General features: G+C 40.5%; 43 protein-coding genes, 3 tRNA genes, 9 rRNA genes, 1 other RNA gene, 1 pseudogene and 1 other annotated feature (1 of these 58 running past the window's edge). Of the genes and pseudogenes, 50 read left to right on the plus strand and 7 right to left on the minus strand.

What is annotated here, in order from left to right; translation table 11 throughout:
- The first annotated feature begins 137 nt into the window (after positions 1-137).
- The 15 genes from AB9L17_RS00080 (at position 138) to asnB (ending at position 19,048) form a co-directional block, all read left to right on the plus strand.
- A 16S ribosomal RNA gene (locus AB9L17_RS00080) occupies positions 138-1,689 on the plus strand.
- A 93-nt stretch (positions 1,690-1,782) separates the two neighbouring features.
- Positions 1,783-1,859: transfer RNA gene (locus AB9L17_RS00085), tRNA-Ile, on the plus strand.
- Between the two features lie 12 nt (positions 1,860-1,871).
- Positions 1,872-1,947: transfer RNA gene (locus AB9L17_RS00090), tRNA-Ala, on the plus strand.
- A 90-nt stretch (positions 1,948-2,037) separates the two neighbouring features.
- Positions 2,038-4,965: ribosomal RNA gene (locus tag AB9L17_RS00095) — 23S ribosomal RNA — on the plus strand.
- Between the two features lie 69 nt (positions 4,966-5,034).
- A 5S ribosomal RNA gene (gene rrf, locus AB9L17_RS00100) occupies positions 5,035-5,150 on the plus strand.
- Together the 16S, 23S and 5S rRNA genes with 2 tRNA genes alongside form the textbook arrangement of a ribosomal RNA operon.
- Before the next feature lie 342 nt (positions 5,151-5,492).
- Entirely contained in the window at positions 5,493-6,665 is a 1,173-nt protein-coding gene (locus tag AB9L17_RS00105; RefSeq protein ID WP_375199912.1) for an ATP-grasp domain-containing protein, read from the plus strand.
- Positions 6,666-6,855: 190 nt separating this feature from the next.
- Positions 6,856-7,188: a hypothetical protein gene (locus AB9L17_RS00110; protein ID WP_223557144.1), complete on the plus strand. Its 333-nt coding sequence runs from the start codon at positions 6,856-6,858 to the stop codon at positions 7,186-7,188.
- A gap of 7 nt (positions 7,189-7,195) precedes the next feature.
- A complete protein-coding gene (locus AB9L17_RS00115) occupies positions 7,196-7,375 on the plus strand; it encodes a hypothetical protein (protein ID WP_223557146.1) in 180 nt (59 codons plus the stop codon).
- Between the two features lie 193 nt (positions 7,376-7,568).
- Positions 7,569-8,462, plus strand: a complete 894-nt coding sequence (locus AB9L17_RS00120; protein ID WP_223557148.1) for a patatin-like phospholipase family protein — start codon at positions 7,569-7,571, stop codon at positions 8,460-8,462.
- A gap of 308 nt (positions 8,463-8,770) precedes the next feature.
- A 16S ribosomal RNA gene (locus AB9L17_RS00125) occupies positions 8,771-10,322 on the plus strand.
- 181 nt (positions 10,323-10,503) lie between these two features.
- Positions 10,504-13,431 (plus strand): 23S ribosomal RNA (locus tag AB9L17_RS00130).
- Between the two features lie 309 nt (positions 13,432-13,740).
- Positions 13,741-13,856: ribosomal RNA gene (gene rrf, locus AB9L17_RS00135) — 5S ribosomal RNA — on the plus strand.
- A gap of 311 nt (positions 13,857-14,167) precedes the next feature.
- Positions 14,168-15,631: an IMP dehydrogenase gene (gene guaB / locus AB9L17_RS00140; protein ID WP_068986815.1), complete on the plus strand. Its 1,464-nt coding sequence runs from the start codon at positions 14,168-14,170 to the stop codon at positions 15,629-15,631.
- 143 nt (positions 15,632-15,774) lie between these two features.
- A complete protein-coding gene (locus tag AB9L17_RS00145; protein WP_223556726.1) occupies positions 15,775-17,106 on the plus strand; it encodes a D-alanyl-D-alanine carboxypeptidase family protein in 1,332 nt (443 codons plus the stop codon).
- 103 nt (positions 17,107-17,209) lie between these two features.
- Positions 17,210-19,048 carry an asparagine synthase (glutamine-hydrolyzing) gene (gene asnB, locus AB9L17_RS00150; RefSeq protein ID WP_375199913.1) on the plus strand — a complete coding sequence of 613 codons (1,839 nt, stop codon included), beginning with the start codon at positions 17,210-17,212 and terminating at the stop codon, positions 19,046-19,048.
- A 16-nt stretch (positions 19,049-19,064) separates the two neighbouring features.
- Here the strand turns inward: asnB and AB9L17_RS00155 are convergent, their stop codons facing one another.
- On the minus strand, positions 19,065-20,483 hold the full coding sequence (locus AB9L17_RS00155; RefSeq protein WP_375199914.1) for a PLP-dependent aminotransferase family protein: 1,419 nt from the start codon (positions 20,481-20,483) through the stop codon (positions 19,065-19,067).
- Between the two features lie 105 nt (positions 20,484-20,588).
- Here AB9L17_RS00155 and pdxS point away from each other — a divergent pair, with 105 nt between their 5' ends.
- The 3 genes from pdxS (at position 20,589) to serS (ending at position 23,655) form a co-directional block, all read left to right on the plus strand.
- Entirely contained in the window at positions 20,589-21,473 is an 885-nt protein-coding gene (gene pdxS / locus AB9L17_RS00160) for a pyridoxal 5'-phosphate synthase lyase subunit PdxS (RefSeq protein WP_068986813.1), read from the plus strand.
- A 1-nt stretch (position 21,474) separates the two neighbouring features.
- Positions 21,475-22,038 carry a pyridoxal 5'-phosphate synthase glutaminase subunit PdxT gene (pdxT, locus tag AB9L17_RS00165; protein ID WP_068986812.1) on the plus strand — a complete coding sequence of 188 codons (564 nt, stop codon included), beginning with the start codon at positions 21,475-21,477 and terminating at the stop codon, positions 22,036-22,038.
- 49 nt (positions 22,039-22,087) lie between these two features.
- Positions 22,088-22,304, plus strand: a binding site (T-box leader).
- 70 nt (positions 22,305-22,374) lie between these two features.
- Positions 22,375-23,655, plus strand: coding sequence for a serine--tRNA ligase (gene serS, locus AB9L17_RS00170; protein ID WP_068986811.1), 1,281 nt, complete (start codon positions 22,375-22,377; stop codon positions 23,653-23,655).
- Positions 23,656-23,734: 79 nt separating this feature from the next.
- Here serS and tadA read toward each other — a convergent pair whose 3' ends face one another.
- Positions 23,735-24,253, minus strand: a complete 519-nt coding sequence (gene tadA, locus AB9L17_RS00175) for a tRNA adenosine(34) deaminase TadA (protein WP_175401841.1) — start codon at positions 24,251-24,253, stop codon at positions 23,735-23,737.
- A gap of 184 nt (positions 24,254-24,437) precedes the next feature.
- Here tadA and AB9L17_RS00180 point away from each other — a divergent pair, with 184 nt between their 5' ends.
- From AB9L17_RS00180 to AB9L17_RS00230, 11 genes and pseudogenes are all read left to right on the plus strand, one after another.
- Complete coding sequence (locus tag AB9L17_RS00180) at positions 24,438-24,773, plus strand: ArsR/SmtB family transcription factor (RefSeq protein WP_068986810.1); 336 nt, start codon at positions 24,438-24,440, stop codon at positions 24,771-24,773.
- A gap of 20 nt (positions 24,774-24,793) precedes the next feature.
- Positions 24,794-25,744, plus strand: coding sequence for a cation diffusion facilitator family transporter (locus AB9L17_RS00185; RefSeq protein WP_223556720.1), 951 nt, complete (start codon positions 24,794-24,796; stop codon positions 25,742-25,744).
- Positions 25,745-25,823: 79 nt separating this feature from the next.
- The gene (locus AB9L17_RS00190) at positions 25,824-26,156 is read left to right on the plus strand and encodes a metal-sensitive transcriptional regulator (RefSeq protein WP_068986808.1); all 333 of its coding nucleotides are present in this window, start codon (positions 25,824-25,826) and stop codon (positions 26,154-26,156) included.
- A 57-nt stretch (positions 26,157-26,213) separates the two neighbouring features.
- Positions 26,214-26,420 (plus strand): copper chaperone CopZ, encoded by a 207-nt coding sequence (gene copZ / locus AB9L17_RS00195; RefSeq protein ID WP_068986807.1) that lies wholly within the window; start codon positions 26,214-26,216, stop codon positions 26,418-26,420.
- An 81-nt stretch (positions 26,421-26,501) separates the two neighbouring features.
- Positions 26,502-28,913 (plus strand): heavy metal translocating P-type ATPase, encoded by a 2,412-nt coding sequence (locus tag AB9L17_RS00200; protein WP_375199915.1) that lies wholly within the window; start codon positions 26,502-26,504, stop codon positions 28,911-28,913.
- A gap of 228 nt (positions 28,914-29,141) precedes the next feature.
- Entirely contained in the window at positions 29,142-29,780 is a 639-nt protein-coding gene (locus tag AB9L17_RS00205; protein ID WP_317853408.1) for a deoxynucleoside kinase, read from the plus strand.
- Positions 29,777-30,445, plus strand: coding sequence for a deoxynucleoside kinase (locus AB9L17_RS00210; protein ID WP_068986804.1), 669 nt, complete (start codon positions 29,777-29,779; stop codon positions 30,443-30,445). The genes AB9L17_RS00205 and AB9L17_RS00210 overlap by 4 nt, the downstream gene beginning before the upstream one ends.
- Positions 30,446-30,522: 77 nt before the next feature.
- Entirely contained in the window at positions 30,523-31,143 is a 621-nt protein-coding gene (locus tag AB9L17_RS00215) for a TIGR00730 family Rossman fold protein (protein ID WP_223556717.1), read from the plus strand.
- Between the two features lie 100 nt (positions 31,144-31,243).
- Positions 31,244-31,618 (plus strand): annotated as a pseudogene (locus AB9L17_RS00220) (PAS domain-containing protein); the annotation flags it as partial.
- Between the two features lie 45 nt (positions 31,619-31,663).
- A complete protein-coding gene (locus AB9L17_RS00225; protein WP_263297618.1) occupies positions 31,664-32,155 on the plus strand; it encodes a methyl-accepting chemotaxis protein in 492 nt (163 codons plus the stop codon).
- A gap of 149 nt (positions 32,156-32,304) precedes the next feature.
- Positions 32,305-32,931: an RraA family protein gene (locus AB9L17_RS00230; protein WP_068986802.1), complete on the plus strand. Its 627-nt coding sequence runs from the start codon at positions 32,305-32,307 to the stop codon at positions 32,929-32,931.
- A 177-nt stretch (positions 32,932-33,108) separates the two neighbouring features.
- Here the strand turns inward: AB9L17_RS00230 and AB9L17_RS00235 are convergent, their stop codons facing one another.
- The 4 genes from AB9L17_RS00235 to AB9L17_RS00250 form a co-directional block, all read right to left on the minus strand.
- Positions 33,109-34,383 carry a cation:dicarboxylate symporter family transporter gene (locus AB9L17_RS00235; RefSeq protein ID WP_068986801.1) on the minus strand — a complete coding sequence of 425 codons (1,275 nt, stop codon included), beginning with the start codon at positions 34,381-34,383 and terminating at the stop codon, positions 33,109-33,111.
- 90 nt (positions 34,384-34,473) lie between these two features.
- The gene (locus tag AB9L17_RS00240; protein WP_068986800.1) at positions 34,474-35,352 is read right to left on the minus strand and encodes a response regulator; all 879 of its coding nucleotides are present in this window, start codon (positions 35,350-35,352) and stop codon (positions 34,474-34,476) included.
- A complete protein-coding gene (locus AB9L17_RS00245; RefSeq protein WP_068986799.1) occupies positions 35,353-36,615 on the minus strand; it encodes an ATP-binding protein in 1,263 nt (420 codons plus the stop codon). It lies immediately after the preceding gene.
- Between the two features lie 282 nt (positions 36,616-36,897).
- Positions 36,898-36,990: transfer RNA gene (locus AB9L17_RS00250), tRNA-Ser, on the minus strand.
- A gap of 182 nt (positions 36,991-37,172) precedes the next feature.
- Here AB9L17_RS00250 and ffs point away from each other — a divergent pair.
- The 19 genes from ffs to rsmI all read left to right on the plus strand — a co-directional run bounded on the left by ffs (position 37,173) and on the right by rsmI (position 54,240).
- An RNA gene (gene ffs / locus AB9L17_RS00255) (signal recognition particle sRNA large type) lies at positions 37,173-37,440 on the plus strand.
- A 220-nt stretch (positions 37,441-37,660) separates the two neighbouring features.
- Entirely contained in the window at positions 37,661-39,448 is a 1,788-nt protein-coding gene (gene dnaX / locus AB9L17_RS00260) for a DNA polymerase III subunit gamma/tau (RefSeq protein WP_068986798.1), read from the plus strand.
- A gap of 21 nt (positions 39,449-39,469) precedes the next feature.
- Complete coding sequence (locus AB9L17_RS00265) at positions 39,470-39,784, plus strand: YbaB/EbfC family nucleoid-associated protein (RefSeq protein WP_053593603.1); 315 nt, start codon at positions 39,470-39,472, stop codon at positions 39,782-39,784.
- Between the two features lie 11 nt (positions 39,785-39,795).
- A complete protein-coding gene (recR, locus tag AB9L17_RS00270; protein WP_068986797.1) occupies positions 39,796-40,392 on the plus strand; it encodes a recombination mediator RecR in 597 nt (198 codons plus the stop codon).
- 13 nt (positions 40,393-40,405) lie between these two features.
- Positions 40,406-40,621, plus strand: coding sequence for a YaaL family protein (locus AB9L17_RS00275; protein ID WP_068986796.1), 216 nt, complete (start codon positions 40,406-40,408; stop codon positions 40,619-40,621).
- Between the two features lie 107 nt (positions 40,622-40,728).
- On the plus strand, positions 40,729-41,001 hold the full coding sequence (locus AB9L17_RS00280; RefSeq protein ID WP_068986795.1) for a pro-sigmaK processing inhibitor BofA family protein: 273 nt from the start codon (positions 40,729-40,731) through the stop codon (positions 40,999-41,001).
- 288 nt (positions 41,002-41,289) lie between these two features.
- A 16S ribosomal RNA gene (locus tag AB9L17_RS00285) occupies positions 41,290-42,841 on the plus strand.
- Between the two features lie 181 nt (positions 42,842-43,022).
- Positions 43,023-45,950: ribosomal RNA gene (locus AB9L17_RS00290) — 23S ribosomal RNA — on the plus strand.
- 186 nt (positions 45,951-46,136) lie between these two features.
- Positions 46,137-46,252: ribosomal RNA gene (rrf, locus tag AB9L17_RS00295) — 5S ribosomal RNA — on the plus strand.
- A 517-nt stretch (positions 46,253-46,769) separates the two neighbouring features.
- Positions 46,770-48,194, plus strand: coding sequence for an aminotransferase class I/II-fold pyridoxal phosphate-dependent enzyme (locus AB9L17_RS00300; protein ID WP_068986568.1), 1,425 nt, complete (start codon positions 46,770-46,772; stop codon positions 48,192-48,194).
- Positions 48,195-48,211: 17 nt separating this feature from the next.
- Positions 48,212-48,841 (plus strand): dTMP kinase, encoded by a 630-nt coding sequence (gene tmk, locus AB9L17_RS00305; RefSeq protein WP_068986569.1) that lies wholly within the window; start codon positions 48,212-48,214, stop codon positions 48,839-48,841.
- Positions 48,842-49,069: 228 nt separating this feature from the next.
- Positions 49,070-49,399 carry a cyclic-di-AMP receptor gene (locus tag AB9L17_RS00310; RefSeq protein ID WP_010857007.1) on the plus strand — a complete coding sequence of 110 codons (330 nt, stop codon included), beginning with the start codon at positions 49,070-49,072 and terminating at the stop codon, positions 49,397-49,399.
- A gap of 87 nt (positions 49,400-49,486) precedes the next feature.
- Entirely contained in the window at positions 49,487-49,927 is a 441-nt protein-coding gene (locus AB9L17_RS00315; RefSeq protein ID WP_068986570.1) for a YaaR family protein, read from the plus strand.
- Positions 49,928-50,114: 187 nt separating this feature from the next.
- Positions 50,115-51,119, plus strand: coding sequence for a DNA polymerase III subunit delta' (holB, locus tag AB9L17_RS00320; RefSeq protein WP_068986571.1), 1,005 nt, complete (start codon positions 50,115-50,117; stop codon positions 51,117-51,119).
- Entirely contained in the window at positions 51,112-51,927 is an 816-nt protein-coding gene (locus AB9L17_RS00325) for a PSP1 domain-containing protein (protein ID WP_068986572.1), read from the plus strand. The genes holB and AB9L17_RS00325 overlap by 8 nt, the downstream gene beginning before the upstream one ends.
- 27 nt (positions 51,928-51,954) lie before the next feature.
- The gene (gene yabA / locus AB9L17_RS00330) at positions 51,955-52,311 is read left to right on the plus strand and encodes a DNA replication initiation control protein YabA (RefSeq protein WP_068986573.1); all 357 of its coding nucleotides are present in this window, start codon (positions 51,955-51,957) and stop codon (positions 52,309-52,311) included.
- A gap of 63 nt (positions 52,312-52,374) precedes the next feature.
- Positions 52,375-53,124 (plus strand): tRNA1(Val) (adenine(37)-N6)-methyltransferase, encoded by a 750-nt coding sequence (locus tag AB9L17_RS00335; RefSeq protein ID WP_068986574.1) that lies wholly within the window; start codon positions 52,375-52,377, stop codon positions 53,122-53,124.
- Positions 53,108-53,371: a GIY-YIG nuclease family protein gene (locus tag AB9L17_RS00340; RefSeq protein WP_068986575.1), complete on the plus strand. Its 264-nt coding sequence runs from the start codon at positions 53,108-53,110 to the stop codon at positions 53,369-53,371. The genes AB9L17_RS00335 and AB9L17_RS00340 overlap by 17 nt, the downstream gene beginning before the upstream one ends.
- A complete protein-coding gene (gene rsmI / locus AB9L17_RS00345) occupies positions 53,368-54,240 on the plus strand; it encodes a 16S rRNA (cytidine(1402)-2'-O)-methyltransferase (protein ID WP_068986576.1) in 873 nt (290 codons plus the stop codon). Before AB9L17_RS00340 ends, rsmI begins: the two co-directional genes overlap by 4 nt.
- A gap of 347 nt (positions 54,241-54,587) precedes the next feature.
- On the opposite strand, the gene AB9L17_RS00350 is transcribed toward rsmI, so the two are convergent.
- Complete coding sequence (locus AB9L17_RS00350; RefSeq protein ID WP_175401828.1) at positions 54,588-54,872, minus strand: AbrB/MazE/SpoVT family DNA-binding domain-containing protein; 285 nt, start codon at positions 54,870-54,872, stop codon at positions 54,588-54,590.
- A 456-nt stretch (positions 54,873-55,328) separates the two neighbouring features.
- On the opposite strand from AB9L17_RS00350, the gene metG reads away from it, so the two are divergent.
- Positions 55,329-57,320 (plus strand): methionine--tRNA ligase, encoded by a 1,992-nt coding sequence (metG, locus tag AB9L17_RS00355; RefSeq protein WP_263297593.1) that lies wholly within the window; start codon positions 55,329-55,331, stop codon positions 57,318-57,320.
- 253 nt (positions 57,321-57,573) lie between these two features.
- Positions 57,574-57,671 carry the start of a TatD family hydrolase gene (locus AB9L17_RS00360; RefSeq protein ID WP_068986579.1) on the plus strand. 673 nt of this gene lie beyond the right edge of the window, so only the first 98 of its 771 coding nucleotides appear in the window; its start codon is at positions 57,574-57,576; the stop codon falls past the right edge of the window.

The following is a 57,671-nucleotide window of genomic DNA, read 5'->3' on the forward strand; positions in this document are numbered from 1 at the left end:
AAATGAACCTTGAAAACTGAACAAGCAAAACGTAATCAATAAAGTTTTTAGTAGCTAACCTTGAGTTAGTGAACGAAACAAAATTTTGGACATCAAACATGATGCCAGCAAAACAATTTGAGCTAATCAAATTTCTTTTTATGGAGAGTTTGATCCTGGCTCAGGACGAACGCTGGCGGCGTGCCTAATACATGCAAGTCGAGCGAACAGAGAAGGAGCTTGCTCCTTTGACGTTAGCGGCGGACGGGTGAGTAACACGTGGGCAACCTACCTTATAGTTTGGGATAACTCCGGGAAACCGGGGCTAATACCGAATAATCTATTTTACTTCATGGTGAAATACTGAAAGACGGTTTCGGCTGTCGCTATAAGATGGGCCCGCGGCGCATTAGCTAGTTGGTGAGGTAACGGCTCACCAAGGCGACGATGCGTAGCCGACCTGAGAGGGTGATCGGCCACACTGGGACTGAGACACGGCCCAGACTCCTACGGGAGGCAGCAGTAGGGAATCTTCCACAATGGGCGAAAGCCTGATGGAGCAACGCCGCGTGAGTGAAGAAGGTTTTCGGATCGTAAAACTCTGTTGTAAGGGAAGAACAAGTACAGTAGTAACTGGCTGTACCTTGACGGTACCTTATTAGAAAGCCACGGCTAACTACGTGCCAGCAGCCGCGGTAATACGTAGGTGGCAAGCGTTGTCCGGAATTATTGGGCGTAAAGCGCGCGCAGGCGGTCCTTTAAGTCTGATGTGAAAGCCCACGGCTCAACCGTGGAGGGTCATTGGAAACTGGGGGACTTGAGTGCAGAAGAGGAAAGTGGAATTCCAAGTGTAGCGGTGAAATGCGTAGAGATTTGGAGGAACACCAGTGGCGAAGGCGACTTTCTGGTCTGTAACTGACGCTGAGGCGCGAAAGCGTGGGGAGCAAACAGGATTAGATACCCTGGTAGTCCACGCCGTAAACGATGAGTGCTAAGTGTTAGGGGGTTTCCGCCCCTTAGTGCTGCAGCTAACGCATTAAGCACTCCGCCTGGGGAGTACGGTCGCAAGACTGAAACTCAAAGGAATTGACGGGGGCCCGCACAAGCGGTGGAGCATGTGGTTTAATTCGAAGCAACGCGAAGAACCTTACCAGGTCTTGACATCCCGTTGACCACTGTAGAGATATGGTTTTCCCTTCGGGGACAACGGTGACAGGTGGTGCATGGTTGTCGTCAGCTCGTGTCGTGAGATGTTGGGTTAAGTCCCGCAACGAGCGCAACCCTTGATCTTAGTTGCCATCATTTAGTTGGGCACTCTAAGGTGACTGCCGGTGACAAACCGGAGGAAGGTGGGGATGACGTCAAATCATCATGCCCCTTATGACCTGGGCTACACACGTGCTACAATGGACGATACAAACGGTTGCCAACTCGCGAGAGGGAGCTAATCCGATAAAGTCGTTCTCAGTTCGGATTGTAGGCTGCAACTCGCCTACATGAAGCCGGAATCGCTAGTAATCGCGGATCAGCATGCCGCGGTGAATACGTTCCCGGGCCTTGTACACACCGCCCGTCACACCACGAGAGTTTGTAACACCCGAAGTCGGTGGGGTAACCTTTTGGAGCCAGCCGCCGAAGGTGGGATAGATGATTGGGGTGAAGTCGTAACAAGGTAGCCGTATCGGAAGGTGCGGCTGGATCACCTCCTTTCTAAGGATATTTTCGGAATACAAACCTAGGGTTTGTAAGATTACGTTTTGCGTTCAGTTTTGAAGGTTTATGAAAAAAATAAAACTTCTAAGAGGGCCTATAGCTCAGCTGGTTAGAGCGCACGCCTGATAAGCGTGAGGTCGATGGTTCGAGTCCATTTAGGCCCACCATATATACCTCTTGGGGCCTTAGCTCAGCTGGGAGAGCGCCTGCCTTGCACGCAGGAGGTCAGCGGTTCGATCCCGCTAGGCTCCACCAATTTTTTGTTCTTTGAAAACTGGATAAAACGACATTGAAATTGTAACAAACACATTTATTTTTTTAAGTTTTTTATAGGCTTAATAACTTGGTTAAGTTATTAAGGGCGCACGGCGAATGCCTTGGCACTAGGAGCCGAAGAAGGACGGCACTAACACCGATATGCTTCGGGGAGCTGTAAGTGAGCTTTGATCCGGAGATTTCCGAATGGGGGAACCCACTACGTTTAATCGCGTAGTATCTTGACGTGAATACATAGCGTCTTGAAGGCAGACCCAGGGAACTGAAACATCTAAGTACCTGGAGGAAGAGAAAGAAAAATCGATTCCCTGAGTAGCGGCGAGCGAAACGGGAAGAGCCCAAACCAAGAGGCTTGCCTCTTGGGGTTGTAGGACACTCAATACGGAGTTACAAAAGAGCGAGTTAGATGAAGCGACTTGGAAAGGTCCGCCAGAGCAGGTAAAAGCCCTGTAGTCGAAAGTTCGTTCTCTCCTGAGTGGATCCTGAGTACGGCGGAACACGTGAAATTCCGTCGGAATCCGGGAGGACCATCTCCCAAGGCTAAATACTACCTAGTGACCGATAGTGAACCAGTACCGTGAGGGAAAGGTGAAAAGCACCCCGGAAGGGGAGTGAAAGAGATCCTGAAACCGTGTGCCTACAAGTAGTTAGAGCCCGTTAATGGGTGATAGCGTGCCTTTTGTAGAATGAACCGGCGAGTTACGATTACGTGCGAGGTTAAGCTTTAGAAGGCGGAGCCGCAGCGAAAGCGAGTCTGAATAGGGCGAATTAGTACGTGGTCGTAGACCCGAAACCAGGTGATCTACCCATGTCCAGGGTGAAGGTGAGGTAACACTTACTGGAGGCCCGAACCCACGCACGTTGAAAAGTGCGGGGATGAGGTGTGGGTAGCGGAGAAATTCCAATCGAACTTGGAGATAGCTGGTTCTCTCCGAAATAGCTTTAGGGCTAGCCTCGTGATGAGAATACTGGAGGTAGAGCACTGTTTGGACTAGGGGGCCATCCCGGTTTACCGAATTCAGACAAACTCCGAATGCCAGATATTTATACACGGGAGTCAGACTGCGAGTGATAAGATCCGTAGTCAAAAGGGAAACAGCCCAGACCACCAGCTAAGGTCCCAAAGTAATCGTTAAGTGGAAAAGGATGTGGCGTTGCACAGACAACCAGGATGTTGGCTTAGAAGCAGCCATCATTTAAAGAGTGCGTAATAGCTCACTGGTCGAGTGACGCTGCGCCGAAAATGTATCGGGGCTAAACGATTCACCGAAGCTGTGGATTGACATCTACGATGTCAGTGGTAGGAGAGCGTTCTAAGTGCGTTGAAGTCAGATCGGAAGGACTGGTGGAGCGCTTAGAAGTGAGAATGCCGGTATGAGTAGCGAAAGACGGGTGAGAATCCCGTCCACCGTATGACTAAGGTTTCCTGAGGAAGGCTCGTCCGCTCAGGGTTAGTCGGGACCTAAGCCGAGGCCGATAGGCGTAGGCGATGGACAACAGGTTGATATTCCTGTACCACCTCCTCACCGTTTGAGAAATGGGGGGACGCAGTAGGATAGGGTAAGCGCGCCGTTGGTTGTGCGCGTCCAAGCAGTAAGGCGTGTGTGTAGGCAAATCCGCACACTGTAACGTTGAGCTGTGATGGCGAGTCCGTATGGACGAAGTTCCTGATTTCACACTGCCAAGAAAAGCCTCTATCGAGGTGAGAGGTGCCCGTACCGCAAACCGACACAGGTAGTCGAGGAGAGAATCCTAAGGTGTGCGAGAGAACTCTCGTTAAGGAACTCGGCAAAATGACCCCGTAACTTCGGGAGAAGGGGTGCTCTTGAGCGTGCAAGCGCATGAGAGCCGCAGTGAATAGGCCCAGGCGACTGTTTAGCAAAAACACAGGTCTCTGCAAAACCGTAAGGTGACGTATAGGGGCTGACGCCTGCCCGGTGCTGGAAGGTTAAGAGGAGTGGTTAGCGCAAGCGAAGCTGCGAATTGAAGCCCCAGTAAACGGCGGCCGTAACTATAACGGTCCTAAGGTAGCGAAATTCCTTGTCGGGTAAGTTCCGACCCGCACGAAAGGCGTAACGATCTGGGCACTGTCTCAACGAGAGACTCGGTGAAATTATAGTACCTGTGAAGATGCAGGTTACCCGCGACAGGACGGAAAGACCCCGTGGAGCTTTACTGTAGCCTGATATTGAATTTTGGTACAACTTGTACAGGATAGGTAGGAGCCAGAGATCTCGGAGCGCCAGCTTCGAAGGAGGCGTCGGTGGGATACTACCCTGGTTGTATTGAAATTCTAACCCATGCCCCTTAGCGGGGCAGGAGACAGTGTCAGGCGGACAGTTTGACTGGGGCGGTCGCCTCCTAAAAGGTAACGGAGGCGCCCAAAGGTTCCCTCAGAATGGTTGGAAATCATTCGTAGAGTGTAAAGGCACAAGGGAGCTTGACTGCGAGACCTACAAGTCGAGCAGGGTCGAAAGACGGGCTTAGTGATCCGGTGGTTCCGCATGGAAGGGCCATCGCTCAACGGATAAAAGCTACCCCGGGGATAACAGGCTTATCTCCCCCAAGAGTCCACATCGACGGGGAGGTTTGGCACCTCGATGTCGGCTCATCGCATCCTGGGGCTGTAGTCGGTCCCAAGGGTTGGGCTGTTCGCCCATTAAAGCGGTACGCGAGCTGGGTTCAGAACGTCGTGAGACAGTTCGGTCCCTATCCGTCGTGGGCGTAGGAAATTTGAGAGGAGCTGTCCTTAGTACGAGAGGACCGGGATGGACACACCGCTGGTGTACCAGTTGTCTTGCCAAAGGCATCGCTGGGTAGCTATGTGTGGACGGGATAAGTGCTGAAAGCATCTAAGCATGAAGCCCCCCTCAAGATGAGATTTCCCATTACGCAAGTAAGTAAGATCCCTCAAAGACGATGAGGTAGATAGGTTCGAGGTGGAAGTGTGGTGACACATGGAGCTGACGAATACTAATCGATCGAGGACTTAACCAAAATGTTTGAAACATTCAATGCACCGTTTATCCAGTTTTGAAAGAACAAATCTTTCAACCAAATACAATGTCTAGTGATGATGGCAAAGAGGTCACACCCGTTCCCATACCGAACACGGAAGTTAAGCTCTTTAGCGCCGATGGTAGTTGGGGGCTTCCCCCTGTGAGAGTAGGACGTCGCTAGGCAAAGAAAACAGTCAGCTGTGTGCTGGCTGTTTTTTTATGAAATTATAAAAAAATATACTAATAAAAAAATCAAGAAGCTAAAATAATTAGCTTCTTGATTTTTTTTAGTTATTTACTTTAGCAAAGATAATTTTTATATAGTTAAAAATACTTAGTGGTATATAGGTATTTAATTATACTTTTTATCAATCTAGATGTAATATCACCTATAATATAATGAGTTAAAATTATGGATTTTGTGGGTATTTAATATTAAGATAGGGAATGGTTATTTTTTCATACTTTTATAGATTGTTTTAGAATATAGATCTATTAAAAAATACATGAATAGGAGTATAAAAATTGATAATACTAGATAGACCTTATGTTTCAGATTTATTAGCGCAAACAGTTAGTAAGAATAAAATTCCGGTTATCAAATTAAATGAAGTTTTTATACCAAACGAATCTGCTATAAATTTAAAAAAGGTAGATGATTTGTTGATTGAATTAGAGAAGGGGAATTCTCCAATTCTCTTTAACTCTGAAAATGGACTTAATATTTTATCAAAATATGCGCCTGATCACTATTTAACAACTGTTACAGATATTTTGAAAAATAAAGTTACTTTCAGGAAAACATTAAGTAGACATTATAAAGATTTCTTTTTCACAGAAGTTTCTCTAAAAGAATTAGAAGAACTAGATTCTAATATACTACCTTTCCCTATTATTGTTAAACCTGCTATAGGATATTCCAGTATAGGTGTACATCGTATTGATAAAGTAGAGGAATATAATGAAACTATTAAACAACTTAAATTTGAAATGGAAGTTACGGGTTCAGAATATCCAATCGAAGTTATAAATAGTCAAACATTTATAATCGAGAAGTTAATTGAAGGTGATGAATACGCTGTTGATGCCTATTTTTCAGAAGATGGGGAACCAGTTATCCTAAATCTTTTTAAAAGAATGTTTAGGCATGAGAAAGACATGAGCGATAGAATTTACTATACGAGTAAGCAAGTAATAAATGAGTCTCTCCACAAAATTCAAGAATTTTTAAGAACTATTTCATCATTCTTCGCTTTAAAACTTGCCCCTCTACATATTGAAGTGCGCATTGATCGTGATGGACAAATTGTTCCTATTGAAGTAAATCCACTAAGATTTGCTGGTATAGGTACAAACGAACTTGGTGTTTATGCATATGGTGTAAACGCATGTGTATACTTTTTTAAACAACAAAAGACCGATTGGGAAAATATAGTTAATCAAATGGATGATTCAATTTATAGTTTCTGTTGTGCTGAAATAGATGCATCTATTGATTGTAAGAAAGTTAAATCTATTAATCATGAAGCATTTAAACTAAATTTTGATGAAATTTTAGAATATCGACCAATAAAAATTAATGAAAGCTCTACTTTTGCTGTAATATTCCATAAATCACCGGATCTAAAAGAAAATATAAGGTTATTGAATTTAGATCTGGATCAATATATTACGTTAAAAGAATTGGTACTTGCTTAACATTGTTTAATTTTTTTATTACAGTTAGGAGCGTTAATGTTGTTAAAAGGAATGACAATTAGAAAGAAAATATTATTAAACGTCTAATGCCTATTGTTGTTATAAGTACAATTTTTAGTTTTGTCATTTTTTTGTAGCTGATCATTTAATTGATGGGTATACTATTCCTCAATTTGAAAAGAGCTTAACAATGCAAATGGAGGAATTTGATGAGCTGTTTGATAAAGAATTAATCAATAGTGCTAAAACAAACAAAAGTGCATATGAAGAATTATTGTCTAAAGGAAATGCTTTTCAAAAAAAGTATGATTTAGAAAATGTTTATATTATGAGTAAAGTAGATAATAAAGAAGTCATTCTATTTTTAGGTAAAGACGATAAGTATTTATCACCACTAGCGTTTACAGATGAACAAAAAGCTGCGTTAGGTACAACAAAAATGGTTACAAGTGATATTTATATAGATGATTACGGTGCTCATAAGAATTGCTTCGACAGTAGAACAAATATCAGCAAGCTCTGAACAAGTATTGGGGACTACTGAGACAACTGTGCAATCATTGGAGCAAACATCAGGAGGTACCCAACATATTGCTTCAACTATGCAAGAGCAATCTGCTTTTATGGAAGAGATGCTAGGAACAGCTAATCAAGTAAACGAGATGGTTGAAAATTTAAAAGGTCAAATTGCACATTTTAAAATCAAGTAATCAAAGCAATAATATGAACTAAGTTAAAAGGATTAGCTCTATACTGATCAGAGCTAGTCCTTTTAATATTTTTAGATCTGTATGATCGTATCAAAGTAGTTTAATAATTCGACAAAATACTCATCGAGTTTGTTCTATTTGTATATAACTCTTTATATAATGTAACGATTACCTTAAAAAAGGAGAGGGAATTTTGTGGATTGATGGTGTTTTTTCTGGTGGAGGTCTGAAGGGGTTTGCATTAGTTGGGGCGTATCAAGTATTAGAAGCTGAAAATTTTCGGTTTAAAAGGGTAGCAGGAACGAGTGCAGGGGCTATTTTAGCTGCTTTTATTGCTTCAGGATATAGCGGTAAAGAAATCCAAACTATACTAGAAGAGTTGGATGTACCTTCATTACTAGATCCAAGGAGAACAATATTACCATTTCCGTTTATGAAGTGGGTCAATGTTTATCACCATTTAGGTTTATATAAAGGAAAAGCTTTGGAAAAATGGTTTTTTCAGAAATTAGCTAAAAAGGGAGTTTATACTTTCGGGGATCTACCTAAAGATTCGTTAAAATTAGTTGCGTCCGATTTAACAAACGGCAGAATCATTGTTTTACCAGATGATTTACACAACTATCATATTGATGCAAGTAATTTCTCGGTGGCTTGTGCATTACGTATGAGCTGTGGGATTCCATTTTTCTTTGAACCGGTCACATTAAAAACAGGGAAAGGTGAATCTGTTATTGTAGATGGTGGTGTATTGAGTAATTTTCCATTATGGGTATTCGATGATAAAGAAGGACGTAAAGTACGACCTATTATAGGGCTAAAATTAAGTAGACGTAGAGAAGAACAATGTCCACACAAAATTAAAAATGGATTGAATTTATTTGAAGCTTTATTTTCGACTATGAAAGATGCTCATGATGAAAGATATATCTCGAGACGACATGAGAGAGATATTATTTTCATTCCTGTCGATGATTATAGTGCTACACAATTTGATTTAGATGAAGAAACTAAAGAAACACTGCTAGAGATCGGCAGAAACCGTACTATTCAATTTTTAAAAACATGGCCAAGATATAAGTTATAAAACTTTTAAAAAAACGATAGAAAACTATTGACGTTCTATAGGAGTAAGTGATATTATATAAAAGTTGCTGCTGAACAAACAGCTAGAACAATATAAAAAAAAAATAACTGTTTGACATTATATACGAAACATGTTATTATATAAAAGTTAACTCTTAACAAAGAGATAACGAAATGAACCTTGAAAACTGAACAAGCAAAACGTAATCAATAAAGTTTTTAGTAGCTAACCTTGAGTTAGTGAACGAAACAAAATTTTGGACATCAAACATGATGCCAGCAAAACAATTTGAGCTAATCAAATTTCTTTTTATGGAGAGTTTGATCCTGGCTCAGGACGAACGCTGGCGGCGTGCCTAATACATGCAAGTCGAGCGAACAGAGAAGGAGCTTGCTCCTTTGACGTTAGCGGCGGACGGGTGAGTAACACGTGGGCAACCTACCTTATAGTTTGGGATAACTCCGGGAAACCGGGGCTAATACCGAATAATCTATTTTACTTCATGGTGAAATACTGAAAGACGGTTTCGGCTGTCGCTATAAGATGGGCCCGCGGCGCATTAGCTAGTTGGTGAGGTAACGGCTCACCAAGGCGACGATGCGTAGCCGACCTGAGAGGGTGATCGGCCACACTGGGACTGAGACACGGCCCAGACTCCTACGGGAGGCAGCAGTAGGGAATCTTCCACAATGGGCGAAAGCCTGATGGAGCAACGCCGCGTGAGTGAAGAAGGTTTTCGGATCGTAAAACTCTGTTGTAAGGGAAGAACAAGTACAGTAGTAACTGGCTGTACCTTGACGGTACCTTATTAGAAAGCCACGGCTAACTACGTGCCAGCAGCCGCGGTAATACGTAGGTGGCAAGCGTTGTCCGGAATTATTGGGCGTAAAGCGCGCGCAGGCGGTCCTTTAAGTCTGATGTGAAAGCCCACGGCTCAACCGTGGAGGGTCATTGGAAACTGGGGGACTTGAGTGCAGAAGAGGAAAGTGGAATTCCAAGTGTAGCGGTGAAATGCGTAGAGATTTGGAGGAACACCAGTGGCGAAGGCGACTTTCTGGTCTGTAACTGACGCTGAGGCGCGAAAGCGTGGGGAGCAAACAGGATTAGATACCCTGGTAGTCCACGCCGTAAACGATGAGTGCTAAGTGTTAGGGGGTTTCCGCCCCTTAGTGCTGCAGCTAACGCATTAAGCACTCCGCCTGGGGAGTACGGTCGCAAGACTGAAACTCAAAGGAATTGACGGGGGCCCGCACAAGCGGTGGAGCATGTGGTTTAATTCGAAGCAACGCGAAGAACCTTACCAGGTCTTGACATCCCGTTGACCACTGTAGAGATATGGTTTTCCCTTCGGGGACAACGGTGACAGGTGGTGCATGGTTGTCGTCAGCTCGTGTCGTGAGATGTTGGGTTAAGTCCCGCAACGAGCGCAACCCTTGATCTTAGTTGCCATCATTTAGTTGGGCACTCTAAGGTGACTGCCGGTGACAAACCGGAGGAAGGTGGGGATGACGTCAAATCATCATGCCCCTTATGACCTGGGCTACACACGTGCTACAATGGACGATACAAACGGTTGCCAACTCGCGAGAGGGAGCTAATCCGATAAAGTCGTTCTCAGTTCGGATTGTAGGCTGCAACTCGCCTACATGAAGCCGGAATCGCTAGTAATCGCGGATCAGCATGCCGCGGTGAATACGTTCCCGGGCCTTGTACACACCGCCCGTCACACCACGAGAGTTTGTAACACCCGAAGTCGGTGGGGTAACCTTTTGGAGCCAGCCGCCGAAGGTGGGATAGATGATTGGGGTGAAGTCGTAACAAGGTAGCCGTATCGGAAGGTGCGGCTGGATCACCTCCTTTCTAAGGATATTTTCGGAATACAAACCTAGGGTTTGTAAGATTACGTTTTGCGTTCAGTTTTGAAGGTTCATTCTTCTGAATGAAATACTTCAAAACTTGTTCTTTGAAAACTGGATAAAACGACATTGAAATTGTAACAAACACATTTATTTTTTAAGTTTTTTTATAGGCTTAATAACTTGGTTAAGTTATTAAGGGCGCACGGCGAATGCCTTGGCACTAGGAGCCGAAGAAGGACGGCACTAACACCGATATGCTTCGGGGAGCTGTAAGTGAGCTTTGATCCGGAGATTTCCGAATGGGGGAACCCACTACGTTTAATCGCGTAGTATCTTGACGTGAATACATAGCGTCTTGAAGGCAGACCCAGGGAACTGAAACATCTAAGTACCTGGAGGAAGAGAAAGAAAAATCGATTCCCTGAGTAGCGGCGAGCGAAACGGGAAGAGCCCAAACCAAGAGGCTTGCCTCTTGGGGTTGTAGGACACTCTATACGGAGTTACAAAAGAGCGAGTTAGATGAAGCGACTTGGAAAGGTCCGCCAGAGCAGGTAAAAGCCCTGTAGTCGAAAGTTCGTTCTCTCCTGAGTGGATCCTGAGTACGGCGGAACACGTGAAATTCCGTCGGAATCCGGGAGGACCATCTCCCAAGGCTAAATACTACCTAGTGACCGATAGTGAACCAGTACCGTGAGGGAAAGGTGAAAAGCACCCCGGAAGGGGAGTGAAAGAGATCCTGAAACCGTGTGCCTACAAGTAGTTAGAGCCCGTTAATGGGTGATAGCGTGCCTTTTGTAGAATGAACCGGCGAGTTACGATTACGTGCGAGGTTAAGCTTTAGAAGGCGGAGCCGCAGCGAAAGCGAGTCTGAATAGGGCGAATTAGTACGTGGTCGTAGACCCGAAACCAGGTGATCTACCCATGTCCAGGGTGAAGGTGAGGTAACACTTACTGGAGGCCCGAACCCACGCACGTTGAAAAGTGCGGGGATGAGGTGTGGGTAGCGGAGAAATTCCAATCGAACTTGGAGATAGCTGGTTCTCTCCGAAATAGCTTTAGGGCTAGCCTCGTGATGAGAATACTGGAGGTAGAGCACTGTTTGGACTAGGGGGCCATCCCGGTTTACCGAATTCAGACAAACTCCGAATGCCAGATATTTATACACGGGAGTCAGACTGCGAGTGATAAGATCCGTAGTCAAAAGGGAAACAGCCCAGACCACCAGCTAAGGTCCCAAAGTAATCGTTAAGTGGAAAAGGATGTGGCGTTGCACAGACAACCAGGATGTTGGCTTAGAAGCAGCCATCATTTAAAGAGTGCGTAATAGCTCACTGGTCGAGTGACGCTGCGCCGAAAATGTATCGGGGCTAAACGATTCACCGAAGCTGTGGATTGACATCTACGATGTCAGTGGTAGGAGAGCGTTCTAAGTGCGTTGAAGTCAGATCGGAAGGACTGGTGGAGCGCTTAGAAGTGAGAATGCCGGTATGAGTAGCGAAAGACGGGTGAGAATCCCGTCCACCGTATGACTAAGGTTTCCTGAGGAAGGCTCGTCCGCTCAGGGTTAGTCGGGACCTAAGCCGAGGCCGATAGGCGTAGGTGATGGACAACAGGTTGATATTCCTGTACCACCTCCTCACCGTTTGAGAAATGGGGGGACGCAGTAGGATAGGGTAAGCGCGCCGTTGGTTGTGCGCGTCCAAGCAGTAAGGCGTGTGTGTAGGCAAATCCGCACACTGTAACGTTGAGCTGTGATGGCGAGTCCGTATGGACGAAGTTCCTGATTTCACACTGCCAAGAAAAGCCTCTATCGAGGTGAGAGGTGCCCGTACCGCAAACCGACACAGGTAGTCGAGGAGAGAATCCTAAGGTGTGCGAGAGAACTCTCGTTAAGGAACTCGGCAAAATGACCCCGTAACTTCGGGAGAAGGGGTGCTCTTGAGCGTGCAAGCGCATGAGAGCCGCAGTGAATAGGCCCAGGCGACTGTTTAGCAAAAACACAGGTCTCTGCAAAACCGTAAGGTGACGTATAGGGGCTGACGCCTGCCCGGTGCTGGAAGGTTAAGAGGAGTGGTTAGCGCAAGCGAAGCTGCGAATTGAAGCCCCAGTAAACGGCGGCCGTAACTATAACGGTCCTAAGGTAGCGAAATTCCTTGTCGGGTAAGTTCCGACCCGCACGAAAGGCGTAACGATCTGGGCACTGTCTCAACGAGAGACTCGGTGAAATTATAGTACCTGTGAAGATGCAGGTTACCCGCGACAGGACGGAAAGACCCCGTGGAGCTTTACTGTAGCCTGATATTGAATTTTGGTACAACTTGTACAGGATAGGTAGGAGCCAGAGATCTCGGAGCGCCAGCTTCGAAGGAGGCGTCGGTGGGATACTACCCTGGTTGTATTGAAATTCTAACCCATGCCCCTTAGCGGGGCAGGAGACAGTGTCAGGCGGACAGTTTGACTGGGGCGGTCGCCTCCTAAAAGGTAACGGAGGCGCCCAAAGGTTCCCTCAGAATGGTTGGAAATCATTCGTAGAGTGTAAAGGCACAAGGGAGCTTGACTGCGAGACCTACAAGTCGAGCAGGGTCGAAAGACGGGCTTAGTGATCCGGTGGTTCCGCATGGAAGGGCCATCGCTCAACGGATAAAAGCTACCCCGGGGATAACAGGCTTATCTCCCCCAAGAGTCCACATCGACGGGGAGGTTTGGCACCTCGATGTCGGCTCATCGCATCCTGGGGCTGTAGTCGGTCCCAAGGGTTGGGCTGTTCGCCCATTAAAGCGGTACGCGAGCTGGGTTCAGAACGTCGTGAGACAGTTCGGTCCCTATCCGTCGTGGGCGTAGGAAATTTGAGAGGAGCTGTCCTTAGTACGAGAGGACCGGGATGGACACACCGCTGGTGTACCAGTTGTCTTGCCAAAGGCATCGCTGGGTAGCTATGTGTGGACGGGATAAGTGCTGAAAGCATCTAAGCATGAAGCCCCCCTCAAGATGAGATTTCCCATTACGCAAGTAAGTAAGATCCCTCAAAGACGATGAGGTAGATAGGTTCGAGGTGGAAGTGTGGTGACACATGGAGCTGACGAATACTAATCGATCGAGGACTTAACCAAAATGTTTGAAACATTCAATGCACCGTTTATCCAGTTTTGAAAGAACAAAACCTTTCATATAAGGGTTTCAAGATACGAGTAGTTCGAGGAAGCGATGGAGAGAGGGAAGGAGCGTACTCAAGTACGTGACTGACTGAGCGACAGAAGCTGACGAAGAAATACGACGTATATTGGAAGCCGAAGAGAGCTTCAAGACACAAGTAGTACAAGGAAGCAAACGAGTGAATGAGGGAGCGTACCTCTGTACGTGACCGATTGAGCGAGAAAAGCTGACGCAGTAATACGCCGTGTATTGGAGGTCGACAATAGTCTAGTGATGATGGCAAAGAGGTCACACCCGTTCCCATACCGAACACGGAAGTTAAGCTCTTTAGCGCCGATGGTAGTTGGGGGCTTCCCCCTGTGAGAGTAGGACGTCGCTAGGCAAAGAAAACAGTCAGCTGTGTGCTGGCTGTTTTTTTATTTTTTATGAAAATCATTAATAATTTATCAATAATTTTGCAAAACTTGCTTAAAATTAAGATAAGACGGATTTTAGCTAATGTTTATATACTAATTGAAGAAAGAAAATTGAAAAGGCCTCATTTTTGTCCATGTGAAAGGGGACGAAAGACTATTATAATTACTACCTTGAAAAATCTGAATTGTCTTTCTTTTATAAGTTTCTTGACAGTAGCCTAGCTCGTTGTTAATCTTACAATTAATATTCTTTTCACTATAGGAGGAAGTTACGAAAATGTGGGAAACTAAATTTGCCAAAGAAGGTTTAACTTTTGATGATGTATTATTAGTACCAGCTCATTCAGAAGTATTACCGAAAGATGTTGATTTATCAGTTCAACTAACACCGAAGATTAAATTAAATATTCCAATGGTCAGTGCGGGCATGGATACAGTTACAGAATCTAAAATGGCAATTGCTATGGCACGTCAAGGTGGTATCGGTATTATCCATAAGAACATGGGTATTGATGAGCAAGCTGAGCAAGTAGAAAAAGTAAAACGTTCTGAAAATGGTGTTATTACAAACCCATTCTTCTTAACTCCGACTCACCAAGTTTTTGATGCTGAACATTTAATGGGCAAATACCGAATTTCGGGTGTACCAATTGTTGATAGTATGGAAAACCAAAAGCTAGTTGGGATCATTACAAACCGTGACTTACGTTTTATTTCTGACTATTCTTTAAAAATTGAAGACGTTATGACAAAAGAAGATTTGATTACAGCTCCTGTTGGAACGACTTTAGAGGATGCTGAAAAGATTCTTCAACAATATAAAATCGAAAAGCTACCAATTGTAGATGAAGAAGGTAAATTAACTGGATTAATCACAATTAAGGATATCGAAAAAGTAATTGAGTTCCCTAACGCTGCAAAAGACATACACGGTCGTTTATTAGTAGGGGCAGCAGTTGGTGTTTCAAAAGATACGATGCTACGTATTGAGAAGCTTGTTGAAGCACAAGTAGATATCGTAGTAATCGATACAGCACACGGTCATTCTGAGGGAGTATTACAAACAATTCGCTCTATCCGTGAATCATATCCAGAGCTAGAAATTATCGCTGGTAACGTGGCAACAGGTGAAGGTGCACGCGCATTATTTGAAGCTGGTGCAGATGTAGTGAAAGTTGGTATTGGACCAGGTTCTATCTGTACTACACGCGTAGTAGCTGGTGTAGGTGTACCACAAATTACAGCTGTTTACGATTGTGCAACAGTAGCTCGTGAGCTTGGTAAAACAATTATTGCTGATGGAGGCATTAAATACTCTGGAGACATTGTAAAAGCTCTTGCAGCAGGTGGTAACGTTGTAATGCTTGGTTCACTTCTTGCAGGTACTTCTGAATCTCCTGGCGAAACTGAAATCTTCCAAGGTCGTCGTTTCAAAGTTTATCGTGGTATGGGTTCAATTGGAGCTATGGAAAAGGGTTCAAAAGATCGTTATTTCCAAGAAGATGCGAAAAAATTAGTACCAGAAGGTATTGAGGGCCGTCTTCCATACAAAGGACCTCTAGCAGATACAATTTATCAACTAATCGGTGGTATTCGTGCAGGTATGGGCTATTGCGGATCACCTAACCTTGAGTTCTTACGTGAAAATGCTCAGTTTGTTCGAATGACAGGTGCAGGTCTACGTGAATCACATCCACATGATGTACAAATCACAAAAGAATCACCAAACTATTCGATGTAATATATTACTAGCAACTTTTATGCTCTCGAATCGTCTACAAAGATGGCGCGAGAGCATTTTTTTTATGGTAGAGAGTGCGCACGGAAGTAACTTTCTATGATAAAATGTCGAGGACAAGATTATTTTTTTGGAGGGCTTTAAAGGTGAAAAAGACAATGAACACAGTTATCCGCTTGCTCCTAATTCCTGTTTTGTTATTTAGTGTTTTAGCAGCTGTTCCTGCGAAGGCACATGCAGAATCAGATTTAGGATTAAAAGTGGATGCTGCGATTTTAATTGACGCAGATTCAGGTAAAATTTTATATGAACAAAATGCAGATACATCACTAGGTATTGCGAGTATGACAAAAATGATGACTGAATACTTGTTATTGGACGCAATTGATGCAGGTACAGTTAAGTGGGATCAGGAATATCATGTAACGGATTATACGTATAAATTGTCTCAAGATCGTGCGTTAAGTAATGTACCATTGCGTAGAGACGGGTCTTACACAATTCGTGAATTGTATGAGGCGATGGCAATTTACTCTGCAAATGCTGCTACAGTGGCTATAGCAGAAACAATTGCGGGTACTGAAACTGAGTTTTTAAAGCTAATGAATAAAAAAGCAGAAGAGCTTGGTCTTACAGACTATAAATTCGTAAACTCTACTGGTCTTAACAATGCAAATTTATTTGGCATGCAGCCAGCCGGTACTGGACCAAATGATGAAAATGTAATGCCTGCTAAATCTGTAGCCAAATTAGCATATCATTTACTAAAAGATCATCCGGATGTATTAAAAACTTCTAAAATTGCAAAGAAAACTTTCCGTGAAGGTACAGAAGATGCAATTAAAATGGAGAACTGGAACTTTATGTTGCCAGGATTAGTATACCAATATGAAGGCGTTGATGGATTAAAAACAGGAACAACAGACTTTGCTGGACATTGCTTTACAGGTACTGCAGAGCGTAATGGTACACGTTTAATTGCTGTTGTTATGAAGGCTGTAGATGCAAATGGAGAAGGCTCATATAAAGCACGCTTCGATGAAACAGCTAAATTATTTAACTATGGCTTCTCACAATTCTCGAAACAAGAAATTCTCCCGGCAAACTATACGTTTAAAGATCAAGAAACAGTAAAAGTTACGAAAGGTAAAGAAAAGAATGTAGCGATTGCTGTTAAAGAACCAGTTTCATTTATGGTCAAGTCATCTGAGAAAGACTTATATAAACCTAAACTAGTATTAGATAAAAAGAGTATTGAAGCAGAGGTCAAGAAGGATACACCTGTCGGAAAGGTAGTTATTGAGCGCTCAGAAGGCACAGATTACGGTTTTATTGACGGTAAGGAACTTTCAGCTGATGTTGTCACTACGGAGGCTGTAGAGCGTGCTAATGGTATCTCGCTATTCTTCCAAGGTGTTGGTAGCTTCTTCGGTAACTTATGGAGTGGTATTACCGACTTTGTTGGTGGCTTATTTTAATAACTAATGGATAGAACACGTAGATGTTTTCAAACATCTCGTGTTCTTTTCACGTTTTCACACTTTACTGCATACGCTAATAGGCGAAAGGATGTGTGGCTAAATGTGTGGTATTACTGGATGGGCTAGCTTTCAAAAGGATTTAAGAACAAGTGATAGAATTCTGAAGTTAATGACGCAAATGTTAAATAAACGAGGGCCTGATGATGAAAATATTTGGTGTAGTGAGCATATTGCATTTGGCCATCGACGGTTAGCCGTCATCGATTTAATCGGTGGGAAGCAGCCAATGAAAAAAGTACATGATGGTGCAAACTATGTCATTACATACAATGGCGAGCTTTATAATACAGAAGAATTACGGAAAGAGCTTCAAAATCGAGGGCATGTTTTTACAACTCATTCAGATACGGAAGTGTTATTAACTGCTTATATTGAATGGAAAGAGCAGTGTGTAGATTTTTTAAATGGGATTTTCGCTTTTGGTGTATGGGATGAACAATCACAATCTCTTTTTTTATGCCGGGATCGACTAGGTGTAAAGCCTATGTTTTATACAGAGCTACAAGACGGCCTGCTTTTTGCATCAGAGGTGAAAGCATTATTAGCTCATCCATTGATGAAAACAACCGTTAATATAGAAGGGCTAGCTAATATTATGGCTTTAGGACCATCTAGAACGCCCGGAAAGTCACTTTTTCAAAATATTAATGAGTTACGTCCAGGATATGCAATGCGTTTCTCTAGAGAGGGTATACGACTTTGGCAGTATTGGAAGTTGCAGAGTAAACGGCATGAAGAGCCATTAGAAGAAACAATCGATCATGTCCGTTTTTTGCTAACGGATGCTATTGAACGACAGCTTGTTTCAGACGTACCGATTTGTACATTTCTTTCAGGTGGTTTAGATTCCAGCATCATTACTGGAATTGCAGCAAACATGTTTCAGCAACAAAACAAAGGCACACTTCATACGTACTCTATAGACTATGAGGATAATGAGCGTTTCTTTAATCCACATGCTTTTCAAACATCGACAGACACGTATTGGATTCAAAAAATGACAGATACCTTTAGTACAACACATCATACTGAGGAAATTTCTCAGCAGCAATTAATCGATTTGTTAGTAGAGTCTGTCATTGTTAGAGATTCACCAGGGATGGCGGATGTAGATTCATCATTACTATGGTTTTGTCGAGAAATAAAAAGGGACTTTACCGTTGCGCTATCAGGTGAATGTGCGGATGAAATTTTCGGTGGATACCCATGGTTTACAGAAGTGGCTACAGGTTTCCCTTGGATTCGTTCGCTGTCTGAAAGGTCTACAATGTTACAAGATCGGTGGCGTAAGAAATTAGCTGTTGAATCTTATGCACAACAGGTATATTTGCAAACGATTGCTGAAGTACCCTATCTTGATGGAGAAAGTATTGAGGAAGTAAGGCAACGTGAAATGTTTTATTTGAATATGGTATGGTTTATGCAAACATTGCTGGAACGAAAAGACCGTATGAGCATGGGAGCGAGTCTTGAAGTTCGTGTTCCATTTGCAGATCATCGCCTTGTGGAATATGCGTGGAATATTCCTTGGGAAATGAAAAATTTAGGTGGTATGGAAAAGGGGTTGCTTCGTAAAGCAATGCAACACTTATTGCCAGAAGAAGTTTTATATCGAAAAAAGAACCCGTATCCTAAAACTTATCATCCAGTTTATACAGCAGGCGTTCAAAAATGGCTAAGAGAAATAGTGAAGGATAAAAGTTCGATTCTTCATGAATTATTTGAACGGCAGAAGCTAATCGAGCTAATTGAATCTGGTGGCAGTTCTTTCAAAGTTCCATGGTATGGACAATTAATGGCAGGCCCACAGCTTTTAGCTTACCTGGGGCAAATTCATACATGGTTTAAGCATTATAATATCCAATTGATTGAATCATGATCAAAAGAAACACCTATCAATTTGATGGGTGTTTCTTCTGTATATCCCAACAGTCCATTAGCTTTTCGATAAACGCTTCTATTTCATCTACAGGTATACTTCCAAAACCTAGTAAAAATTGAGCGTGTGAGGCTGTGGAGTAATCCAGGCGATAATCAGATAATGGATAAATCCCGATATCTGCATTGGAGGCAAGCTGCTGTAATTGCTTTTCCGATAAAGCATGTTGTACATCAAGTAAAATATGCATGCCTGCTTGCTCTCCAGTAATTTTAATTTGATTAGAATAGTTTTCTAAAATTGAAGTGAGTTTTTCATGCTTTTTTCGATAAATTTTCCTCATTCGATTTAAATGCTTTGCAAAATGACCATCACGCATAAAATTAGCTACGATATGTTGATCGAAGCGAGGCACTGTTGATGAATAGTAATTAAATACATCATTATAAGTAGCAAGTAATTTTGGTGGAAGTACAAAATAAGCTACACGCAAGGATGGCATTAACGATTTTGTAAAGGTACTCATATAAATTACTTTATCGTTTCGATCTAATGCATGAAGTGCAGGAATTGGTTTTCCAGTATAGCGAAATTCGGAATCGTAATCATCTTCTATAATGTAACGAGAGGAGCTTTGTGCGGCCCATTTTAAAGCCTGTGCACGTCTCGTTGCTGATAATACTGCTCCTGTTGGGAATTGATGTGATGGCGTGATATAAACAACGTCTGCGCTAGTTTTTTCGAGCTCATGAATGACAATTCCTTCATCATCGACCGCAATTGGATAGACTTTTCGTTTATGTTGGGAAAACATACGATGCACAGCTGGATAGCCTGGATTTTCAAGCGCAAAGCAAGTGTCGTCATTAAAAAGTCGTAAAATCATTGGAAGAAGTTGTTCTGTTCCGGAGCCAATAACAATTTGCTCAGGACTACAAACAACTCCACGTGATTGAAATAAATAATTAGCAATCTCGGTACGTAAAGATCGTTCTCCTTGAGGCTCACCTGTTAATAATAATTCCTTTGAGGCGTTGTCAAAGAGCTCTTTCGCATATTTCCGCCATGTTTGAAAAGGGAAGGCACCGATATCGATGGAACCAGGATTAAAATCTATCTTGTGCGATTTTTTCTTAGGTTGTTCGTTTAAGGAAGCTACTGTGTCCTGTTGAATATACGGAAGCTCGTCAATTTCCTCTACAAAATAACCAACTCGTGATTTTGACATAATATAGCCTTCTGCAAGTAGCTGTGCATACGCAATTTCTATTGTTGTTTGAGAAATATTCAAAAAATCAGATAATTTTCTTTTTGATGGTAATTTTTCTCCTACTGCTATTTTCTTTGTAATAATAGCCTCTTTAATGCCGCTATAAAGCTGATCATAGAGCGGTTTTTCACCATTTTTTTCTAGTTGAAATAATAGCATGTCCACGTCCATCAATCCTCCTGACCTTATAATTATTTTGTAAACTGGATATTTTTATATGGTCAATTTCTATTATACTAAATTTCATCATACAGGTGGAGGTTAGAAATCATGAAACAAACAGGTACAGAGTTAGTAAAACGTGGGATGGCGGAAATGCAAAAGGGTGGCGTCATTATGGATGTTATTAATGCAGAGCAGGCGAAAATTGCGGAAGCGGCAGGGGCTGTAGCTGTCATGGCATTAGAACGAGTACCATCAGATATTCGCAAGGCGGGTGGAGTTGCACGTATGGCTGATCCTCGTATTGTTGAGGAGGTAATGGGGGCTGTATCTATTCCGGTAATGGCTAAAGCGCGTATTGGACATATTGTTGAAGCAAGAGTTTTAGAAGCAATGGGTGTCGATTATATTGATGAAAGTGAAGTATTAACTCCAGCAGATGAAGAGTTTCATTTATTAAAAAGTGATTACACAGTGCCATTTGTTTGTGGTTGTCGCGATTTAGGAGAAGCGGCTCGACGCATTGGTGAGGGAGCTTCCATGTTACGAACTAAAGGTGAACCAGGTACGGGGAATATTGTAGAGGCTGTTCGCCATATTCGCAAAGTGAATGCGCAAGTACGTAAGGTTGTTGGCATGACAGAGGACGAATTAATGACAGAGGCTAAATTACTTGGTGCTCCTTTTGAATTATTAAGAGAAATTAAGCGTCTTGGCCGTTTACCAGTAGTGAATTTTGCAGCAGGTGGAGTTGCTACGCCAGCTGATGCGGCATTAATGATGGAACTTGGAGCGGACGGTGTATTCGTTGGTTCTGGTATTTTTAAATCAGAAAACCCAGAGAAATTTGCTCGTGCAATTGTAGAGGCCACTACGCATTATAAGGATTACAAGTTAATTGCTGAAATTTCAAAAGAACTTGGTGTTCCAATGAAAGGCATTGATATTGCACAGCTTAGTCAAAATGAGCGTATGCAAGAGCGAGGCTGGTAAGATGAAGCGAATCGGTGTTTTAGCCTTACAGGGAGCGGTACGAGAGCATGTGCAAATGTTAGAGTCACTTGGATGCGAAGCGGTCTTAATAAAACAAAGTGCTGATTTAGAGAAGCTTGATGGACTTGTCTTGCCTGGTGGAGAAAGCACAACGATGCGGAAATTGCTGAATCGCTATGAGCTATTAGAGCCAATCCGCACACTTGCAAAGCAAGGTTTACCGATGTTTGGAACATGTGCAGGATTGATTTTATTGGCAAAGGAATTAGTGGATTATGAGTCACATTTAGCTGTAATGGATGTGGTAGTTGCACGAAATTCTTATGGTCGTCAGGTAGATAGCTTTGAAGTGAAACTCGACATACCTGAAATAGGTGAAGCAATTCCGGCTGTCTTTATCCGTGCGCCGCATATTGTTTCTGTAGGTGAAGGTGTTGAAGTATTAGCAGCGCATGACGGGAAAATCGTGTTAGCAAAGGACAATCATTTATTAGGCTGCTCCTTCCATCCTGAATTAACGTCAGATGCACGTATTCTTGAATATTTTGTATCTTCTATGGTATGACTTGCAAAATCTTAATTCATATAGTACAGTATGGATAAAATTTAAATAACTGAACACGATGATGGGAAGTAGTAGCAAGCACGTTTTTTTTAGAGAGTCAGCGGGTGGTGGAAGCTGATAAAAGCACTTGTGAATCCGTCCTGGAGTTGCGCAGTCGAAGTTAATGAAGTAGGCTGTCGCCGGCTGAAATGCCGTTATGAAATAAGTGGATTAGGCAAATTGTCTAGTCAATTAGGGTGGCAACGCGGGTAGCTCTCGTCCCTTTTGGGGGATGAGGGCTTTTTTTGTGTTCTACTAAATATTTCCCATCATTAACAATCTACTGGAGGTATGACGATGTTAGATATTAAACGCGTGCGCGACAATTTCGCGGAAATTAAAGAAATGCTGTTAACACGTAATGAGGATTTAGGAAACTTAGACGATTTTGAAGAATTAGATGCAAAGCGTCGTGAATTAATTGCAAAAACAGAAGAGCTTAAAGCTGAACGTAATAAAGTATCTGAGCAAATTTCTGTTATGAAACGTAACAAAGAAAATGCGGATGAAGTCATTGCGCGTATGCGTCAGGTTGGCGATGAAATTAAAGAGTTAGATGTCCAATTAAATGAGGTAGAAGAACGCTTTAAAGATATGATGATGCGTTTACCAAACGTTCCACATGAATCTGTACCAGTTGGCACAACAGAGGACGATAATGTAGAGGAATATACTTGGGGTGAGGTACCAACATTTGATTTTGACATTAAAGCACACTGGGATCTCGCTACGGACTTACAAATTGTTGACTTTGAACGTGGTGCAAAAGTGACGGGTAGTCGTTTCTTATTCTATCGTGGTCTTGGTGCTCGTTTAGAACGTGCATTAATGACGTTTATGATGGACTTACATGCAGAAGAGCATGGCTATGAAGAAATGCTACCACCTGTAATTGTCAATCGCGATAGCTTAACAGGTACAGGGCAACTGCCTAAATTTGAAGAAGATGTCTTTAAATTAGATGACACAGATTATTTCATGATTCCAACAGCAGAGGTACCTGTGACAAACTTCTATCGTGATGAAATTTTACCTGCCGAAGCATTACCACAAGGCTTTGCAGCATATAGTGCTTGCTTCCGTTCAGAGGCAGGATCTGCGGGTCGCGATACACGTGGTTTAATTCGTCAACATCAATTCAACAAAGTAGAATTAGTACGATTTGTAAAACCAGAAGAATCTTATGAACAGCTAGAACTATTAACAGGTCATGCTGAAAAAGTACTGCAATTATTAGGGTTACCATACCGTAAACTAAAAATGTGTACAGCTGATTTAGGATTTACTGCAGCGAAGAAATATGATTTAGAGGTTTGGATTCCGGCGCAAAACATGTACCGTGAAATTTCTTCTTGTTCTAACTTCGAAGATTTCCAAGCACGTCGAGCAAATATTCGCTTCCGCCGTGAGCCAAATGCAAAGCCAGAGTATGTACACACATTAAACGGCTCAGGTCTTGCAATTGGCCGTACAGTAGCAGCAATCCTAGAAAACTATCAACAAGCAGATGGAAGCGTAGTGATTCCTGAAGTATTAAGACCATATATGGGCGGAAAAGAAGTAATTGCTCCAAAGTAATCGGAGTAAATAAATGGAAAAACTACTGTTGACATTTCAACAGTAGTTTTTCTTTTTAACCAATAGCGTGAAGTTTTTATTAAAAATTTTCATTTTCAATAATTAGAGCTTGTCGCGCTTTTTTCTCGGCCTTTTTTCGTTCGCGTAATGCTCGGAAAAAATCGGTTAAGATTTGTCCACATTCCCCAGCTAAAATTCCTTCTGTTACTTCACATTCATGGTTAAAGCGTGCATCGTTTAATAAACGATAGAGTGAATCTACACAACCAGCTTTTATATCTCTTGCACCATATACAACACGTGGCACACGAGATTGTAAAATGGCACCTGCACACATAGGGCAAGGTTCAAGCGTCACATAAAGTGTTGTTTTTTCAAGACGCCAGCTACCTATTTTTTTACAAGCCTCTTGAATAACCATTAGTTCAGCGTGCGTCGTCGCGTTTTGTGTTGTTTCTCGTAAATTATGAGCACGAGCAATAATCTCTCCATCGTAGACAAGCACAGCTCCTATCGGTACTTCCCCAAGTAAAGCTGCTTTCTTAGCTTCTTCCAGTGCACTGTTCATAAACAATCGGTCTGTTTCAAAAATATCCACTATGATCTCTCCTTATCATTTAGTGTATCCTGCTTAATTGACAATTGCTACTGTCAATTAAGTCTCGGCAACATCTCCTCCGTATTATGTGAGAAGTTAAAACGTTGACATATTCAAAACAACCATCTATATTTATATATGAATACATGCTCATATATAAATATAAAAGTTAGGGGTAAGCTAAATGGACGAAAAATTACAAAGTATAGAGGTTCATAATAACAAAGAACAACATTTAGACGAAGAGACACTATTCGTCGTGTCTCAAACATTTAAAGCTTTAAGTGATCCGACAAGAATTCGCATTTTGAATTTATTATGTACGGATGAGCATTCAGTCAACGACATCGCTGAAATTTTAGATTTAGGCCAATCAACAGTTTCACATCAGTTACGTTTTTTAAAAAATTTACGGTTAGTGAAATATAGAAGGGAAGGCACAACCTTATATTATTCAACAGATGATGATCACATTATGAATTTGTTAATGCAAGCTATTGAGCATGCTACACATAACTAGAACTAATGGGGGGATGAGAAATGGGACATAATCATGATCACAGCCATGACCATACACATGGCGCAAATAAAAAGGTGTTAATCTTATCATTCATTATTATTACGAGTTATATGGTTGTGGAAGCAATTGGTGGCTATTTAACAAATAGTTTGGCTCTTTTATCCGATGCAGGACATATGTTAAGTGACTCCATTTCTTTAGCAATTGCTTTGCTTGCTTTTATGTTTGGAAAAAAGGCTGCAAACTATAGTAAAACATATGGATATAAACGATTTGAAATTTTAGCTGCAGTTTTAAATGGTGTGACATTAATTTTTATTGCTTTGTTTATTTTCTATGAAGCAATAGAACGTTTTGCAAATCCACCAGAAGTGGCAACTACAGGTATGCTAGTAATAAGTACGATAGGTCTTTTAATAAATATTTTGGTAGCTTGGATTATGATGCGTGGTAGTGATACAAAAGATAATTTAAATATGCGAGGTGCCTTTTTACACGTATTAAGCGATATGCTTGGATCGGTAGGGGCCATTGTTGCCGCACTGTTAATAATGTTTTTTGGCTGGGGCTGGGCTGATCCACTTGCGAGTGTTATTGTTGCAGCATTAGTATTAAGAAGCGGCTACTATGTAACGAAGGCTGCTGTCCATGTTCTCATGGAAGGCACACCTTCAAACGTTGACGTTGAAGAAATCGTACAAACTATTGTACAAACAAATGGTGTTCATAGCATTCATGATTTACACATTTGGACAATAACAAGTGGAACAAATGCACTTTCTTGTCATGCCGTTGTCGATGATCAGCTAAAAATTGCGGATGGTGAGCATATATTACGTGAAATTGAACATAATCTTGAGCATAAGGGCATAAAGCATGTAACGATTCAGTTGGAAACAGTAGCACATAAGCATGATCAATCCATTTTATGTACAATAAAAACTGAGCAGTCGAATCACCATCATCATTAATAAATATATTTAGTTCTTTTTACACTTCACATACCCTTCGTGGGTATAGTATGATGAGTGTGAGTAGGAGGTGTATTGTATGGAGGATATAGTGAAAAAGGATGTTTGTCATACAGAGGAAGGTATGTCGTGTCGAAAAAGCCATCATCCTGAACGCGTAAAAAAAGATTTAACGACTCGTTTAAATCGAATCGAAGGTCAAATCCGAGGCATTAAAGGGATGATTGACAAAGATGTTTACTGCGATGATATTATTACGCAACTGTCTGCCACACAGTCTGCTTTAAATAGTGTAGCAAAAATATTATTAGAAGGTCATTTAAAGGGATGTGTAGTAGATCGCTTATCAGAAGGTGATGAAGCAGTGTTAGATGAACTAGTAGTGACCATTCAAAAGTTAATGAAGAAATAAAAGTTTTTTTCATGAAAATATACCCTTATATAGTATGAAATTAAAGGAGAGATATTTATGCAAAACGTAACTTTAAACGTACAAGGAATGTCATGTGGACATTGTGTAAACTCAGTGGAAAAAAGTGTTGGAGCTTTAGCAGGCGTTGAACAAGTAAAAGTAAACTTAGCTGACGGTTTAGTAGATGTAGCATTTGATGAAACACAAGTATCTCTAGATCAAATTAAAGAAACAATCGACGATCAAGGCTATGACGTTAAATAATATAGATAGGGTGCTCAAGTAGCACTCTATTATTTTCAATTACACATACCCCCTGTTGGTATGTAGGGAGGAGAAATAATCATGAGTTCAGAAATAAAGGAAGCGAATTTGCAAATTACAGGTATGACATGTGCGGCCTGTGCAACTCGTATAGAAAAAGGTTTAAATAAAATGGATGGTGTAGAACAAGCGACGGTTAATTTAGCTCTTGAAAAATCGTCCATTAAATACGATCCGGCAAAACTAAATGAAGCAGACTTTGAAAAGAAAATTGAAGCACTTGGTTATGGTGTCGTTAAACAAAAAATGGAATTCAATATTACAGGTATGACATGTGCGGCCTGCGCAACACGGATAGAAAAGGGTTTAAATAAATTAGCAGGTGTATCCTCTGCGAACGTAAACTTAGCGCTGGAAAAAGCAACTATAGAGTTTAATCCATCTGAGGTGACGATTGCAGATATTATTGCGAAGGTTGAAAAATTAGGATATGAAGCGCATCAAAAAGCAGATGAGCAAGAGACAGTAGATCATCGAGAACTAGCCATCAAACAACAGCAACATAAATTTATTTTATCGGCCATTCTTTCATTACCACTACTTTGGACGATGGTAGGACACTTTTCTTTTACATCATTTTTATATGTTCCAGAATTTTTAATGAATCCGTGGGTGCAAATGGTGCTGGCCACTCCTGTTCAATTTATCATTGGAAAACAATTTTATATTGGCGCCTATAAAGCTTTGCGTAATGGTAGTGCCAATATGGATGTACTTGTCGTAATGGGCACATCTGCTGCTTATTTTTATAGTGTGTATCAAGCTATTGTAACTGCAGGATCACATCATAGCCCTCACCTTTATTTTGAAACAAGTGCAGTATTAATTACTTTAATTTTATTAGGTAAATTATTTGAGGCAAAAGCAAAAGGCCGCTCGTCAGAAGCTATTAAAAAATTAATGGGACTTCAAGCGAAAACGGCGGTTGTTATTCGAGACGGTGTTGAGAAAGAAGTACCATTAGAAGAAGTAGCTATTGGGGATATTATTTTAGTAAAACCAGGTGAAAAAATTCCAGTTGATGGTGAAGTATTAGAAGGAACAACAGCTGTTGATGAATCAATGTTAACTGGAGAAAGTTTACCAGTTGATAAAAAGCAGGGTGACCTATTATTCGGTTCAACTATTAATAAAAATGGTTTTATTAAAATGACAGCAACTAAAGTTGGTCGCGATACAGCATTAGCTCAAATTATTAAAGTTGTAGAAGATGCACAAGGCTCAAAAGCACCGATTCAACGCTTGGCAGACCAAATTTCAGGTATATTTGTACCCATTGTTGTAGGCATTGCTGTTGTCACATTTTTAGTTTGGATTATTTGGGTGCAACCAGGTGAGTTTACGCCAGCACTTGAAGTATTAATTGCAGTTCTTGTGATCGCATGTCCATGTGCGCTTGGTTTAGCAACACCAACATCTATTATGGCGGGCTCTGGTCGTGCGGCGGAATTTGGTATTTTATTTAAAGGTGGAGAGCATTTAGAGCAAACTCAAAGCATTGACACAGTGGTTGTTGATAAAACAGGTACAGTAACACATGGCAAACCTGTCTTAACGGATATCGTACTAACAGCAAATCAAGACGAAGTACGCTTTTTATCGTTAATTGGTGCAGCGGAGAAGCAATCCGAACATCCGTTAGCAGAAGCTATTGTTCAAGGCATTGCTGATCGTGGCGTTGAACTAGGAGATGTTCAATTCTTTGAAGCGATACCAGGTTACGGTGTGCAAGCGACTGTCTCTGGTCAAGGGGTTATAATCGGTACACGTAAATTGATGCATCAATATGGGATTCATATTGATGACATTCTACCAACAATGGAGCAATTAGAGAAAAACGGCAAAACCGCGATGTTAGCTGCTATTAACGGTCAGTATGCGGGTCTAGTAGCAGTTGCTGATACAGTTAAAGATACTTCAAAAGAGGCAGTTCATCGTCTACAAGAAATGGGTATTACTGTGATTATGATGACTGGTGATAATGAACGTACAGCACAAGCAATCGGAACAGAAGTTGGCGTGAATCATGTGATTGCTGAAGTTCTTCCAGAAGGCAAAGCAGATGAAGTAAAAAAACTGCAAGCTACGGGTAAAAAAGTGGCGATGGTTGGTGATGGCATTAATGATGCACCCGCACTTGCGACAGCTAATATTGGGATGGCAATCGGTACCGGTACCGACGTTGCAATGGAGGCAGCAGATATTACGCTAATTCGTGGTGATTTAAACAGTATTGCAGATGCCATCATTATGAGTCGTAAAACAATGCGTAACATTAAACAAAACTTATTCTGGGCATTTGCTTACAATACATTAGGTATTCCGATTGCTGCATTTGGACTGTTAGCTCCTTGGGTAGCGGGTGCAGCGATGGCGTTTAGTTCGGTATCTGTCGTTTTAAATGCACTGCGTTTACAGCGAGTTAAATTATAAGGGTAACAATAGATCCACTTTTGTGGGTCTATTGTTTATTTTCTTTTAGTGGGTATAAAGCATCCGCTGAAATAGAGGAACTCAGGCTTAGAACTTCACATCCTGATTGTCGTTTTTTGTCATCTATTTTAATAGAGAACTAGCTTGATTCTGTTTTTCATTTTCTCACTATGATACAATGAAAAACACTGACTATAGAATCCATAGAACATAAAGGAGGAGCTTCTGGTGACGATTCCATTTGTTACGGTAGAAGGTCCGATTGGTGTTGGTAAAACCTCTTTATCGAAAGAGATTGCAACGACATTTAATTACCATCTATTAAAAGAAATAGTAGACGAAAACCCTTTTTTAAATAAGTTTTATGAGAACATTGAGGAATGGAGCTTCCAAACAGAAATGTTCTTCCTATGTAATCGCTATAAACAATTATCAGATATTAAAAAATTCCGTTTGACACATGAAAAACCTGTTGTAGCGGACTACCATATTTTTAAAAATTTAATATTTGCCAAGCGTACATTGTTATCAACTGAGTACGATAAATACGAAGAAATTTATAAAATATTAACGAAAGATATGCCTGTTCCAAATGCTGTTATTTATTTACATGCCAGTGTGGATACGTTGATGAAACGTATTGCGATGCGTGGTCGTGAATTTGAAAAAATGATTTCAAGAGATTACATGGAACAACTTGTGGCAGATTATCATACCTTTATCGAGCATTTTGAGAAAATGCATCCCGAAATTCCTGTTATTCGATTTAATGGTGATCAGCTTGATTTTGTTAAAAATCCAGATGATTTGAAATATATTTTACAAACAATAAAGGATACGTTACAACAAAGGAGCTTGCAGCAATGAATTTGAGAGAGAAATACGATATTCCTCCACAAACAGTCATTACAATCGCTGGTACGGTTGGTGTAGGAAAATCAACGATGACAAAGGCGCTAGCAGAGGCGTTAAACTTTCGTACGTCATTTGAAAAGGTAGATACCAATCCATACTTAGATAAGTTTTACGAGGACTTTGAAAAATGGAGCTTCCATTTACAGGTGTATTTTTTAGCGGAGCGTTTTAAGGAGCAGAAGCGTATCTTCGAGTATGGCGGTGGGTTTATTCAAGATCGTTCAATTTATGAAGATACAGGAATTTTTGCAAAAATGCACTATGACAAAGGTACAATGAGCCCAACAGATTACGAGACTTATACAAATTTATTTGATGCTATGGTGATGACGCCATATTTCCCGCATCCAGATTTACTTGTTTATTTAGAGGGACCAATTGATTCTGTTATTGGACGTATTCAAGAGCGTGGTCGTGCGATGGAGCAACAAACACCGAATGATTATTGGATTGAAATGCATGATCGTTATGAGAATTGGATTAATAACTTTAATTCATGCCCAGTTCTACGTTTAGATATTAATGATTATGATTTATTAAAAAATCCTGAAGCAATTGAAGCAATTGTGAGCCGCATCAGTCATATGTTAAAACAAACAAGTCATTTACGTAAATAGGAAATAAACGATGCTTAAATTTTAATGTATAGTAAGGAAAACATTGCGTTCTGACCGAACGCGAAGTGGCAAAGCAATTGAAGAAAATAAATAATCAAAAAGACGTGAGACAATATGTAGCTTATTGTGTCACGTCTTTTGAAATAGGAGGGATTACTATAAGAATAGCGGTGTATTGCGGTTCTGGGTTAGGCATAAACCGAATTTATGCAGATAAGGCGGCCGAGTTAGGGACTGTATTAGCTCAAAATGGTCATGGTGTAGTTTATGGTGGTTCGAAAACAGGACTAATGGGAAAAGTAGCAGACGCAGTATTAGCAGCTGGCGGAGAGGTTATTGGCGTAATGCCAACGCATTTACAGAAGCGGGAATTAGCGCATGCCTCTTTAACAGAAATTCATTTTGTTGAGTCTATGCATGTACGTAAAGCAAAAATGATAGAGTTAGCAGATGCCTTTATAGCCCTACCTGGGGGTGGCGGGACAATGGATGAATATTTTGAAGTGTTTACGTGGGCACAAATTGGACTACATGAAAAGCCAATAATTTTATATAATGTAAATAGTTTTTATGATGCGCTTCTACAACAATTTCAAAAAATGCTTGAGGAAGGCTTTATACGTGCTGAACAAAAATCAATTATTCATGTAGCTACTACATCGCAAGAAGTATTACATTTTTTAAAAAAACATGGGTAATGTGCCCATGTTTTTTTGTAATAAATAATTTTTTTAAGTGCTGTTGATGTAAAATAATTTATTTTTCAGTGAAATTTTAGGAGAGAGTTGGATGTGGGTTATGCAGAAAATATTAGATACACAAGTTACGGACGATCTAGTAGTGCAGGCAATTGAGCGAAATATAGCCATTATCCGTTTTGACATGGAGCGTAAAGTTGCCTATGTAAATGAGCGTTTTGCTAAAGCTTTAGGTTATAAGATGGAAGAAATGATAGGGAAAGATCATAAAGATTTTTGTTTACCGGAATTTGCGAATAGCATAAACTACGAAAAATTTTGGCGCAACTTAGCTGCTGGTAATAGCTATCAGGATAAAATCGAGAGAATGGATGCAAGCGGAAATAAGGTTTGGCTTGAGGCTACCTATATGCCTGTCTTTGCTAATAATTCAAGAAAGGTTATTGGCGTATCGAAAATTGCAACTAATATTACTGAACGCCAAAATGAAATTGTTCATGTAGCTGATACATTAAAGGTCATGTCTAAAGAGCTTCATAGCCGATCAGAGGCTGGTATTCAAAATTGTGAGGATTTACTGGAAACAGTCAAAGAGGTTTCACAAGAGTCAGTCGATAATGTTAAAAATCTTGCGCAGCTACAGAAGCAAGCTGAATCCATTAAAGGTATTGTGAAAACCATTCAAGAAATCGCGTCTCAGACAAATTTACTTGCTTTAAATGCAGCTATTGAAGCAGCAAGAGCAGGTGAGTATGGCCGAGGCTTTGATGTGGTAGCAAAAGAGGTTAGAAAACTATCTGTAAGGGTGGAGCAATCTATTTCAGAAGTAAAAAGTAATGTTGAGGGCATAGAGCGAGAGATTGGACAAGTCACGGAAAATATTACACGTATCACTGAAAAAGTTGAAAAAACAAATGGGCAAATTAATGTTACAACAAATGATTTTGCTGAAATTGCAACTGCAGCAGAGGCATTAGATAAACAATCCAAGCAATTTATTGAAATTATTTAATGTAATTTGATGGAGTTGTTCAAATCCCGAACAATAACATGATTGAATGTTTTATTTACATAATTTTCTGATATATATTGAAATAGCAGATGAATTTTATTTACAATAATTGTGTAAGGCTTTCATAAATCATAATAGGGGTGTTATAGATGACGAAGGTGGAAGTAAGTTTTAAGCATTTGCCAACGACTGCGATTTCAGATGCGACAGGGGGACATACAAATTTACGCAGTGATATTAAACCGTTAGCAGATCATTTTAAAATTACTGGGCGTGCGGTAACGGTGCGTTTACCAGATGGCGAAAATGGTGCGGTACTGGAAGCCATTCGAGCTGCTAAGGAAGGTGATATTCTAGTCATTGATGCGAAAGGGAATACCAATCGTGCGGTTGCCGGAGATTTTGTTCTTTCATTAGCGAAGGGGATTGGTGTACAGGGCGTTGTCGTAGATGGTGTTATTCGTGACATGGCAGCGATTCGTGAGCTAGATTTTCCTGTCTTTTCTTTGGGCACTACGGTAGCGGCTGGCAATAAAAACGGTGGTGGGAAAGTAAATGTTCCGATTGCTATTGGAGGCGTTACTGTTCGTCCAGGCGATTATATTATTGGGGATGTGGACGGTGTCATTGTCGTGCCAAAGGAAGATGCAGAGCATATTGTTGCAGCTGCTGAGGCAAAAGTTAAAAAGGATGAAATACGTGCACAAGAAGCACATGAAAATGGAAAAGAATCAATTATTGCTTATTTAGATAAAGTTTTAGCTTCTTTCAGCTAATGCCTTTTGTACCGAAAGTGTAGCGACAAGTACAGAAGTTTCCCACCTTTATAAGTGGTGAGATGGATGTGGTTAAGCTACTTTTCAGCAGGTTTCCAACCATCCGCTGGAGGCATAATTGATTAAAATAAAAAAACCTCACGATGCCATCCATACATCGTGAGGTTTTTTTAATTTTTATGCTAACTTTTCATTATCTTTAAAGTAATTTTTCATTTTTTCTGCATCGAAACGACCTTCCCATTTCGCCATTACTAATGCAGCAAGTGAGTTACCAATTACGTTAACGACTGTACGTCCCATATCAAGGATACGGTCGATACCTGCGATGAATGCTAAACCTTCAACTGGAATGCCGACAGTACCTAAAGTTGCTAAAAGTACAACGAAGGATACTCCTGGAACACCTGCAATCCCTTTAGATGTAACCATTAATACAAGCATTAACGTAATTTGTTCACTAATGCTTAGGTGAATACCGTACATTTGAGCAATAAATAACGCAGCAATAGCTTGGTACAGTGTTGAACCATCTAAGTTAAAGGAGTAACCAGTTGGAATAACAAAGGATACGATATCCTTTGGAGCACCTAATTTCTCCATTTTTAGCATGATTCGTGGTAACACTGCCTCAGAACTAGCTGTTGAGAACGCTAAAATTAGCTCATCTTTTAGTACTTTAATTAAAAAGATAATGCTGATACCCGTGAATCTTGCTACAAGACCAAGAACGACAAAGATGAAGAATATCATTGTTGCATAAACAAGTAGAGCAAGTTTACCAAGTGGTATTAGTGAAGCAAATCCATATTTGGAAACGGTTACACCGATTAAACCAAATACCCCGATCGGAGCGAATTTCATTACGAGGTTAGTTACCCAGAACATAGCATCTGCTACCCCATTAAAGAAATCTAATACTGGTTTACCTCGATCACCAATAGCGGCAACCCCTAAACCGAAAATAACAGAGAAGAAAATGATCGCAAGCATATTACCTTCAGCCATTGCCTGAACGATATTTGTCGGTACAATGCTTACAAGAATATCAAATGGACCTTCGTGCTTTACTTCCTCTGTAGTTGCAACGTAACCCGAAATATCTCCTTTAGAGAGCTCTTCCATGTTCACACCAGCGCCTGGCTGGAAGATGTTTGCGGAAAGTAAACCAACTACAATTGCTACTGTTGTAATGATTTCAAAGTAAAGAAGTGATTTCCCACCTAATCGTCCAAGCTTTTTCATGTCACCAGTTCCAGCAACACCAACGATTAGAGTCGAAATAATAATCGGTACAACAATCATCTTAATTAGATGAAGGAAAATATCCCCTAAAGGTTGTAAATATGTTTCAATTTTGGGGTTTCCGTAAAAGATACCGCCAACAATAATCCCTAAAGTCAAACCAATCAAAATTTGAGTGGCTAAACTGATTTTAAATTTCTTTTTCAAACCCTTTGTACCCCCTAGTATTAAATTTTTAGGACTTGCCTTACTTTAATAATACGGAGGACTTATGAAATCCGACAAAATCCGAGAAAATTAATTTAATTTTGTTAAAATGTCTGAATATAATACCTGAATAAATTTCTTAATGTTAACCTTTGCCTTGCGATTTTCATGGTCTTCTATTTGAGTCATAAGTTGACGAATCTCTTTAAAGTCAAAGTATCGAGGTGCATAATATTCGAATTCAGAGTTTGTATAATCAACGACCCCTAAATTAGCGAGATTTATCATTGCCGCTAAAATAGTACGACGCACACGCTGTTCAATGGCTTTACTTTCCTTCAAAATTTCGTCTGGAGTAGGCTTTGTAACAGCCGCTATTTCCTCATATAGCTCCTTTAGCGGAGGAAGTGGTGCGATTTTGTGCTGATGAGCAAGTAATGTTTCGATGATGGCTATAATATCCTCACTTCCGATTTCACCAACGATACCCATATCGTTTAAGATGGATTGAATATGATCTCGTGACGTTGCTTTATGATTTATTTGTTCACTTAGATCAATGTTTGTAAGTGATTGGCGAATTACTAGCAATGAGTTTTTTAGGCGAAATTGTTCAGTTGTTTTACGTAAAACATTCTCAACCTCAATACGGTTTATAGGCTTATGAATAAAGAAATCTATACCTTGTTCATATGCCTCACCAACCATCTCCTTATTCACTACCTGAGAAATCATAACAAATTGTCCCTCAAATCGATTTTGAATAAGATGCTCGACCGTTGCTATCCCATCGAGCTTAGGCATAAGTAAGTCGATAAGCACAAACTCTGGCTGTGTCATTAAAATTTGCGGAATAGCGTCCTCGCCATTGCGTGCTTCACCAATAACTGTACCTAAACCACTATCTTCAATTATTTGTTTTAACATGACTCGACTAGCACGATCATCATCAACAATAAAATATCTCATTTAAGTCTCTCCCGTTTGAATAGTTTGCGTAGGAATTGTAATTTTAAACATCGTGTTTTGATTGTTTGATTCAACGGATATTGAGCCATTTAATTTGTTAACTAATTCAGCAACATGTGAAAGCCCAATGCCAGTTGCCGCGACACCGTCCACATTGTATTTCGTGGTGTATCCAGGTTCAAAAATAATTGAGAGGTCACTTTGTGAAATACCCTTTCCGTTATCACATACTGTTATTACAGTATCATCCTGTTGTTGTTGAATAGCAATAGAAATAACACCTTGTCCTTCAATTGCTTCTATAGCATTAGCTGTTAAATTATTCAAAAGTGCAAGCAATGCAATATGTTCTTTCGTTTGAAAATCGGTGTCTATACTTACTTTAAACTCAATATTTTTTTCGAGTAATTCAGCGTATTTACTATTGCCGTCTTCAATATAATGTAATAATTCAGACAACCTAAGGGTGCCAAAACTCTTCTCACCAACAATTTTAGAAATACCTGCATAAATACGTTGTGAATCTTTCTTTACTTCATGAATTTCCTGGGCAATATGGAGTGCCTGTAAACTTTCCTCACGATTGCCCAGTAACTTTAATTGTCGATATAAATCAAATCCACTTGCTGTAATTGTTTCGATGTGGTTCATAGATTTTTTTAAATAAAGTGTCTCAACATATAAATCTGAGCCGATCGTAAGCATTTCCTGTACACGTTTTTTTTGTTCAGCAATTAAAATAGAGCTATAAATACCTACTACAAAAAAGCTACGCAATAAAGCAACTGCTAATAGTATAAGTAAATCATGAAGGAGTAAAAAAGTATAAGAATGAATGAAAAAACGAATTAGCTGTTCTACTAAATTACTGAAGACTTCACTAAATGCAACTAGTAATCCAAGCATTAGTGGTTTTTCTCTATACTGATGAATACTAAGCATTTGTAGGCATATTGCGAACAATACATAAAATGCAGCAGCAGGTAGATGTGTAAGTAAACTATCTATTAAAGGAACATCGTGTAAAGAATAATTAATGGTAACTCGAAAAACTATTGTCACGATACTTGTAATAAATCCAGCCAAAATTATAGGTGTAGGTCTAAGTAGTGTACATAAAAAGAAAATAATACTTCCTAATCCAAAGCGAAAAGTAGTATCAGTGAAAGGCATTATTTTAATCTCACTACCGATTGCAGTTAATAAAGCAATTATGATGATCCAAGTGAGGGAAGTACGAGTTGTAAAAAATTTTGAGTGCATAAAGAAATCCTCCCTAATCAATTTTAATAGAGCGGGATAGTAAAGAAAAGATGTACTAAAAAGCTTGATTATTCGACAATGCTAAGAAAAACACTTTTGAGAACGTGAAATTATATTTTTTTCAACAATAATGCTTAAGAATAGTCTTAACTATCAAATCAATATTTTTCGTAACAAATAAAAAAATACCACAACCTAAGAGGAAGTGGTATCAAAGTAATTTTTACATACAATTTTGGGGCAAAAAAAAACGGCTACATTCGTAGTCGGAATTTTTAAAAATGGAGGAGGTAGAGGGATTCGAACCCCCGCGCGGTGTTACCCGCCTGTCGGTTTTCAAGACCGATCCCTTCAGCCAGACTTGGGTATACCTCCATAATATATAGCACTGCATGTCTTTTCGACAAAACTTAATTTATCATGTTTTTAAATTCACGTCAACATATTTTTATGTTTTTTTAAAAAAATCTTTATTTACATTGAAGATAGATTATTCCATATAAATATTATGTGTATTAAGTTGCAATTTATGAAAACAGTAAGTATACTAGTTATTGCCGTGCTAGGTGGGAAGGTAGCGGTGTCCTGTAACTCGCAATCCGCTCTAGCGAGACTGAATTCCTTTTTCGAGGCTGTCCGTATTGTTTGGTCTGCCTTTTGCACGTAGTGTTGACGATTGGGTCCTGCGCAATGGATACCCATGAACCATGTCAGGTCCGGAAGGAAGCAGCATTAAGTGGTCTTATTCATGTGCCGCGGGGTTGCCTAATCTGAGCTAACGACAAGAGTAACGCTTATGTGCGGCTGTCGAAGAAAGGTGCACGGCATTAAATTGCCAATTCAAACGCATCCGTCTACAATAGACGGGTGCGTTTTTTTTATGTAGTAATTATGCAAAATAATAACTAGCTTAGAACTTTCTACTTCTATTGAAGTAGAGGGAATTACCTTAAATTTGTGAAAAACAGTAACACTATTTCATAAATAATGGGGCAAATGTTATAATGGAAATATTCTAATTAAAAAAGAAGAGGAGAGGAAATCATTGACGTATCAAGCATTTTACCGTGTGTATCGACCGCAATCATTTCGAGAAATGTCTGGCCAAGCACATGTCAAAAGAACGCTACAAAATGCTCTCCTAGCGAATAAAACAACACATGCTTATTTATTTTCAGGGCCACGCGGTACTGGGAAAACAAGTACTGCTAAAATTTTTGCAAAAGCTTTAAACTGTGAGCATGCACCATCAAGCGAACCTTGTAACGAATGTGCTACTTGTTTAAGTATTACAGATGGTTCACACCCAGATGTTATTGAATTTGACGCGGCGTCTAATTCACGCGTTGAAGAAATACGAGACATTATTGAGAAAGTTCGATTTGCTCCTGCAAGTAGCAGATATAAAGTGTATATCATAGATGAAGTGCATATGCTTTCTACGAGCGCTTTCAATGCCCTTTTAAAGACATTAGAAGAACCACCTTCTCATGCTGTATTTATTTTAGCAACGACAGAGCCCCACAAATTGCCTGCAACGATTATTTCACGTTGCCAGCGCTTCGATTTCAAGCGTCTTTCGACCAATGATATTATTGAGCGCATGAAAGTTGTATTAGAGGATATAGAGTTACCATATGAGGAACAGGGTTTGAAGGTGATCGCACAATCAGCAGCTGGTGGTATGCGTGATGCTTTAAGCTTATTAGATCAGGTCGTATCCTTCAGCGGAGAAAAGCTGAAGCTTGAGGATACACTACTTGTTACTGGTTCCATTAGTCAGGATGTTTTCTATGAATTAGCAGAAGCTCTAAAAGTAAAAGATGTTGCGCAAATGCTTGCGTTATTAGAACAGCTTATTGCGGATGGAAAAGATCCTCTTCGCCTTTCGGAGGATTTGATTACATTTTTCCGTGACTTATTATTGCTGCAAACGAGCGATGATTTAGCAGAATTATTAGAGCTCGTATCACCAGAGGAGCGGGTTTTTACATTAGCGCATGATTTTGCGCCCGATCTGCTCTATGGCTACATTGATATTTTAGCGAAAACGCAGCAAGAAATGCGATTCTCTCATCATACAAAGATCTACTTAGAAACCGCACTACTTAAAATGGTACAGTTTTCAGGTGGGATACTTAGTCAAACAATTACTTCAGGTGAAGCTACTATGAGCCCTGAACTTGCTCAAAAAATAGTAGCACTTGAACAAATGGTGCAACAACTGTCAGCACAATTACAAGCCGGTGCGCCGATGCAGACGGCGCAAGCACCAAAAGAGCAACGTCCACGAGCTAAAAGTCCGAATGGCTATAAAGCACCAACAGGGCGTATTCAAGAGGTGCTAAAGGATGCAACCAAACAAGATGTGCAACGTATAAAATCGGTTTGGGCACAGGCGTTAAGTCAAATGCAGAAGTCTCAATCAGCTCTTTTAGCGGAGGCTGAACCTGTAGCGGCATCTTCAAGTGCTTTTGTGTTAAAATTCAAGTATGATATTCATTGTCAAATGGTTGCCGATAATCAATCTCTAAAAGCGCACTTTACACAATTAATTGCAGGGCAAACTGGTGCTATGTATGAAATGCTTTGTACACCTGAAGAAACCTGGTTAAAATTACGTGAAGAGTTTGTTCGTGATCATGGCTTGCAGCAGCAGAAAAAATCTCAGTCTGAGGGCAATGATGGAGTGGAATTATTAGAGCCACCACCGGCAGAGATGCCAGAAGAGCCGTTTATCGATGATGCACAACCACTTGCTTCACAAGATCCACTTGTGACAGAAGCGGAAAAGCTGTTTGGTAAAGATTTTATTGAAATTGTTGAAGATTAATCATTTAGGAGGAATACGTTTATGCGTGGAATGGGAAATATGCAAGGTATGATGAAAAAAATGCAAAAAATGCAAAAAGAAATGATGGAAGCTCAAGAGGCCTTAAATGCAGAACAATTTGAAGGTGCTGCTGGCGGCGGTATGGTAAAAGTATCTGTTACTGGTCAACGTGAAATCGTAGAAGTAAATCTTGATCCATCAGTAGTAGATCCAGACGATATCGAAATGCTACAAGATTTAATCGTTGTTGCTGCAAATGAAGCATTGAAAAAAGTAGATGAAAAAACGAATGCAACTATGGGTAAATTCACTCAAGGCATGAACCTTCCATTCTAGGAGGTAAATAAATGTACTACCCAGAACCAATATCGAAACTGATTGATAGTTTTATGAAATTGCCAGGTATCGGGCCGAAAACCGCGGCTCGTCTGGCGTTTTTTGTGTTAACGATGAAAGAGGATGACGTTTTATCTTTTTCAAAAGCATTAATTGATGCTAAACGAAATTTAAGCTACTGCTCTGTGTGTGGCAACATAACTGATATAGATCCATGTCATATTTGTACGGACAAACAACGAGATCATTCTATTATTTGCGTTGTCCAAGATACAAAAGATGTGATTGCGATGGAAAAAATGCGCGATTTCAATGGTATGTATCATGTATTACAGGGAGCTATTTCACCTATGGATGGTATTGGTCCAGAGGATATTAATGTCTCTTCTCTGCTAGTCCGTTTGCATGATGAGACTGTTCAGGAGCTTATTTTAGCTACGAATTCGACTATCGAGGGCGAGGCAACAGCTATGTATATTTCTCGTCTAGTAAAGCCGTCAGGCATTCGAACAACACGTATCGCTCATGGACTACCAGTAGGTGGGGATTTAGAGTATGCAGATGAAGTTACGTTATCGAAGGCAATGGAAGGTCGCCGAGAATTGTGAGTGAGGGATTACTATGTTCTTCCGCAGTAAGGGAAAATTAAAAAAAGAATTCGATGACAAGCTTGTAAATCTTATAAAAGAAACAAAAGAGGATTTACAGCAGGCAAAGATAATTGAAGAATTACTAGATGACTATGATCTAGAAGTAATTGCTCAACGAAAAGCAACTGAGAGTATACATTTTTATTTATTCAAGGAAGCTAGAATTCGAAAAGTATTAATTAAATAATAAGTTAATGCCTCCGGCTGTAATTATGCCGAGGCATAATTGATATTCATAGAAGCAAAACAGGAAACATAAACTTTCGTAATTATATACTTTAAGGGGGAAACCGTGTGTCCGGGTTCGTAATTATGAGTTTTTGTGTGCCTGTAGTGCTTCTTTTTCTTTATATAATAATAAGACATGCTAAAATGGGAAAAATATTAGAAGGAATGTCTGTTTTTTGGTTTAGATTTGCCTTTGCCTTTCTTCTATTATTTATTATTCATTTAGGCGTGGGGTATGCCGGCTATAATGTACCTATTAATCTATTTTCTGTTCTAACAATTGCGATACTAGGTATCCCGGGAGTACTAGGGATAACTGCTTTAATATTTTTCTTATAAAATGCTTGCAATACAAAAATATTGTGGTATAGTAATAAGAGTCGTTAAGATAACTGCTGAAAAACAAATGAATTAAATCAAAGAATTTAGTTGTTGACACATGATTAACGATATGTTATTATATAAAAGTTGCTGTTGCGAAACGGTAACAAAATGAACCTTGAAAACTGAACAAGCAAAACGTAATCAATAAAGTTTTTAGTAGCTAACCTTGAGTTAGTGAACGAAACAAAAATTTGGACATCAAACATGATGCCAGCAAAACAATTTGAGCTAATCAAATTTCTTTTTATGGAGAGTTTGATCCTGGCTCAGGACGAACGCTGGCGGCGTGCCTAATACATGCAAGTCGAGCGAACAGAGAAGGAGCTTGCTCCTTTGACGTTAGCGGCGGACGGGTGAGTAACACGTGGGCAACCTACCTTATAGTTTGGGATAACTCCGGGAAACCGGGGCTAATACCGAATAATCTATTTTACTTCATGGTGAAATACTGAAAGACGGTTTCGGCTGTCGCTATAAGATGGGCCCGCGGCGCATTAGCTAGTTGGTGAGGTAACGGCTCACCAAGGCGACGATGCGTAGCCGACCTGAGAGGGTGATCGGCCACACTGGGACTGAGACACGGCCCAGACTCCTACGGGAGGCAGCAGTAGGGAATCTTCCACAATGGGCGAAAGCCTGATGGAGCAACGCCGCGTGAGTGAAGAAGGTTTTCGGATCGTAAAACTCTGTTGTAAGGGAAGAACAAGTACAGTAGTAACTGGCTGTACCTTGACGGTACCTTATTAGAAAGCCACGGCTAACTACGTGCCAGCAGCCGCGGTAATACGTAGGTGGCAAGCGTTGTCCGGAATTATTGGGCGTAAAGCGCGCGCAGGCGGTCCTTTAAGTCTGATGTGAAAGCCCACGGCTCAACCGTGGAGGGTCATTGGAAACTGGGGGACTTGAGTGCAGAAGAGGAAAGTGGAATTCCAAGTGTAGCGGTGAAATGCGTAGAGATTTGGAGGAACACCAGTGGCGAAGGCGACTTTCTGGTCTGTAACTGACGCTGAGGCGCGAAAGCGTGGGGAGCAAACAGGATTAGATACCCTGGTAGTCCACGCCGTAAACGATGAGTGCTAAGTGTTAGGGGGTTTCCGCCCCTTAGTGCTGCAGCTAACGCATTAAGCACTCCGCCTGGGGAGTACGGTCGCAAGACTGAAACTCAAAGGAATTGACGGGGGCCCGCACAAGCGGTGGAGCATGTGGTTTAATTCGAAGCAACGCGAAGAACCTTACCAGGTCTTGACATCCCGTTGACCACTGTAGAGATATGGTTTTCCCTTCGGGGACAACGGTGACAGGTGGTGCATGGTTGTCGTCAGCTCGTGTCGTGAGATGTTGGGTTAAGTCCCGCAACGAGCGCAACCCTTGATCTTAGTTGCCATCATTTAGTTGGGCACTCTAAGGTGACTGCCGGTGACAAACCGGAGGAAGGTGGGGATGACGTCAAATCATCATGCCCCTTATGACCTGGGCTACACACGTGCTACAATGGACGATACAAACGGTTGCCAACTCGCGAGAGGGAGCTAATCCGATAAAGTCGTTCTCAGTTCGGATTGTAGGCTGCAACTCGCCTACATGAAGCCGGAATCGCTAGTAATCGCGGATCAGCATGCCGCGGTGAATACGTTCCCGGGCCTTGTACACACCGCCCGTCACACCACGAGAGTTTGTAACACCCGAAGTCGGTGGGGTAACCTTTTGGAGCCAGCCGCCGAAGGTGGGATAGATGATTGGGGTGAAGTCGTAACAAGGTAGCCGTATCGGAAGGTGCGGCTGGATCACCTCCTTTCTAAGGATATTTTCGGAATACAAACCTAGGGTTTGTAAGATTACGTTTTGCGTTCAGTTTTGAAGGTTCATTCTTCTGAATGAAATACTTCAAAACTTGTTCTTTGAAAACTGGATAAAACGACATTGAAATTGTAACAAACACATTTATTTTTTAAGTTTTTTTATAGGCTTAATAACTTGGTTAAGTTATTAAGGGCGCACGGCGAATGCCTTGGCACTAGGAGCCGAAGAAGGACGGCACTAACACCGATATGCTTCGGGGAGCTGTAAGTGAGCTTTGATCCGGAGATTTCCGAATGGGGGAACCCACTACGTTTAATCGCGTAGTATCTTGACGTGAATACATAGCGTCTTGAAGGCAGACCCAGGGAACTGAAACATCTAAGTACCTGGAGGAAGAGAAAGAAAAATCGATTCCCTGAGTAGCGGCGAGCGAAACGGGAAGAGCCCAAACCAAGAGGCTTGCCTCTTGGGGTTGTAGGACACTCAATACGGAGTTACAAAAGAGCGAGTTAGATGAAGCGACTTGGAAAGGTCCGCCAGAGCAGGTAAAAGCCCTGTAGTCGAAAGTTCGTTCTCTCCTGAGTGGATCCTGAGTACGGCGGAACACGTGAAATTCCGTCGGAATCCGGGAGGACCATCTCCCAAGGCTAAATACTACCTAGTGACCGATAGTGAACCAGTACCGTGAGGGAAAGGTGAAAAGCACCCCGGAAGGGGAGTGAAAGAGATCCTGAAACCGTGTGCCTACAAGTAGTTAGAGCCCGTTAATGGGTGATAGCGTGCCTTTTGTAGAATGAACCGGCGAGTTACGATTACGTGCGAGGTTAAGCTTTAGAAGGCGGAGCCGCAGCGAAAGCGAGTCTGAATAGGGCGAATTAGTACGTGGTCGTAGACCCGAAACCAGGTGATCTACCCATGTCCAGGGTGAAGGTGAGGTAACACTTACTGGAGGCCCGAACCCACGCACGTTGAAAAGTGCGGGGATGAGGTGTGGGTAGCGGAGAAATTCCAATCGAACTTGGAGATAGCTGGTTCTCTCCGAAATAGCTTTAGGGCTAGCCTCGTGATGAGAATACTGGAGGTAGAGCACTGTTTGGACTAGGGGGCCATCCCGGTTTACCGAATTCAGACAAACTCCGAATGCCAGATATTTATACACGGGAGTCAGACTGCGAGTGATAAGATCCGTAGTCAAAAGGGAAACAGCCCAGACCACCAGCTAAGGTCCCAAAGTAATCGTTAAGTGGAAAAGGATGTGGCGTTGCACAGACAACCAGGATGTTGGCTTAGAAGCAGCCATCATTTAAAGAGTGCGTAATAGCTCACTGGTCGAGTGACGCTGCGCCGAAAATGTATCGGGGCTAAACGATTCACCGAAGCTGTGGATTGACATCTACGATGTCAGTGGTAGGAGAGCGTTCTAAGTGCGTTGAAGTCAGACCGGAAGGACTGGTGGAGCGCTTAGAAGTGAGAATGCCGGTATGAGTAGCGAAAGACGGGTGAGAATCCCGTCCACCGTATGACTAAGGTTTCCTGAGGAAGGCTCGTCCGCTCAGGGTTAGTCGGGACCTAAGCCGAGGCCGATAGGCGTAGGCGATGGACAACAGGTTGATATTCCTGTACCACCTCCTCACCGTTTGAGAAATGGGGGGACGCAGTAGGATAGGGTAAGCGCGCCGTTGGTTGTGCGCGTCCAAGCAGTAAGGCGTGTGTGTAGGCAAATCCGCACACTGTAACGTTGAGCTGTGATGGCGAGTCCGTATGGACGAAGTTCCTGATTTCACACTGCCAAGAAAAGCCTCTATCGAGGTGAGAGGTGCCCGTACCGCAAACCGACACAGGTAGTCGAGGAGAGAATCCTAAGGTGTGCGAGAGAACTCTCGTTAAGGAACTCGGCAAAATGACCCCGTAACTTCGGGAGAAGGGGTGCTCTTGAGCGTGCAAGCGCATGAGAGCCGCAGTGAATAGGCCCAGGCGACTGTTTAGCAAAAACACAGGTCTCTGCAAAACCGTAAGGTGACGTATAGGGGCTGACGCCTGCCCGGTGCTGGAAGGTTAAGAGGAGTGGTTAGCGCAAGCGAAGCTGCGAATTGAAGCCCCAGTAAACGGCGGCCGTAACTATAACGGTCCTAAGGTAGCGAAATTCCTTGTCGGGTAAGTTCCGACCCGCACGAAAGGCGTAACGATCTGGGCACTGTCTCAACGAGAGACTCGGTGAAATTATAGTACCTGTGAAGATGCAGGTTACCCGCGACAGGACGGAAAGACCCCGTGGAGCTTTACTGTAGCCTGATATTGAATTTTGGTACAACTTGTACAGGATAGGTAGGAGCCAGAGATCTCGGAGCGCCAGCTTCGAAGGAGGCGTCGGTGGGATACTACCCTGGTTGTATTGAAATTCTAACCCATGCCCCTTAGCGGGGCAGGAGACAGTGTCAGGCGGACAGTTTGACTGGGGCGGTCGCCTCCTAAAAGGTAACGGAGGCGCCCAAAGGTTCCCTCAGAATGGTTGGAAATCATTCGTAGAGTGTAAAGGCACAAGGGAGCTTGACTGCGAGACCTACAAGTCGAGCAGGGTCGAAAGACGGGCTTAGTGATCCGGTGGTTCCGCATGGAAGGGCCATCGCTCAACGGATAAAAGCTACCCCGGGGATAACAGGCTTATCTCCCCCAAGAGTCCACATCGACGGGGAGGTTTGGCACCTCGATGTCGGCTCATCGCATCCTGGGGCTGTAGTCGGTCCCAAGGGTTGGGCTGTTCGCCCATTAAAGCGGTACGCGAGCTGGGTTCAGAACGTCGTGAGACAGTTCGGTCCCTATCCGTCGTGGGCGTAGGAAATTTGAGAGGAGCTGTCCTTAGTACGAGAGGACCGGGATGGACACACCGCTGGTGTACCAGTTGTCTTGCCAAAGGCATCGCTGGGTAGCTATGTGTGGACGGGATAAGTGCTGAAAGCATCTAAGCATGAAGCCCCCCTCAAGATGAGATTTCCCATTACGCAAGTAAGTAAGATCCCTCAAAGACGATGAGGTAGATAGGTTCGAGGTGGAAGTGTGGTGACACATGGAGCTGACGAATACTAATCGATCGAGGACTTAACCAAAATGTTTGAAACATTCAATGCACGTTTATCCAGTTTTGAAAGAACAAAACCTTTCATATAAGGGTTTCAAGATACGAGTAGTACAAGGAAGCAAACGAGTGAATGAGGGAGCGTACCTCTGTACGTGACCGATTGAGCGAGAAAAGCTGACGCAGTAATACGCCGTGTATTGGAGGTCGAAAATAGTCTAGTGATGATGGCAAAGAGGTCACACCCGTTCCCATACCGAACACGGAAGTTAAGCTCTTTAGCGCCGATGGTAGTTGGGGGCTTCCCCCTGTGAGAGTAGGACGTCGCTAGGCAAACAGCAGCCACTGAGAAATCAGTGGCTTTTTTGTTTGCTTTCAAGAGCTCGACAAATACCTAAACCCTGAAAAATGTTGCAATTTAATTGATTTAAATTAGCAAAAAAGGGGTTACATAGTGAAGATATTTGAATTGAAAAAGTAAGGTTACAGGAATTTATTGAAAATAAAGAGGAATGAGCTATTCTAATACAGGGTTATTTACATCATGAATTTCCAAGTGTACAAGATATAATTTGGGTATTTCAAGGGGATTTCGGTATTATTCATCTCAAAGGCTGTTTCAAGTGCTTGGAATCAAATAATGATCAAGTTAAATTAGTAGAACATCTAGTACAAGAAATGGCGGCAAAGGCCACTAAATAGTATAAATGAGGAGACGAGAATAACTTGCATAGTTATTTGAAGAATAATCTTTGTAGAGCGGAGCTACCCAATTTGCTAGGATAGCTTTTTTATCATGCTATAATTTCGTATAATTAAATAAGAATATAACGGAAATGGGTGTTTTGTTTTGCAAAAGAAAAAGCCAATTGTAGAAGGGTTAGAGCGCTTTCGACTACAACAAAATATTTCCTTTCATGTACCAGGGCATAAGCATGGAGAACTGTCACATCTTCCTCAGGCATTTAAAGATGTAATGCGCTATGATGTAACTGAATTATCGGGTCTTGATGACCTACATCATCCAGAGGAAATGATATTAGAAGCAGAAAACTTGTTGGCAGATACATATGGGGCGATGAAGAGTTTCTTTTTAGTAGGTGGATCGACAGTTGGTAATTTAGCCATGATTTATGCCACATGTAAAAAAGGTGATACAATTATTGTCCAACGTAATGCACATAAGTCTATCTTTCATGCAATTGAGCTTGTTGGAGCAAAGCCTGTATTTGTTTCGCCACTTTGGGATGAACGAACATTAACTGCAACACATGTTTCTTATAGAGATTTAAAAGAAGCTGTTGATTATTTCCCAGAGGCTCGTGCAGTAGTTTTAACATACCCTACTTACTATGGTGTGACATCTAAAGAAATAGAGCAGCAGATTGCGTATTGTCATGAAAAAGGTATTCCTGTTTTGGTGGATGAAGCACATGGAGCTCATTTTAGTGCGTGTACTTTATTCCAACCGTCATCATTGACATATGGTGCTGATATCGTAGTACAGTCAGCACATAAAACATTGCCTGCAATGACAATGGCATCCTTTATGCATGTCAATTCAGACTTCATCAATGTCGACAAAGTAAATCATTATTTACGGATGCTACAATCTAGTAGTCCATCCTATCTCTTATTAGCTTCTTTAGATGATGCACGCTATTATGTACAGACATATATGGAGAGTGACGGTGCATATATAATAGAAAAAAGGAATCAATGGATAGAGGCATTACGGGCTATTGGTTCTTTGGAAGTTATTGAAGTAGATGATCCAATAAAATTATTACTCCGCGTTGATGGCTATAGTGGCTTTCAATTACAAGAGGCATTAGAAGCAAAGCATGTTTACGCAGAGCTAGCAGATGCAAATCAAGTATTGCTTGTGCTACCGTTGTTGAAACAGGGTCATAGCTATCCATTTGCAGAAATTCGTGTCCGTATTAAGGATGCAATAACATTGTTATTGAGCACGCCAATGGTAGAAATAATAACTGCTTCTCAAACAACCTACAATTTTGTAGCTATTACGGAACCCGCTTATACATTTGATGAAGTTGAAGGAGCGGAAAAAGAATGGTTGCCGTATATGCGTACGATGGGGCGTATCTCCGCAAGTATGATTATTCCGTATCCACCTGGTATTCCATTGCTTGTTCCGGGCGAAAAAATAACAGTAGCAAAGTTGAGTCAACTTGAGGAATTACTAGCTACTGGTGCGACGTTTCAAGGAAATCACCGTTTAGAAGAAAAAATGATAGAGGTCATTAAATAGTTGGAGGCAATAACAGCATGAATTGCAATTTATTTATTACATTTGAAGGTCCAGAAGGTGCTGGAAAAACAACAGTTATTCAAAAAATAGCTGAGCGACTTGCACAAGAAAATATTGATGTTTTAGCAACGAGAGAACCTGGTGGTATTGAGATTGCTGAAAAAATTAGGACGATTATTTTAGACCCTGCTCATACTGCCATGGATGAACGTACAGAGGCATTACTATATGCAGCGGCGAGAAGTCAGCATTATTTTGAAAAAGTACGACCTGCTTTGGATGCTGGTAAAATGGTTATTTGTGATCGCTTTATTGATTCATCTTTAGCATACCAAGGATATGCACGCGGTATTGGCGTCGATGAAGTATTATCTATTAATGAGTTTGCAATCGGTAAGAAGTTACCTGATATGACAATATTATTTGATCTTGCTCCAGAGGTTGGCTTAGCCCGGATTCATGCCCACGGAGAGCGAGAAGTAAATCGTTTAGATGTTGAAAGTTTAGCTTTTCATAAGAAGGTTCGGGAAGGGTATTTACAGTTAGTGGAGCGTTATCCTAAGCGTATATATGTCGTCAATGCAGACCAAAATATTGATCGTGTAGTTGAAGATGTATGGTCATTATTATATGAAGTAATGCAGTAAAAACATGAAGTTGTTCACCACATTGTGATATAATGGTAACATCTATTGTTTTATCTTCATTCAGGCGATATTTGGACACCAACTGACTGAAGATAAAGTCTCCGTTGCATATTTGATTTGGCTCTATAACGCTTATTAAATATGATAAACATTTCCCGTAGATGCTACTGTATTAAAAAAGGTAGTTAAAATTTATTTAGGTGAATTTTATAAAAGGGGTGAGTGCGAATGAAGTTAGTCGTAGCTGTAGTTCAAGATCAGGATAGCAGCCGTTTATCGAATGCTTTAACGAAAAATCAGTTTCGTGCAACTAAGTTAGCGAGCACAGGAGGATTTTTACGCTCAGGAAATACGACGTTTCTTATTGGGACGGAAGACTCTCTCATACCCAAAGTTTTAGATATAATTCGTGATAATTGTCGAGCACGAGAACAAATGGTTGCACCTGTTTCACCATTAGGTGGAAATGCAGATTCCTATATACCTTATCCTGTGGAGGTGGAGGTAGGGGGAGCAACTGTGTTTGTATTACCAATTGAACAGTTTCACCATTTTTAAATTATTGCCATGTTAAATATAACGTAAACACATTATAAATTAGCTTTTCCGTATTTGATAAAGAAAGCAAGTGGGGGCGAAAACAGCTTGAAGATCAATCAAGATATACGTGTCGGGTTAAATACTAATCGTAAAGAGCCACTGCATAACAATAATCAAAATAACCGATTTGGAGATATGGTCGTCAAGCAAGGAACCAAACTGCAAACTGAACAACTTACAAGGTTGCTAGGAGATATATCTACCGCGGGTGACCGTGTTGCAAGATCACGTAATTTACGAGAACTTGCTCGTTTTAAAATGCTTGTTAAACGATTTTTACAAGAAACAGTAGAGCATGGTATGGAGTTAAAGCAATCACATACATGGAATCGTTTTGGTGAAGGAAGACGCTTAAAAATTATTGAAACCATTGATACGCGTCTTGTGGAGCTTGCGCAAGATATTTTAGATGAAGAAAAAGAAGCAATTGACCTTCTTGATAAAATCGGTGAGATTAAAGGCCTATTAATTAATTTATATATGTAAAACCCGTGTCTTGTTCTCTTGTAGGCGCGGGCTTTTTTCAAATCTATTCAGCAGTCATGTTTACAACACTAGGTAAGGAATTACTTGTGAATGACATGAAACTAATATGTAACTAATCTATCTACACTAAAAAGCAGATATTTCTGTACTAAAAGTGAGCAATTGTTATAGGAAGGAATTTAAATATATGGCCAAGAATGTTGAAGAGCTATTCACACTACAGCCAGTCGTAATGAAGCAGCTTCAAACGATTTTTGACAAAAATAGATTAGCGCATGCATACATTTTTGATGGAGAAAAAGGGACAGGCAAAGTAGATATTATGCAGTTTTTTGTCAAATTAATGCTATGTGAGCAACCAAATCAAAATGTTCCATGTGAAACATGTCGAAATTGCAGACGTGTCGATTCAGGCAATCATCCAAATATTCATCAAATTTATCCAGAGGGTCAATTCATAAAAATTGATCAAATACGTGAATTAATTGCTGAGATGAAAATGATGGGCGTTGAAGAGGGACGTAAGATTTATGTACTTCATCATGCAGATCGTCTCAATATTGCATCTGCAAACATGATACTAAAATTTTTAGAGGAACCAGATGGTGAGGTAACTGCGATTTTACTAACGGAGCAAATGCAGTCAATATTACCAACGATTCGCTCTCGCTGCCAGCATATTAAATTTCAAAAAATGCCTCGACATATATTGTTAAAGCATTTGCAAGATCAAAATATTTCTTATTCGATGGCTTCTACAGTGAGCATGATGACGAACGAGCTCGAAACAGCGATATTTTTAGCAAATGATGAGCAGTTTGCACATGCTCGAAAAACAGTGTTAAAATTAGTAGAGGCAATTCGTCAGAATGTACATGAAGCAATGCTTGTTGTACATGAAGAATGGTTGCCGCTGTTTAAAGAAAAAGGCGAGATGGAGCAGGCATTGGATTTACTGCTATTTGCTTACCGTGATATAGTGTCAATAAAAGCTAATCCCGAAGCATCTTGTACTTACCCAGACATGTTACAAACATTTAAAGAAGCTGCGTTACATTCGACTTATGAACGTCTATCTAGTCAAATGGAGTCAATTTTACAGGCACGCGCATCTTTACAGCGTAACATGAATAGGACGTTAATGATGGAGCAGTTAATGCTAAATCTGCAGGAGGGATATACATTTGTATAATGTAGTGGGGATCCGCTTTAAAAAAGCGGGTAAAATATATTATTTTGATCCAGCATCATATCTACTAGAAGACAGTCAATATGTCATTGTAGAGACAGCTCGCGGTGTGGAATATGGTAAAGTAGTTGTCCCTCAAAAGGTTGTTGGGGATAATGATGTTGTATTACCACTTAAGCAAGTTCTACGACCAGCGGATGAACGTGATCGTATTCAAGTAGAAGAAAATGCTGCCGAATCAAAGCGCGCATTTGAATTAGCAAGTACAAAAATCATAGAGCATAGTTTAGAAATGAAGCTCGTAGATGTTGAATATACATTTGATCGTAATAAAATTATCTTTTATTTTACGGCTGAAGGACGCGTCGATTTCAGAGATTTAGTAAAAGATTTAGCTTCCGTTTTTAGAACACGTATCGAACTTCGTCAAATTGGCGTACGTGATGAGGCGAAGTTGTTAGGTGGTATTGGTCCATGTGGCCGAATGCTTTGCTGCTCAACTTTTTTAGGCGATTTTGAGCCGGTTTCTATTAAAATGGCTAAAGATCAAAACTTATCTTTAAATCCATCCAAAATTTCAGGTCTTTGCGGCCGTTTAATGTGCTGCTTGAAGTATGAAAATGATGAATATGAGGAAGCAAAAGAAGGTATGCCAGATATTGGTGAAATGACGATGACACCAGATGGCCGCGGTAAAGTTGTAGGTTTAAATGTACTGGAAAGACTTATTCAAGTATATTTACAAGAGCAGGAGCGCACAGTCGAATATACACTAGAAGAACTGCTAGCATACGAAAAAAATCTTATATAAGATAGAGAATTGAACGAGGTGGCTTGGGTGAAGGACCGTAATTTCTTAGATACCGTTATGGAGTTCGAACAACAGCTCGAAGCAATGCAGGAGCAATTTGGTGCATTGAAACAATTTGTAGCGTTAATGATGGAAGAACATAAGGCACTCGAAACAGAAAATCATCACCTTCGTACACGTCTAGAAGAACTACTTTCTAATGAAAATACTGTACAAGCTATTGTTGAGAAGAAAGGGAATTCGTTAGATATTGGCGAAGGCTATGATAACCTAGCACGTCTATACCAAGAAGGCTTCCATGTTTGTCATGTTCATTTTGGAAGTTCAAGGAAAGGCGAAGACTGTCTGTTTTGTCTATCATTTTTAAATAAACAAAATGTGTAATAGAAGACTGATTCCCACTATGGTGGTGTCAGTCTTTTGTTTTGTATAGTAGGAGGAAGAAACATGGAAGATTGGTTAAAGGATGACGAACGGTTAGACTATTTATTGGCTGAGAATTTACGTATTATTCAAAGTCCCTCTGTCTTTTCGTTTTCATTAGATGCAGTACTACTTTCGAAATTTGTCAATGTCCCATATCATAAAGGGAAAATTGTTGATTTATGTTCAGGTAATGGTGTAATTCCGCTTTTTCTAAGTGCCAGAACAAAAGGACATATTACAGGAGTAGAGATTCAACCACGCTTATTTGATATGGCTGAACGAAGTATCCGTTACAATAAGTTAGAAGAGCAAATTGATATGGTTCTTGGTGATGTGAAGGAAATTCCTAAGAAGCTTGGGATCGAAAAATATGATACTGTAACCTGTAATCCACCATATTTTTTAGCACATGAAGCTAGTGATAAAAATCTAAGTGAACATTACGCTATTGCACGTCATGAACTATATTTAACGTTAGAGGAATCGATACAATCAGCAAGCAAATTATTAAAGCAAGGTGGAAAGGCAGCCTTTGTTCATCGACCTGGTCGATTATTAGATATTGTTACGGCAATGCGGGCAAATCGTTTAGAGCCTAAACGAATGCAATTTATTTATCCAAAAGAAGGTAAGGAAGCCAATACACTATTAATAGAAGGAATTAAGGACGGTAAACCTGATTTGAAAATATTGCCTCCCCTGTATGTCTATGATGCTAACAATGAATATACAGCAGAAGTGAGAGAAATCCTTTATGGAAAAGAACAATAGTCATTATTTTTATGTGCTAGAATGTGCCGATCAATCCTTATACGCAGGCTATACAAATAATGTAGATAGGCGTGTCGCTGTACACAATGCTGGTAAAGGAGCAAAATATACGAGAGCACGAGGACCAGTGCAATGTATTTATGTAGAGGAATTCGATACAAAACCTGAGGCGATGCGAGCAGAATATGCTTTTAAACAGCTAACGCGAACGCAAAAAATAAAATATATAGGGAGAGATGGGTCATGAAATCTCAGAAAAGTACAATACATGATCATACAGGGTGTTTATATCTAGTTGCAACACCTATTGGGAATCTAGAGGATATGAGTGTGCGTGCACTACGTATTTTAAAGGAAGCAGATATTATTGCAGCCGAGGATACGCGTAATACAAAGAAGTTATGCAACTACTTTAATATAGAAACACCACTTATAAGCTATCATGAACATAATTTAGCGGTGGGTGGAGAGAAGCTGTTAGCCCTATTACGTGAAGGAAAAACCGTTGCGTTAGTTAGTGATGCTGGTTTACCTTGTATTTCTGATCCTGGTGCAGATATAGTAGAAAAAGCAATCGATCAAGACTTCCCAGTTGTTCCAGTGCCAGGTCCCAATGCAGCAATATCAGCATTAATTGCTTCTGGGTTAACGCCACAACCCTTTTTCTTTTATGGATTTTTGAACCGAGGAAAAAAGGAACGTCGACAACAATTAGAGCAACTCAAAAAACGTCAGGAAACCATTTTGTTTTATGAGGCTCCTCATCGATTAAAGGAAACCTTAAAAGATATGGAAGCTATTCTTGGGAATCGTCGAATTGTATTAGCTCGTGAGTTAACAAAAAAATTCGAGGAGTTTTTACGTGGTACATTAGCTGAAGCAGTGGAATGGTCACAAACAGAGGAAATCCGAGGGGAATTTTGTATTGTCCTTGAAGGAAACGAAAATGCCGAGGAAGAAAATAATGAAGAAACATATTGGATGACCATGTCTGTTATTGATCATGTCGATTATATTATTAATCATACAGGTGTTACATCGAAAGAAGCTATAAAGGAAGTAGCAAAATTACGTCAAGTAGCGAAGCGAGACGTCTATAATGAATATCATAGTTAATGTAAAAAAGAGGTTGCCTTCATATCGGCACCTCTTTTTTGTATATCTATTCAAATAGGTGGCACATCATCAACATCAGTTCGGTATGACATTTGTTAAAACGCATCCTATATAAGTTAATTGGAGTGGGGTTGGTCGACCCTTTGGGGATTAGTGATTAAGGAACGAAAATCACCCCATGTTATAGTGATAAGCCAATATTTTAATTGATAATAATTGTAAAAAATAGTACCCTTAATCATGAAAGGTCTGACATGGACATTATAAGGGACTTAATAATTGGTTATATTATATTTTATAAAATCAAAACACCTAAATTGCTGTTCTCAATTTAGGTGTATAACAAATTATTTTTTTAAGTTAGTTTGAATTTCTTTCACTAACATTTCTGCGCCTTCAGGACTTAAAATTAATTTGCCACCAACTAGACGGAAGTTATCATCAGAAACTTCACCAGTTACAGCACATGTCATGTTAGGCATATATTTTTTTAAGATGATTTTGTCATCATCCACATAGATTTCTAAAGCGTCTTTTTCTGCAATACCTAATGTACGACGTAGTTCGATTGGAATTACTACACGACCTAATTCATCGACTTTACGAACGATTCCTGTTGATTTCATAATTATTTTCCTCCTAATGTTAAATATATATTGGTGTTTCGTCAAATTTCGACATAATTTCTTTGTCTGATAGTTATCATACCAAGTAATGCCATAAACGTCAATTAATTAATACACTAATATTATTGCTTTGAAAAAATTTTTGAGAAGAAAACAGATATTTTGGTTTTTTTAAAAGGTTTTTATTATATATTTTTATTTATAGTAAAAAAGCTTCTTATATAATACATTAAATGGATTCCTATATTATTCGACATTTTTCGCGTACGAGAAACTTTCAATCAATTATGTCTCGGCATAATTGTGTCTGGAATAGGCTTTGTGCTTGTACAAAGAGCTCCTTTCCGATTCCGTGATATCCTCCGGAGGCTTTAACTTCTTTCAGCGGGTGTTGGGACACCCGCTGAAAGAAGTTGAAACGAATTTCGTACTTCGATAGAATAGATAGTATACTGTGAAACAATGGAGGCAGTTCTTGTGAACGAACAAAATAAAACATTCTATATAACAACCCCTATTTACTACCCAAGTGGAAAATTTCATATTGGTACAGCGTATACAACTGTAGCATCAGATACGATTGCACGTTATAAACGTTTACGTGGTTATGATGTACGTTTTTTAACTGGGATGGATGAGCATGGACAAAAAATTCAAGAAAAAGCTGCGGAAGCGGGCAAACATCCTCAAGATTATGTGAATGAAATTGCGGATTCTGCGAAAAGACTATGGGCATTAATGGATATTTCATACGATGACTTTATACAAACAACGCAAGAGCGTCATACGAAAGCTGTCGAAAAGATTTTCCAAAAGTTTTTAGACAATAATGATATTTATAAAGGTGAGTATGAAGGTTCGTACTGTACACCATGTGAATCATTCTTTACTGAAACACAATTAGTAGATGGTAACTGTCCAGACTGTGGTCGTCCGGTACACAAAGTTAAAGAAGAATCATACTTCTTTAATATGAAGAAATACGCAGATCGTCTATTAGCTTATTATGAAGAAAACCTTGACTTCATTGAGCCGGAATCTCGAAAAAATGAAATGATTAACAACTTTATTAAACCAGGACTAGAAGATCTATCTGTTTCAAGAACATCATTTGATTGGGGAATTAAAGTTCCAGGAGACCCTAAACATGTGATTTATGTGTGGGTAGATGCCTTAACTAACTATATTACATCATTAGGCTATCTATCAGAGGATGAAACACTATTCAATAAATATTGGCCGGCAGACGTACATGTGGTTGGAAAAGATATCGTTCGCTTCCATACTATTTATTGGCCAATTTTCTTAATGGCACTAGATTTACCACTTCCTAAAAAAGTGTTTGCACATGGTTTCATAATGATGAAGGACGGTAAAATGTCGAAATCAAAGGGCAATGTTATCTATCCTGAAATGCTAATAGAACGTTATGGCTTAGATGCGACTCGATATTTCCTATTGCGTGAGCTACCATTTGGCTCTGATGGTGTATTCTCGCCAGAATCTTTTGTTGAACGTACAAACTTCGACTTAGCAAACGATTTAGGAAATTTACTGAATCGTACAATATCAATGATAAACAAATATTTCGACGGCATTATTCCAGCTGAAAATCTTCAATCGACAGAGTTTGATGCAGCTTTGAAAGAGCAGGCTGAATCTGTTCGTATTAAATATGAAGAAAGTATGGAAAAAATGCAATTTAGTGTCGTATTAGCTGACTTATGGACACTTGTGTCGAGAACAAATAAATATATAGATGAAACTCAACCGTGGGTCCTAGCAAAAGAGGAATCGGATAAACCAAAATTAGGCGCCGTTATGCGAAATTTGGCGGAAAGCTTACATCAAATTGCTGTCATGTTACAACCGTTTATGACATCTACACCTAAACGAATTCTTGAACAATTAGGCTTGGATGACAAATTCTTAGCATGGGAAACAATTGAAACATTCGGCAATATTATTCCGGCAAACATTAAAGTGGTAGAAAAAGGAATTCCTATTTTTCCTCGTTTAGAGAGTGAAGTTGAAATTGCGTATATTCGTGAGGAAATGCGCGGTTCAGTGAAAACTCCACAAGAAGAAGAGTCGAAAGATGAGCAAAAGTCAGTAGAAATTCCAGAAATCCCTGAAATTACAATTGATGATTTTATGAAAGTAGATTTACGTGTAGCTACTGTAACAGCATGTGAAACTATTCCGAAAGCAGACAAATTATTAAAGCTTCAAGTGAATCTTGGATATGAGCAACGACAAGTAGTTTCAGGCATTGCAAAGTTCTATTCACCAGATGAATTAATAGGTCAAAAAGTAATTGTAGTCACTAACTTAAAACCAGTTAAATTACGTGGCGAATTATCACAAGGAATGATTCTAGCCGGTGAAAAAGATGGAATTTTAAAATTAGCATCTGTTGATCCAAAACTAGAGAATGGTGCGAAAGTAAAGTAAAAAATTTTAGGAAGGCCTGCTGAATGCAAAAAGTTCAGCAGGCTTTTAAAATCTGTTTAAAAAATGAGTATTTTATTATCTTGAAATAACTTATGTGCAGTAAATGGTGAGTTTCATTAGGTATATAGTGACAAATTTGGTGCCTAAGGTTACGGGTAATGTCATAATACCAAATTGTCTGTAACAAAATTGTAATACTTACGCAAAATATGAAATAATAATTTTTAATAAAATCTATGTTAGGAGAATGACGATGTTCATTGATACACATGTACACTTAAACGCTGATCAGTATGAAGAAGACTTACAAGAGGTTATTGATAGAGCTCTTGAAGCAAAAGTAGAGACAAT

Source organism: Lysinibacillus sp. RS11 (assembly GCF_042019215.1).
GTDB lineage: Bacteria > Bacillota > Bacilli > Bacillales_A > Planococcaceae > Lysinibacillus > Lysinibacillus xylanilyticus_A.

Excerpts from the sequence above, each read along its gene's own strand:
- AB9L17_RS00230 (WP_068986802.1), top strand. The coding sequence starts at position 32,305 with ATGACGAAGGTGGAAGTAAGTTTTAAGCATTTGCCAACGACTGCGATT.
- AB9L17_RS00200 (WP_375199915.1), top strand. The coding sequence starts at position 26,502 with ATGAGTTCAGAAATAAAGGAAGCGAATTTGCAAATTACAGGTATGACA.
- AB9L17_RS00275 (WP_068986796.1), top strand. The coding sequence starts at position 40,406 with ATGTTCTTCCGCAGTAAGGGAAAATTAAAAAAAGAATTCGATGACAAG.
- AB9L17_RS00190 (WP_068986808.1), top strand. The coding sequence starts at position 25,824 with ATGGAGGATATAGTGAAAAAGGATGTTTGTCATACAGAGGAAGGTATG.
- pdxT (WP_068986812.1), top strand. The coding sequence starts at position 21,475 with ATGAAGCGAATCGGTGTTTTAGCCTTACAGGGAGCGGTACGAGAGCAT.
- holB (WP_068986571.1), top strand. The coding sequence starts at position 50,115 with ATGGCCAAGAATGTTGAAGAGCTATTCACACTACAGCCAGTCGTAATG.
- AB9L17_RS00265 (WP_053593603.1), top strand. The coding sequence starts at position 39,470 with ATGCGTGGAATGGGAAATATGCAAGGTATGATGAAAAAAATGCAAAAA.
- rsmI (WP_068986576.1), top strand. The coding sequence starts at position 53,368 with ATGAAATCTCAGAAAAGTACAATACATGATCATACAGGGTGTTTATAT.
- pdxS (WP_068986813.1), top strand. The coding sequence starts at position 20,589 with ATGAAACAAACAGGTACAGAGTTAGTAAAACGTGGGATGGCGGAAATG.
- AB9L17_RS00240 (WP_068986800.1), bottom strand. The coding sequence starts at position 35,352 with ATGAGATATTTTATTGTTGATGATGATCGTGCTAGTCGAGTCATGTTA.
- AB9L17_RS00110 (WP_223557144.1), top strand. The coding sequence starts at position 6,856 with ATGCAAATGGAGGAATTTGATGAGCTGTTTGATAAAGAATTAATCAAT.
- AB9L17_RS00185 (WP_223556720.1), top strand. The coding sequence starts at position 24,794 with ATGGGACATAATCATGATCACAGCCATGACCATACACATGGCGCAAAT.
- AB9L17_RS00335 (WP_068986574.1), top strand. The coding sequence starts at position 52,375 with ATGGAAGATTGGTTAAAGGATGACGAACGGTTAGACTATTTATTGGCT.
- tmk (WP_068986569.1), top strand. The coding sequence starts at position 48,212 with ATGAATTGCAATTTATTTATTACATTTGAAGGTCCAGAAGGTGCTGGA.
- copZ (WP_068986807.1), top strand. The coding sequence starts at position 26,214 with ATGCAAAACGTAACTTTAAACGTACAAGGAATGTCATGTGGACATTGT.
- AB9L17_RS00340 (WP_068986575.1), top strand. The coding sequence starts at position 53,108 with ATGGAAAAGAACAATAGTCATTATTTTTATGTGCTAGAATGTGCCGAT.
- AB9L17_RS00180 (WP_068986810.1), top strand. The coding sequence starts at position 24,438 with ATGGACGAAAAATTACAAAGTATAGAGGTTCATAATAACAAAGAACAA.
- AB9L17_RS00310 (WP_010857007.1), top strand. The coding sequence starts at position 49,070 with ATGAAGTTAGTCGTAGCTGTAGTTCAAGATCAGGATAGCAGCCGTTTA.
- asnB (WP_375199913.1), top strand. The coding sequence starts at position 17,210 with ATGTGTGGTATTACTGGATGGGCTAGCTTTCAAAAGGATTTAAGAACA.
- serS (WP_068986811.1), top strand. The coding sequence starts at position 22,375 with ATGTTAGATATTAAACGCGTGCGCGACAATTTCGCGGAAATTAAAGAA.
- guaB (WP_068986815.1), top strand. The coding sequence starts at position 14,168 with ATGTGGGAAACTAAATTTGCCAAAGAAGGTTTAACTTTTGATGATGTA.
- AB9L17_RS00210 (WP_068986804.1), top strand. The coding sequence starts at position 29,777 with ATGAATTTGAGAGAGAAATACGATATTCCTCCACAAACAGTCATTACA.
- AB9L17_RS00225 (WP_263297618.1), top strand. The coding sequence starts at position 31,664 with ATGTCTAAAGAGCTTCATAGCCGATCAGAGGCTGGTATTCAAAATTGT.
- AB9L17_RS00245 (WP_068986799.1), bottom strand. The coding sequence starts at position 36,615 with ATGCACTCAAAATTTTTTACAACTCGTACTTCCCTCACTTGGATCATC.
- metG (WP_263297593.1), top strand. The coding sequence starts at position 55,329 with ATGGAGGCAGTTCTTGTGAACGAACAAAATAAAACATTCTATATAACA.
- recR (WP_068986797.1), top strand. The coding sequence starts at position 39,796 with ATGTACTACCCAGAACCAATATCGAAACTGATTGATAGTTTTATGAAA.